Annotated in this window: 43 protein-coding genes (2 of these 43 cut by a window edge); 29 read left to right on the top strand and 14 right to left on the bottom strand. The window is 42.5% G+C overall.

Features of this window, described 5'->3' with window-relative positions:
- The 10 genes from FSB73_RS03335 to FSB73_RS03290 all read left to right on the top strand — a co-directional run.
- Positions 1-811, top strand: partial view of a BspA family leucine-rich repeat surface protein gene (locus FSB73_RS03335; protein WP_146780115.1) — the 3' portion only. The gene continues 164 nt to the left of window position 1, outside the view; only the last 811 of its 975 coding nucleotides appear in the window; its start codon lies beyond the left edge, outside the window; it ends in the stop codon at positions 809-811.
- A 14-nt stretch (positions 812-825) separates the two neighbouring features.
- A complete protein-coding gene (locus tag FSB73_RS03330) occupies positions 826-2,181 on the top strand; it encodes a BspA family leucine-rich repeat surface protein (RefSeq protein WP_158639395.1) in 1,356 nt (451 codons plus the stop codon).
- A 26-nt stretch (positions 2,182-2,207) separates the two neighbouring features.
- Entirely contained in the window at positions 2,208-3,236 is a 1,029-nt protein-coding gene (locus FSB73_RS03325) for a T9SS type A sorting domain-containing protein (RefSeq protein ID WP_146780113.1), read from the top strand.
- 111 nt (positions 3,237-3,347) lie between these two features.
- Positions 3,348-4,577 (top strand): right-handed parallel beta-helix repeat-containing protein, encoded by a 1,230-nt coding sequence (locus tag FSB73_RS03320; protein ID WP_158639394.1) that lies wholly within the window; start codon positions 3,348-3,350, stop codon positions 4,575-4,577.
- Between the two features lie 8 nt (positions 4,578-4,585).
- Positions 4,586-5,335 (top strand): right-handed parallel beta-helix repeat-containing protein, encoded by a 750-nt coding sequence (locus tag FSB73_RS03315; protein ID WP_158639393.1) that lies wholly within the window; start codon positions 4,586-4,588, stop codon positions 5,333-5,335.
- Positions 5,332-6,426 carry a T9SS type A sorting domain-containing protein gene (locus FSB73_RS03310; RefSeq protein WP_146780110.1) on the top strand — a complete coding sequence of 365 codons (1,095 nt, stop codon included), beginning with the start codon at positions 5,332-5,334 and terminating at the stop codon, positions 6,424-6,426. The genes FSB73_RS03315 and FSB73_RS03310 overlap by 4 nt, the downstream gene beginning before the upstream one ends.
- A 68-nt stretch (positions 6,427-6,494) precedes the next feature.
- Complete coding sequence (locus FSB73_RS03305; RefSeq protein ID WP_146780109.1) at positions 6,495-6,818, top strand: NHL repeat-containing protein; 324 nt, start codon at positions 6,495-6,497, stop codon at positions 6,816-6,818.
- Complete coding sequence (locus tag FSB73_RS03300; RefSeq protein WP_146780108.1) at positions 6,815-8,179, top strand: NHL repeat-containing protein; 1,365 nt, start codon at positions 6,815-6,817, stop codon at positions 8,177-8,179. Before FSB73_RS03305 ends, FSB73_RS03300 begins: the two co-directional genes overlap by 4 nt.
- On the top strand, positions 8,098-8,439 hold the full coding sequence (locus FSB73_RS27385) for a hypothetical protein (RefSeq protein ID WP_146780107.1): 342 nt from the start codon (positions 8,098-8,100) through the stop codon (positions 8,437-8,439). Before FSB73_RS03300 ends, FSB73_RS27385 begins: the two co-directional genes overlap by 82 nt.
- Before the next feature lie 13 nt (positions 8,440-8,452).
- Positions 8,453-9,169: a T9SS type A sorting domain-containing protein gene (locus FSB73_RS03290; protein ID WP_146780106.1), complete on the top strand. Its 717-nt coding sequence runs from the start codon at positions 8,453-8,455 to the stop codon at positions 9,167-9,169.
- Between the two features lie 434 nt (positions 9,170-9,603).
- Here FSB73_RS03290 and FSB73_RS03285 read toward each other — a convergent pair whose 3' ends face one another.
- Entirely contained in the window at positions 9,604-10,161 is a 558-nt protein-coding gene (locus tag FSB73_RS03285) for a hypothetical protein (RefSeq protein ID WP_146780105.1), read from the bottom strand.
- Positions 10,162-10,296: 135 nt separating this feature from the next.
- Between FSB73_RS03285 and FSB73_RS03280 the strand changes: the two genes are divergently transcribed.
- Entirely contained in the window at positions 10,297-10,704 is a 408-nt protein-coding gene (locus FSB73_RS03280) for a hypothetical protein (RefSeq protein WP_146780104.1), read from the top strand.
- A gap of 185 nt (positions 10,705-10,889) precedes the next feature.
- Here the strand turns inward: FSB73_RS03280 and FSB73_RS03275 are convergent, their stop codons facing one another.
- A complete protein-coding gene (locus FSB73_RS03275) occupies positions 10,890-12,128 on the bottom strand; it encodes an ATP-binding protein (protein ID WP_146780103.1) in 1,239 nt (412 codons plus the stop codon).
- Positions 12,129-12,625: 497 nt separating this feature from the next.
- Here FSB73_RS03275 and FSB73_RS03270 point away from each other — a divergent pair, with 497 nt between their 5' ends.
- Positions 12,626-16,024 carry a DUF4011 domain-containing protein gene (locus FSB73_RS03270; RefSeq protein WP_146780102.1) on the top strand — a complete coding sequence of 1,133 codons (3,399 nt, stop codon included), beginning with the start codon at positions 12,626-12,628 and terminating at the stop codon, positions 16,022-16,024.
- A gap of 346 nt (positions 16,025-16,370) precedes the next feature.
- On the opposite strand, the gene FSB73_RS03265 is transcribed toward FSB73_RS03270, so the two are convergent.
- The gene (locus FSB73_RS03265) at positions 16,371-16,580 is read right to left on the bottom strand and encodes a hypothetical protein (protein WP_146780101.1); all 210 of its coding nucleotides are present in this window, start codon (positions 16,578-16,580) and stop codon (positions 16,371-16,373) included.
- A gap of 228 nt (positions 16,581-16,808) precedes the next feature.
- Between FSB73_RS03265 and FSB73_RS03260 the strand changes: the two genes are divergently transcribed.
- The 3 genes from FSB73_RS03260 to FSB73_RS03250 are packed head-to-tail and all read left to right on the top strand — an operon-like array spanning position 16,809 to position 19,314.
- Positions 16,809-17,411: a hypothetical protein gene (locus FSB73_RS03260; RefSeq protein ID WP_146780100.1), complete on the top strand. Its 603-nt coding sequence runs from the start codon at positions 16,809-16,811 to the stop codon at positions 17,409-17,411.
- Complete coding sequence (locus FSB73_RS03255) at positions 17,405-17,887, top strand: AAA family ATPase (protein ID WP_262712475.1); 483 nt, start codon at positions 17,405-17,407, stop codon at positions 17,885-17,887. Before FSB73_RS03260 ends, FSB73_RS03255 begins: the two co-directional genes overlap by 7 nt.
- An 11-nt stretch (positions 17,888-17,898) precedes the next feature.
- Positions 17,899-19,314: an RtcB family protein gene (locus FSB73_RS03250; protein WP_146780098.1), complete on the top strand. Its 1,416-nt coding sequence runs from the start codon at positions 17,899-17,901 to the stop codon at positions 19,312-19,314.
- A 115-nt stretch (positions 19,315-19,429) separates the two neighbouring features.
- Here FSB73_RS03250 and FSB73_RS03245 read toward each other — a convergent pair whose 3' ends face one another.
- The 4 genes from FSB73_RS03245 to FSB73_RS03230 form a co-directional block, all read right to left on the bottom strand.
- Positions 19,430-21,157 carry a cytochrome-c peroxidase gene (locus FSB73_RS03245; protein WP_225974444.1) on the bottom strand — a complete coding sequence of 576 codons (1,728 nt, stop codon included), beginning with the start codon at positions 21,155-21,157 and terminating at the stop codon, positions 19,430-19,432.
- A 170-nt stretch (positions 21,158-21,327) separates the two neighbouring features.
- Entirely contained in the window at positions 21,328-22,680 is a 1,353-nt protein-coding gene (locus FSB73_RS03240; protein ID WP_146780096.1) for an alkaline phosphatase family protein, read from the bottom strand.
- Between the two features lie 721 nt (positions 22,681-23,401).
- A complete protein-coding gene (locus tag FSB73_RS03235; RefSeq protein ID WP_146780095.1) occupies positions 23,402-24,418 on the bottom strand; it encodes an integrase core domain-containing protein in 1,017 nt (338 codons plus the stop codon).
- A 23-nt stretch (positions 24,419-24,441) separates the two neighbouring features.
- Positions 24,442-24,774, bottom strand: coding sequence for a transposase (locus FSB73_RS03230; protein ID WP_225974443.1), 333 nt, complete (start codon positions 24,772-24,774; stop codon positions 24,442-24,444).
- Here FSB73_RS03230 and FSB73_RS03225 point away from each other — a divergent pair.
- A complete protein-coding gene (locus FSB73_RS03225; protein ID WP_394344834.1) occupies positions 24,767-26,713 on the top strand; it encodes a beta-N-acetylhexosaminidase in 1,947 nt (648 codons plus the stop codon). The genes FSB73_RS03230 and FSB73_RS03225 overlap by 8 nt on opposite strands.
- A 164-nt stretch (positions 26,714-26,877) precedes the next feature.
- On the opposite strand, the gene FSB73_RS03220 is transcribed toward FSB73_RS03225, so the two are convergent.
- Complete coding sequence (locus FSB73_RS03220) at positions 26,878-27,804, bottom strand: SRPBCC family protein (RefSeq protein ID WP_146780093.1); 927 nt, start codon at positions 27,802-27,804, stop codon at positions 26,878-26,880.
- 216 nt (positions 27,805-28,020) lie between these two features.
- Here FSB73_RS03220 and FSB73_RS03215 point away from each other — a divergent pair, with 216 nt between their 5' ends.
- Positions 28,021-28,683 carry a GlxA family transcriptional regulator gene (locus tag FSB73_RS03215; protein WP_225974442.1) on the top strand — a complete coding sequence of 221 codons (663 nt, stop codon included), beginning with the start codon at positions 28,021-28,023 and terminating at the stop codon, positions 28,681-28,683.
- Complete coding sequence (locus tag FSB73_RS23960) at positions 28,677-29,003, top strand: helix-turn-helix domain-containing protein (protein WP_225974441.1); 327 nt, start codon at positions 28,677-28,679, stop codon at positions 29,001-29,003. The genes FSB73_RS03215 and FSB73_RS23960 overlap by 7 nt, the downstream gene beginning before the upstream one ends.
- Positions 29,004-29,038: 35 nt before the next feature.
- On the opposite strand, the gene FSB73_RS03210 is transcribed toward FSB73_RS23960, so the two are convergent.
- From FSB73_RS03210 to FSB73_RS03205, 3 genes are read right to left on the bottom strand one after another with little or no spacing between them, the layout of a single operon-like run.
- The gene (locus FSB73_RS03210) at positions 29,039-30,175 is read right to left on the bottom strand and encodes a glycoside hydrolase family protein (protein ID WP_192904091.1); all 1,137 of its coding nucleotides are present in this window, start codon (positions 30,173-30,175) and stop codon (positions 29,039-29,041) included.
- 25 nt (positions 30,176-30,200) lie between these two features.
- Positions 30,201-30,545, bottom strand: a complete 345-nt coding sequence (locus tag FSB73_RS23955) for a hypothetical protein (protein ID WP_225974440.1) — start codon at positions 30,543-30,545, stop codon at positions 30,201-30,203.
- A 17-nt stretch (positions 30,546-30,562) separates the two neighbouring features.
- Positions 30,563-31,717 (bottom strand): glycoside hydrolase family 28 protein, encoded by a 1,155-nt coding sequence (locus FSB73_RS03205; protein ID WP_225974439.1) that lies wholly within the window; start codon positions 31,715-31,717, stop codon positions 30,563-30,565.
- 644 nt (positions 31,718-32,361) lie between these two features.
- Here FSB73_RS03205 and FSB73_RS03200 point away from each other — a divergent pair.
- The 4 genes from FSB73_RS03200 (at position 32,362) to FSB73_RS03185 (ending at position 35,140) form a co-directional block, all read left to right on the top strand.
- Positions 32,362-32,616 (top strand): hypothetical protein, encoded by a 255-nt coding sequence (locus FSB73_RS03200; RefSeq protein WP_146780092.1) that lies wholly within the window; start codon positions 32,362-32,364, stop codon positions 32,614-32,616.
- Between the two features lie 79 nt (positions 32,617-32,695).
- A complete protein-coding gene (locus FSB73_RS03195) occupies positions 32,696-33,571 on the top strand; it encodes an exo-alpha-sialidase (RefSeq protein WP_146780091.1) in 876 nt (291 codons plus the stop codon).
- 233 nt (positions 33,572-33,804) lie between these two features.
- The gene (locus tag FSB73_RS03190; protein ID WP_146780090.1) at positions 33,805-34,383 is read left to right on the top strand and encodes a hypothetical protein; all 579 of its coding nucleotides are present in this window, start codon (positions 33,805-33,807) and stop codon (positions 34,381-34,383) included.
- Positions 34,384-34,552: 169 nt separating this feature from the next.
- Positions 34,553-35,140, top strand: coding sequence for a 5' nucleotidase, NT5C type (locus FSB73_RS03185; RefSeq protein ID WP_146780089.1), 588 nt, complete (start codon positions 34,553-34,555; stop codon positions 35,138-35,140).
- A 135-nt stretch (positions 35,141-35,275) separates the two neighbouring features.
- On the opposite strand, the gene FSB73_RS03180 is transcribed toward FSB73_RS03185, so the two are convergent.
- From FSB73_RS03180 to FSB73_RS03170, 3 genes are all read right to left on the bottom strand, one after another.
- The gene (locus FSB73_RS03180) at positions 35,276-35,722 is read right to left on the bottom strand and encodes a PepSY-like domain-containing protein (protein WP_146780088.1); all 447 of its coding nucleotides are present in this window, start codon (positions 35,720-35,722) and stop codon (positions 35,276-35,278) included.
- A gap of 69 nt (positions 35,723-35,791) precedes the next feature.
- Positions 35,792-37,069: a PorY family sensor histidine kinase gene (porY, locus tag FSB73_RS03175; RefSeq protein WP_146780087.1), complete on the bottom strand. Its 1,278-nt coding sequence runs from the start codon at positions 37,067-37,069 to the stop codon at positions 35,792-35,794.
- Complete coding sequence (locus FSB73_RS03170) at positions 37,066-37,743, bottom strand: response regulator transcription factor (RefSeq protein WP_146780086.1); 678 nt, start codon at positions 37,741-37,743, stop codon at positions 37,066-37,068. Before FSB73_RS03170 ends, porY begins: the two co-directional genes overlap by 4 nt.
- Positions 37,744-38,407: 664 nt before the next feature.
- On the opposite strand from FSB73_RS03170, the gene FSB73_RS03165 reads away from it, so the two are divergent.
- The 7 genes from FSB73_RS03165 to FSB73_RS03135 all read left to right on the top strand — a co-directional run.
- On the top strand, positions 38,408-41,749 hold the full coding sequence (locus tag FSB73_RS03165) for a SusC/RagA family TonB-linked outer membrane protein (protein WP_146780085.1): 3,342 nt from the start codon (positions 38,408-38,410) through the stop codon (positions 41,747-41,749).
- Between the two features lie 31 nt (positions 41,750-41,780).
- Positions 41,781-43,748 carry a RagB/SusD family nutrient uptake outer membrane protein gene (locus FSB73_RS03160; protein WP_146780084.1) on the top strand — a complete coding sequence of 656 codons (1,968 nt, stop codon included), beginning with the start codon at positions 41,781-41,783 and terminating at the stop codon, positions 43,746-43,748.
- 237 nt (positions 43,749-43,985) lie between these two features.
- The gene (locus FSB73_RS03155; RefSeq protein ID WP_225974438.1) at positions 43,986-46,565 is read left to right on the top strand and encodes an Ig-like domain-containing protein; all 2,580 of its coding nucleotides are present in this window, start codon (positions 43,986-43,988) and stop codon (positions 46,563-46,565) included.
- A gap of 57 nt (positions 46,566-46,622) precedes the next feature.
- Positions 46,623-49,724: an alpha-d-galacturonidase gene (locus FSB73_RS03150; protein WP_146780083.1), complete on the top strand. Its 3,102-nt coding sequence runs from the start codon at positions 46,623-46,625 to the stop codon at positions 49,722-49,724.
- A gap of 276 nt (positions 49,725-50,000) precedes the next feature.
- Positions 50,001-51,449: an MGH1-like glycoside hydrolase domain-containing protein gene (locus FSB73_RS03145; protein ID WP_146780082.1), complete on the top strand. Its 1,449-nt coding sequence runs from the start codon at positions 50,001-50,003 to the stop codon at positions 51,447-51,449.
- A gap of 32 nt (positions 51,450-51,481) precedes the next feature.
- A complete protein-coding gene (locus tag FSB73_RS03140; protein ID WP_146780081.1) occupies positions 51,482-54,508 on the top strand; it encodes a glycoside hydrolase family 95 protein in 3,027 nt (1,008 codons plus the stop codon).
- Positions 54,509-54,670: 162 nt separating this feature from the next.
- On the top strand, positions 54,671-57,671 hold the 5' portion of the coding sequence (locus FSB73_RS03135; protein WP_158639391.1) for a malectin domain-containing carbohydrate-binding protein. 890 nt of this gene lie beyond the right edge of the window; the window shows 3,001 of its 3,891 coding nt (coding positions 1-3,001); its start codon is at positions 54,671-54,673; its stop codon lies beyond the right edge, outside the window.

The raw sequence follows: 57,671 nt of genomic DNA, 5'->3' as shown, positions 1-57,671 counted from the left end.
GCAATATAATTATACAGTTGATTGGGGAGATGGAAGCTCGTCAACTCATCAGACGGGAAACGCGACACATGCCTATGGCGCCCAGGGGACCCATACAGTCACTATTACTGGTACCTTTCCCGCTATTCAGATGTACAAAACAATCAATATTACCGGTAATAATCAAAAATTAATAAAAGTTGATCAGTGGGGTAATGGTACCTGGCAAAGCATGGCCAATGCCTTTAGGTTCTGTCAGAATTTGACAACAGTTCCCAATGCTAACGGGCCTATTTTCGTGCCTAATTCCACGCTTGTGGGTATGTTCTATGACTGTAGTCAACTTAATTGTGACCTGAATCTCTGGGATTTGACAAATGTAACCGACATCAGCCATATGTTTAGTCGAGCTACTGCTTTTAACGGAAATCTGACTAGTTGGAACGTATCCAATGTGACCAATATGGAAAATACCTTTGAAAAGGCACTTGTTTTTAACGGGGACATTTCTAAATGGGATGTATCCAAGGTAACGCTGATGGATAATATGTTTACCAATGCAAGAGCATTTAACACGGATATAAGTAACTGGAATGTGGGAAGTGTCACAATTATGTCCAATATGTTCGGTTTGGCTTTGTCTTTTAATCAGGATATTAGTAATTGGAATGTCTCTAATGTGACTAACATGTTTTTTATGTTTTCCAATGCGCCCGCTTTTAACCAGAACCTGAATAGTTGGGATGTCTCAAAGGTGACCGATATGTCTTATATGTTTCAGGGGATGGCCTTTTTAATGGAGATATCCACTCCTGGAACGTATCTAATGTGACAAATATGATAGGTATGTTTGCTTCAGCAGCTGCATTTAATCAGGATCTGGGTAGCTGGGATGTCAGCAAAGTTAATTCGATGGTAGGTATGTTTAGTGGTGCGGCCATCTTTAACCAGGATATCAGCGGGTGGCAAACGAATAGTTTGACGCAAATGGATAACATGTTTAATCGTGCCAGTGCATTCAACCAAAATATCGGGGGTTGGAACGTTTCAAAGGTCAGTACCATGAATGCTGCTTTTAATCAGGCATCAGCTTTTAATCAAAATATCGGCGGCTGGCAGGTAGGCAACGTCACCAATATGACAAATATGCTGGATGGGACTGGGTTATCCGCCACCAATTATGAAAGTACCCTGACAGGCTGGGCTGCTCAAACGGTTAAACCTGGCCTCACTTTGGGTGCGGCAGGGCTCAAATATTGTTCCACTACCGGGCGTCAATTGCTCATTGGGACAAACAGCTGGCAGATCCTGGGAGACCGTCCGGTATGTCTGGTACCGGCGGTACCGGACGCATCCGGTATTGTATATGTAGACAGTGCGGTGGCAGTGCCTGGCAATGGCAGCAGCTGGGGGCAAGCGCTCAAGTATTTAAGCAATGCTACTGAGTCAGCCAAAACTAACACATCTATTAAAGAAGTGCATATCGCCAAAGGGTCTTATTATGCTACTGGAGATAAAAGTTTACTGTATGCTGATAGCGCGTTTGTAGTTACAAGACCTGGGTTAAAAATATTGGGAGGCTATTCAAATGGCGGAGGACAATTTGATAGAAACCTGTATCCTACTATATTAAGCGGAGATATTGGTCTGCCGGCAGATACCTCGGATAATACAAATAATGTGTTGGTTATTAAAGATGTTGACGATGGAGTAGATAGTTTGATCGTAGACGGGCTCACCATAACCGCAGGGAAGTTTATTTTTGATTTAAATAGGATTGACCAACTATATCTTGCGGGCGGAGTTAATATGAACCATGTGTTTGCCAACACGGTACTTAGAAACTGTATAATGACAGGCAACTATGGGATGATCGCTTCGGCTTTATATATATCAGGGCCGGATGCTGCCTATATTGATCCTAGCCAGTTCGCTACCCCCCAGATTGATCATTGTATTTTTAAAAATAATACTGCATTTCCTATCCCTAATTTTCCTACCGCCTATGGCAGTACTTGTCTTACCACAATGGCATCCCCCAGGATCATGAACTCAGATTTTATGGATAATAAAGCAATAAGTGGAGGCGTGCTGCAGAATTTTGGGGTACAGCAGTTTTTTATAACTGCCGCTTTCTACATAATAGTGCTGAGATATTTAGCGCCATTTTTAATCAGCAGGACGCGAATTCTATACTCGTAAATTGCGCGATTCTTGACAATGTTAATTTGGGTTATAACACTCCTCTTGGTCAGGATATTGCTAATTTATTCAACAATACGATCATTGGGAATGAAAATAATTCTACCTGCAGTCTGATTAATATCACCATTGCAAATAATAAGAATTTGATAAACCCGGGTATTCACGGACCCTTAATAGTAAATCTTTCGGAGTCAGCCTCCTATATAACCAATAGTATTATTTGGGGCAATACCAGTAAAAAAATTTTTGATTCCCTGACGTCTACGCCTTCAAAAATTTCCTATAGCTTAATACAGGGCCTGGCGTCTGATCCATCTAATCATATACTGGACGGGACGTCAAATTTGCCTGTTTTTGCCGATACGACCGCTGGGGATTTTCAGTTAACCCCCTCCAGTCCTGCCATAGATGTAGGCTTGAATGATTCTTTGATACATGCCGTGGCGCTTTATATACCCACTGCGGCTGGCGGTGGGCTTGATCTGGCTGGAACTCCACGTATTAAGGAGGGGATAATTGATCTTGGTGCTTATGAATTCTCCAGCTCATCTCCACTGCCTGTTGCTTTAAAAGATTTTTCCGGTTCACTAAAAAATGGTGTTGCCGAACTTACATGGGAGAGTGGAGTGGAGGAAGAACTTAAAAGTTATCTGGTTGAACACAGTGCGGATGGGAAAAGTTTTCAACAGCTGACTTTGGTCAAGCCGACGGGGAGTGGCAGTCATTATTCCTATAAGGTTTTACAGCCGGCCGGAGTTGCTTATTACCGGTTGAAAATGACGGATAACAGTGAAAAGGTCGCAAGTAGTTCCATCGTTAAATTAGTTCAAAATTCTCCACAAGGATTACTGTTATACCCGAACCCAGCCAAAAACAATATCAATATCCGTACAAGTATTGCTGGTAAGTTATTGATTTATAATGCGACGGGTAGTTTTATTAAAGCGGTAACGCTCAAAGCAGGTGTCAATAAAATTGATATCAGTGCCCTCAGTACCGGTGTATACTTTGGAATGACTGGTGGACAAAGGCTCAAATTTGTGAAAGAGTAAATAAGGTGTAAGTAGCAAAAAGCGACAGCTGTAAAAGCCGGAAGTGTTAGTTGAATGGCGGGAGATCTTCTTGTCTGGGGCCTTTTAATAAAAAAGTTCAAAATATTCATTATGAGAAAAAATATACTTTTAATAATGTGCTTCATTGGCGGTGTATTCAGGCTGGAGGCGAAGGTGCACTATGTAAACTTACATGCTAGAGGCAATAATGACGGTACCACCTGGGCCAATGCTTATACCGATCTGCAGACGGCGATGATTGCCGCTTCCGGAGGGGACAGTGTTTTTGTGGCGACTGCCACCTATCAGCCTGCCATCGGGATTAGTTTTTCTTTGCCCGGTTCTGCAAAGGTATTTGGAGGCTTTATCGGTACAGAGACCAGCTTTAATCAGCGCAATTTAACCAATAAGGCTACTTTACTTGGTAACGGAGCCAGTGTGGTAAGAAATGAAAATAACCCTGCAGCCGGTGTCTGGGATGGGTTTATTATTACCGGCGGGGACGATTTTATGTGTGGAGGCATTAATAATATCAGTTCCGCTGTCACCATCCGGAACTGTATTATCTCTGGCAATTCGGCTTCCATGGGTGGTGGCATCCATAATTATGTATATAGTTCGCCTACGATCATTAATTGTGTGATTTCAGGTAATAAAGGGAGTGGCCTTTATAATAATGTTAACTGTTCACCAACTGTCATCAACTGCACTTTTGCTGGTAATAGCGGTGGTATATTTAATAGATATGGGTCAGCTTCTACAGTTATTAACTGTATTGTCTGGGATAACCCAGTGGGTGCCCATGGAAATAATATCGTCAGTGATGGAATGTCTTCCGCCACGGTTACCTATAGTGATGTGCAGGATGTAACAGCGGGTACGGGCAATATCAGTGTGGACCCGCAGTTTGTGGCGCCAGGCATTGGTGCGGTTCCTTTCAGTGGCGGAGATTACCGGCTGCAGCCAGGTTCTCCTGTAATTGACGCCGGTAGCAATGTAGCCAACAAGCTGACTACCGATCTTGGGGGGAATCCCCGGATACGGTCTTCTGCCATTGAAATGGGTGCTTTTGAAAATACACTTGTGTCCAAAATTGTCTATGTGGACAGTAGTATTGCGGTCAGCGGCGATGGATCCAGCTGGGCAAAAGCCTATAAAACATTAAGCGATGCACTTAAAAGCGCCTCGGTTGATTTTACAACGGTGGACAGTATCCTGGTGGCCAAGGGACTTATTATCCGACCGGACAGCAAAATGCTATTGACCGAGACAGCTCCTTTCTCATCCTGCGAAGTGGTATCAAAGTTTATGGCGGATACGCCCCTGGTGGAAGTACACTAAGAGATTATGTGGCGAACCCCACCATATTAAGTGGCAACATTGGCAATACTAATGATCCGGTAGATAACAGTGAGCATGTACTGGTGGTGGCAGGCGTCGGTCAAAGCGCGGACAGCGTCGTGCTGGACGGGCTCATCTTTAGCGATGCATCTGGCAGTAGTATCATCAATAGTACCAAGATCTATAACGGGATAGCTGTTTTAAGGACGGCAGGTGGTGGTGTTAATACCACTGGTAATCAGAGTGATCATATTGCCTTTAGGTACTGTACCTTTTCGAACAACCTAGTTCATGTCAGCATAGGCGGTGGGGGGATGTATAATGAAGCGTCTTCCCCCTTAGTCAGTAGTTGTGTATTTTTTCGCAATACGGTCAATGGTAGCGGCGGGGGTATGTTTAATGCAGGGGCTTCCCCTACCATTGATCACTGTAGCTTCCTGGATAACATTGTCCAGGGTAGCGGGGGAGGGGTATTTAATATTGATAATTCCAACCCCTTAATCTCTAATAGTCTTTTCAGAGGAAACAGTGTTAAAGGCACCGGCGGTGCCGGTATCTTTAACAGTGGCAATAATGGCACGATCATCAATTGTACTTTTAGCGCCAACCAAACGTCCAATGTAACCACCAATAATACAGGTGGCGCAGGTATATATAATCTGAATTGTTCGCCGCCAATCACCCAGTGTACATTTACAGATAATTTATCGTATGGCCTGGGAGGCGGGGGATATTTAATCTCAATGCATCGCCGTTGATAACAGATTGTCAATTCTACGGTAACAGGGTACTCAATTCATCTGGCTCCGGTGCTGGCCTGTTTAGTTTTGCCGCTTCTGCACCCGTGTTGACTAACTGTCTTTTTTCGGGTAATTATACTAGTGGGATTTCCGGAGGGGCTGCCCTGGGCATCAATTCGGCAACGGTCTCCTTGACGAATTGTACAATTTCGGGCAATTACTGTCCTTACTATGCAGGAGCTTTTTATAGTTATGCAGCCACGGCCGATATCATTATCCGTAATTCGATTTTCTGGGGCAACGCCGCATTAATGGGCTATCCTGATATTTTTACGGAAGCCACTTCCTTTGCAGTATCCATCAGTAATAGCGATATACAGTCCTACGGGGGCGGTACAGACGGGAACATTAATGGTGATCCTTTATTTGTCAATGCACCAGCGGCTGGATATTCTGTAGCAGGTGGCGATTTTAGCCTCCAGGTCGGCTCACCTGCCATTAATACGGGAAATAATGCTTTTAATTCGCAGAGTACTGATATTTCGGGAAATCCCAGGGTGTTTGGCAGTGCCATCGATATGGGAGCCTATGAACTGCAACAGGCTACTGTGCCGGTAACCCTCATTGGTTTTAGTGGGGTGTTGAAGGGTAGGCTGGCAAGCCTGGCCTGGAAAACCGGTGTTGAAACTGCCTTTAGCCAATTCGTGGTAGAAAAAAGCGTGAACGGATCTGCTTTTTCAACCTTGGCTGTTATTGAGCCCAAGGGGAGCAATAGCAGCTATGCCTATACACAGCTGCAACCGGAACCGAGGGCTTATTACAGGCTGAAGATGACAGAGGCGAACGGTAAGTTTGGCTACAGTGACGTAGTTACCCTTCAGCAGCGTATGCCAGATAAGCTGACCGTTTACCCGAATCCAGCCTCGGATTATATTAGTGTTACCCTTGTTCAACCGGGGAGTTGTCAGATTTATGATGCAAATGGCCGGTTGATTTTAAACAGTTCTGTTGCAAAAGGCCTGAACAGCATAAATATAGGAAGATTGGCGCCAGGTATTTATTTCCTGCAGGCAAATGGAAAAAAGGCCAGGTTTGTGAAAATAAAATAACCGGCAAAAATAGATATGATGAAAATGGCTTAGGTTATCGGTATACTTATTCAAAAGATAAACGGACAATGATGAAAAATCTACTACTCTTTCTGGCATTGGCAATAAGTGTACACCTGCTGCGTGCGCAAACTTCAGTTACGCTTTACGCAACAGGGTTTAATGGTGCTCACGGCCTGTGCTTTGACGCTTCCGGCAATTTATATGTAACTAATAGAGATGGCAATACGGTTAATAAAATTGATCCAAGTGGTACTATTATAGCTACCTATACTGGATTTAATCACCCCTTGGGAATTGCAATCGATCAGTCAGATGTGCGGGATCTTCACTCCGGCACCTACTTTATTGTTTCAGGGAGTAACATTTTCAATATAAATATACCTTTATGAAAAAATTTTTACTGTCCACCTTATTGTTAACCGCCGCCTACTTGCTCAAAGCGCAAACATCCACCCTGTTTGCTACAGGATTTGACCATCCCTATGGCCTGGCTTTCGATGCTTCTGGGATTTTATATGTATCAAATACCAATGGTAATAGCGTTAGTAAAGTTGACGTGAGTGGAGCGGTTACAGAGACTTACACGGGATTTATTAAACCTGTCGGTCTTGCTTTTGAGGGGGAGGGAAATTTGTATGTAGCAACTCCCAGTAACAATACGGTCAGCAAGGTAAATCCATCGGGTACAGTTACTGCTACTTATACAGGATTTAATTTCCCTATCGGTCTGGCATTCGATGCGTCAGGATATTTATATGTGGCAAATGAAGTTACCGATATCGTCAATAAATTAGATGCCGGCGGCAATATTGTAGCTACCTATACGGGGTTTAATCGACCGGTGGCCCTGTCTTTAGATGCATTGGGCAATTTATTTGTTGCAAATTATTTAGGAAATACTGTTAATAAAGTGGATGTAAGCGGCCATATTACTGCTACCTATTCGGGCTTTAAAAGCCCCACTGGCATTTGTTTAGACGGCTCCGGCAATTTATTTATAGCCAATTACGGGGACAACAGTATCAGTATGATTCCTCACGGCAGTGTGGATGGAACACCGGCCACTGCCTTTATGTCCGGACTGCCTTACGCTCCTAGTATGTTGACCTACCGTGCCAATACTTTGTACGTTGCGGATGGAACAGCAAGTGTTTATAAGATTACAGGAGGTATATTGCAAACGCGCTTTTATGTAAAACAGGACGCTACAGGAGCCAATAACGGCCAAAGCTGGGCAGACGCCTACACGGATCTGCAGGCTGCTATTAATGCAGCGCATAGCGGTGACAGTCTGTTTGTCGCGGCAACTGCCACCCCGTACCAGCCAGCCAGCGGCACCGGCTTTTCCATGAAAGAAGGGGTAAAAATATTCGGTGGGTTCCTGGGTTCGGAGACTGATTTCAGCCAGAGAAATCTAGCCAGTAAGCCAACACTGCAAGGTAACGGAAACAGCGTTATAACTAATATCAATAATGGGCTGACGGCTGCAGCGGTACTCGACGGCTTTATAATTACAGGCGGATATGCCAATACAAGCATTAATGGCGGCCATGGAGGCGGAGGTATCTATAATCTATTTGTTTCCCCCACATATAGCCACTTGGTAATTTCGGGTAACAGATGTAATAATGTGGGGGCGGGATCAGTATTGTCTATGGATCATCTTTATTGGACCATGTCACTATTAAGAATAATACAGCAACAGATGGCGGTGGAGGCATTGACTATACTAATGCTTCTCCTTCTTTAAGAAATGTGCTTATCAGTGGAAATACCGCTGATCTGGGCGGAGGAATCCGTAGCACCTCCGGGTCCGTTACCCTGACCAATGTATCAGTTACCGGAAATACAGCAAACTCGGGTGGAGGAATTTACTTAGGGGGAGTTATACTTGTTATAACAGTATCATATGGGGAAACAGTTCATCCAACGCAAATGAGATGTATGTGGATGACGCATTCAATGGCAGCATGGTCATGCATCATAGCCTATACCGAAGTGGACAAATGATGTGGTTGATCCAATGGGCGCTATAACTGCGACAGACAATAATCTTACAGTCGACCCGGCGTTTGCGGACGCTACGAATGGCAATTATCAGTTAACGGCGGCCAGCCCTTGTATCGACGCGGGTACGCCCGACACCACGGGTTTAAATATTGGCACAACAGATCTGGCAGGGAGTACAAGAGTGGCGGGTTCAGCTATAGACATTGGCGCCTATGAATTTGAGGCCACCTTACCGGTAAAGCTTTTGGTTTTCAAAGGTGTTTTGGGAAACAATAGGGCAGGTTTCGAGTGGCGAACAGCTACGGAGGATAATTTCAATTATTTTGAACTGCAAAAAAGTACAGATGGCAAAACATTTTCAACTGTTGCCACTGTAAATGCCAAAGGTAATAATAGCCATTATGTTGCTAGCGTGATACAGGTAGAAAGTGCCGCTTATTACCGCCTGAAAATGGTGGATAGGGATGGAAGGTACAAATTCAGTAAGATCGTATATCTGACACAGGCATTTGCTGCGGACAAACTCCCGCTTTATCCGAACCCTGCTAAAGATTATATCAATATTTCAATTTCTCAGCCGACTCTTGTTCAAATTTATAACGCTTTGGGTATTCTGGTAAGGACACTGCAGATGCAGGCAGGTGTAAATAGGCTTGATATCCGGAGTCTTCCCATGGGTAGCTATTTTGTTGTAGCGGGAGGAGAAAAACTGAAATTTATTAAAAAGTGATATGACCGGGTTTTACCCCGGCCTGAGAGGTTACTTATTGCAGGCGCAAATAGCCAGGTAGTATTTGATCAACTTCATTCAACCGACCAGGGCCTTCATGGTCAGTCTTGGGTCGTTGAATGAAGTCTTTTTCCGGGACGAAGGCACTGTTAACCATTGTCAGGGTGACGGCCCGAGGTGCCGTTGTAGCGAGATCTGTGGCCTTTGATTATCTCCGGTAACTTGCTTTGCCGGCTGCCTGCAAAACATATCTGGAAAGTGAATGTGGCAGCTGGACTATAAAAGAGGTGCCCAAGTTGAATTATAACAAGGTTTAATTTTGAAAGGCAACCTTTTGTTCCTCTATTTTTTGTCAAAGGAATTATTAACGCACGGTGGTTTCTGATATGGGCCTTTCATAGAGTGCGCAATTACAGTCGGGCCTACTCCGGCCGCTATTCTTTATTTGCGTATTGCTTTGTTGAAATAAGTTGTCCGTTTTTGTAATTTTCGACTTTCAATGTATCGCCTTTTTTCGTGAAATATATCCACGTGCTGTCTTTTTTATAGGCATTCTCTCCTTTGGATTTTTCTTCTATTGAGTCTGCTACAAAATACTTGTCAACATATGTTTTTGCGTAGTCAGCGGTGTAGTACCAATTTTCAGATTTAAAGATTTTGCCGTTTTTTGGACGATATGAACTACTTGAACGCATTGTCTCCGGCATTGGATGGGTCAGCCGGTAACCAAAATACAAAGGAATCGGTGTGCAAAATAATAGCGTCGCCACAGTCCATTTTTTTATTCCGCCCGCAAATAATTTCTTTCGCTGCCTTATTGTCAGAATAATAGAAAGAAGTATCGTGATGATCCAGATGGCAGGCATCCATATTAGAAAAAATGCAAGTGAAGCGCCAGTTCCGCCTGGCTGATTTGCGGCATAGTTATACAATCCGATTGTCAGCAGGTTAGAAAAAACGGCTATAAGGATCAGAGGGCGAAGTTGTTTCATTTGAAAATTGAATGTAAGTTATAGATTGTTAGGGCACAAATTATTGCAACCCGAATATAGATAATACGTATGAAAGAGAGACGGAAATTCTACCAGAGTTAGCTGTAATATTATTCTGGTAGTTTTTGATTTTTAATGTCATTAATTGCTTCAAGTATCCTTATTGTCGCATCTCCATCTAAGTTTGTTCCTGAATGTCGGACCTCAAAAAGTCCTTGCAAGTTAGATGGTAATTTTGCTCCGTCTTTCACTAATAATATAAACCTTCTGCAAGATAAAGCCTATGATGTTCTGGGCCAGGTGGAAAGTAAGAAGATAAGCAAGCGAAGGAGCAGCACCTCAGCTTATACCACTACGCCGCTGGACACGGAGAATTATGACTATAATATCCTTGGCTGGCTGCTGGGCCTGAACAGAGGCTATGTAAAAGATGCCGGCACGAACAGTACAACGGCTACGGCCACCACCGCAGCCGTCAGCAGCGAGGAGATTAGAAAAATTGGCGTGTGTTTATTCGGGATGTGCTGGGCAGGTTTCTGTTGAAATTCGCGATGGTGCGCTATCAACTTTGAGCGTACGTGATTTTAACAAAAGCCGATCTAAAAAACGTAATCCATAAAAATGGAGGGTCTGCTTTCTGAAATCTCTTTATTGAGATAGTCTTCATAAATTAGGCTGTTACAGAGCTATAATTTGAAATAAGCCTTAACGCATCGTCTGCTTTTAAATTAAACACCCCATAAAGAGGATATAGGCACGGCCTGGAGGTTGTTCCCGCCAAAACCACCTATCGTTTGATTGCCGCTATATAATACGATCCCTTTTTTAAATTTTGGACCTGTTAACGCTGCAAAATGCTTTAATCCCTTAAAGTCTTTTTCATTCACCGAGGCTTTTGATTTGACTTCAATCGCATATAGGTTTCTATGCTTGTCTTCCAGCACGATATCTACTTCAGCGCCTTTATGTGTGCTGAAATGGTAGGGTTTTAAATAGGTGTCAGACCAGGTGATTTGTTTAATGACTTCCATAGATACAAAATTTTCCAGAATCAATCCTGCAGTTGTCCTGTCTTCTAATAAGCGTTTTCCTTCTCCTCTCAGATAGGACAAAAGACCTGAGTCATTTATATATATCTTGGGAGACTTTACATATTTTCCTTCTGCATTTGGCGTCCATGCCGGAATTTTATTGATTAAAAACACCTGTTCCAGAAGTGCCATATATCTTTGTAATGTAGTGTTCTTAATACCTGATAATCGTGCAATATCGGAAAGGTTGATCGTGCTTCCTGCCCTTATAGCTATTAATTGGAGGACGTTAGGCAGTTGTGTAAGGCCTTCAATGTTAGCTAAATCTTTTATGTCCTTTTGTAGAATGGCAGTTATATATGATGAGAACCATTTATCTCTCCTGATTTCTGTTTCCCTTTCAAGAACCTCCGGATAGCCCCCGATGAGCATATTTTCTATAAGCTCTTCCCAGGAACAATCTGTATTGGAGAACCTGCCGTTTTCTGAAATCAGTATGTCTAAAAAATTGGATTTTGCGCCTTTAATTTCTCCTTGAGAGAGAGGCCATAGGTGATGTATTTCAATTCTCCCTGCTAAAGAGTCTGACATAGCCGGGAGCGCCATTACTTCACTGGAGCCGGTCAGAATATATCTTCTTTGCATTCTATCTTCGTCGACCAGTTTCTTGATACTCAAGAATATTTCCGGCGCTCTTTGTACTTCATCTATGATAAGGTGCTTATTCTGACTCAAAAGAAACCCTAACGGGTCAGTTTTTGCTGCAGCCAGGGTAGTTGGGTCGTCAAGGGTTACTGCCGTGCCAGTAAATATTTCCTTTTCAATGAGCTGCTTGCAAAGTGTGCTCTTTCCCGTCTGCCTGGCACCAGAAATTAATATTACAGGGGTATCTTTTAATGCGTCTTTTATAAAAGGACTGATAAATCTGTCGTACATAACTCTAAATATTTTTCTTTAGGTCAAATTTACCCATTACATGGGTTAAATTTACCCAATGTATGGTTAAATTTTGAAATAACAATTTCATAGTAACGCGGTGTTGAAAAGGAAATGACCAATAGAAAACTTTATCTAAAATATTTTCTTGTTGATAACCAGCCTTTTAAATTGTGTAAAGAGTAGTTTAAGGATTAGGAAGCTGAAGATCGCGTCCTTGGATCATTTTTTCTTACCTGACCGACTCCTAGGTGCCCAAGACACATTAAAAATTTATACCTTTAAATATACAAACCTCTTCTTATGACCGAAGATACCAAAACGCAGCTTGAGCTTAATTATTACCAGCTATTAGCTATGCGCTCTACCAGAATCATGTCCCTGTCATCAGGACATTATCTGTCAAGAATGTCACAGATAAAGAGTGGAGCAACCTTACTATTAGAATTGAACCCTCGGATGATTTTGCAGAGCCGCTGGAGCTCCATACCGAGCAGTTGTTACCCGGAGGTGCCTTTCAACTAGAAGTCATCCGGCTTAAGCTTAAACCCGTTTTCATTTACAGCCTCACAGAAAGAATGACCGCTTCTTTAAAGCTGTCCATCCGGGCAGATGAAGAAGAAGTTTATACCGAAGAATATGACATTGATTTGTTGGCATACGATCAATGGCTGGGAAAAAGTATCCTTCCGGAGATGCTTTCAGCCTTTGTGATGCCCAATTTGCCCGAATTGGTGCCGATCTTAAAATCTACGGCGAGTATACTCGGAAAATGGACGGATAGTTCCGCTTTGAATGACTATCAAAGTCAGAACCCGGATCGGGTAAAAAAGCAAATGGCAGCGCTATATGCTGTTATAAAAGAGAAAAAAAACACCTATTGTAGCGTGCCTGCCAGTTTTGGCGGCGCAGGGCAGCGGGTTAGGCTGGTAGACACTGTACTGGCTACCGGCATGGGAAATTGCCTTGAAATGTCCTTGCTATATGCTTCCTGCCTGGAAGCAATAGGATTGCACCCAATACTGGTGCTCATTAAGGGGCATGCCTTTGTAGGCGCCTGGCTGGTAGATGATACTTTTCCAGATGCGGTTAATGACGATCCTTCCTTGCTTACCAAAAGAACAGCGAGTGGTATCAACGAAATGCTGCTTATTGAAGCAACTGCCATGAATGAAGGGCAGTCACCAAGTTTTGATGATGCCATACAGCTCGCGGTTAATCATTTTGCCGACCTCTCTGCTTTTGAATATTTTATTGATGTGCACCGCAGCCGTTTCAGTGGCATAAGGCCTATGCCATTAAGAAGAAAAATCGGTGAGGAATGGCAAATGATCGACCATGAAAATAGTGTTGACGAGAAACCGGAGATAAGCAATCCTGCCGCTTTAGAACAAAGCATTAAACTGAATCATGTCAAAGAAATTAATTTTGGGAAACAGCAGCTATGGGAGCGGAAGCTTTTGGACCTCAGTCTTCGCAATAACCTGCTTAACCTCCGTATTTCAAAGACATCGCTCCAGTTCATCCCCGTGCCTCCTAATGAGTTAGAGGACGCCATGGCAGGCGGTGATGAGTTTCAGATACTGGCCAGGCCCAGGGATTGGGATAACCCACTTCGAAATGCTGGCGTCTACCAGTCCCTGAATAGCCAGGACCCCATGCTTCAATTGGTTCGACAGGAATTAAAACAGAAGCGGCTGCGTGTTTATGTATCAGAAGAAGATCTCTATGCCGGGTTAACCGGATTGTACCGGAGTGCCCGGCAAGCCTTGGAGGAGAATGGGGCCAATACTTTATACCTGGCAATCGGATTACTGCGTTGGTACGAAACCCCTTCCAGTGAACGGCCAAGATTTGCACCTATCCTGCTGATGCCCGTGGAGATTATTCGAAAATCGGTCAAAAAAGGCTTTATTATCCGAAGTCGGGAGGAAGACACGGTACTGAACATCACCTTACTGGAAAAATTGAGACAAGACTATGGTCTTGCATTATCAGGTTTAGATCCTTTACCAAGAGATGAAAATGGCGTGGATGTAAAGTTAATCTTCAATATCATCCGGCAAACGATCATGTCTATGCCCCGGTGGGACGTGGAAGAGCAGATATTCTTGGGTACGTTCTCTTTCAGTAAGTTTATCATGTGGAACGATATACATTCGAATGCTGATAAACTAAAAGAACATCCCATTGTCGCCGGCCTGATAAACGGATCTTTAAAGGAGCCGCTTGACTATATCCGGGAAGAGAATCTCGATCATAAATACGGCTATGGAGACCTGCTGCTTCCCATAAATGCAGACGCAACACAGTTACAGGCTATTAGTGCGGCCACAGCCGGAAACAGTTTCGTCTTACACGGCCCTCCGGGTACCGGCAAGTCCCAGACCATTACCAATATTATCGCTAACGCTTTATATCGTGGGAAGCGCGTCTTGTTTGTAGCGGAGAAAATGGCCGCTTTGTCTGTGGTACAAAGCCGTTTGGCGGCGATTGGATTAGCGCCTTTCTGCCTGGAATTACACTCTAATAAAGCCAAGAAATCCGAAGTGCTCGCCCAATTGCAAAAGACTATGGAAATTGTTCGGAAGCAAGCGCCGGATAGTTTTAAATCGGAGGCTGACCGGCTCAACCAGTTGCGCGAGGTATTGAACGAGTATGTAGAAGTGCTGCATCAAAAACAAGCTCATGGCTATTCACTATACGACCTGTTCAATGAATATGTTCAATACCCCGAAGCAAAAGATGACATCCCACTCTCTGCCGAGGAGTTAAGCACCCTAGATAGGGAAAAGTGGCACCAGTGGATAGATACAGCAGAAGAATTGCAAATAGCCGCCGGCTTATGTGGCGACGCTTCCGAAAGAAATCCACTGTATGGTCTGGAACCCGGTGAATACAGCAGTCAACAAAAAGAAAAAATCCGCCAGGAACTTGGATTGTTCATCGGGACCCGTGAGAAACTGAACCAGATATTGCAACAAGTCACCCATATGCTGCAATGGCCAGATGGTAGCTGGACAGGCGGGCAACTTCAAAAATTCAGTGAGCTGATAGACGGCATACTACAATTACCGGAGATTCCAGAAAGCTTCTTTCAAACCGAGCATTTATCGGATTTCGAAGAAGCGTTATTACCACTGATCAACGCAGGAGAACAACGGCTTTTACGTGTGGATGATTCTACTAAAACTTATTTATACAGCTTAAAGAAGGGGCATGTTGTGTCTAAAGGATACCCAATCCGAAAAAGTGATTTTGGTATTTATGAAGGGATTGAATACGAATCGCACGGACTCTTTAAGGTATTGCAAAGCAAATACGGGTATATTAATAAGCAAGGCCGGGTGGTTATTACGCCATCTTTTGATCGGACACGCATTAGTAAAAGCGGTCTTATTCAATTGCGAAAGGATCATAAGGATGGTCATTTTACCTATCAGTATGCTGATACTACTGGCCGTTTTTTGTCTGACGCTGTTTATGATTTTAAAGAAGGGATGGGGGATGACTACCCATATTATTTTCAGATTGGACAATACTTAGTGATTAGTCATTACGATGCAAGTGTCCAAAAAAATTTTATTGGCTTAATGGATCAGACGGGAAAAGTTATTGTTAAGCCCAATTATACAAAAGTATTACCTTCAAAAAACGGTAATGGATTTATGGTCGAGCGCTTTGATAGATGGGGGTTATTGGATGAGGCTGGTGAGCTTATTTTACCTACAGTCCTGGATAATATATATGCCGCGCCGAGTTATCCTCGTACTGAAATGGATATCCAGTATCCTGTTCTTTGCGAAATAAAGGGAATGTATTTTTATGTAACGAGCTCAGGGGTTATATTACCTTTTATCATTAATGGTATTGAGAGTCATGGGATTTTTTGGTAAGTCGAGTGGGGAGGAACGGGATGGGATGGGATGGGATGGGATAACTGTACAGCGTTATACAATAAGAATGATTTATTTGTGGTATTATAACAAGAAGCTGTTCTTGATATTAACTGAGGTGCTTTAAAGATGTTCATTATTTTGCCATCGACAGTATAGGATATATCGTCCGTAATAACGATAATTTTTTGGCCTGGCTACCCGTCAATCGTATGGAAAGGATAGATCAGTTTTGAGTGCTGTTAATTTATAATGTAGCTGTTTTTTTAAAATGACTGATTTTTGTTTTTTTGATGATGTAGTCTTAATTGTCTTGTTATCCAGATGGTATGGTATCTATTGATTTTTAAATAGATTTATTTGTTTTGAAAATTAAATTGTTGAGGCTTTTGGTGTGGATATCGTTTATATTTAAAGGTAATTTATGAATGCTAATGGTTGGGTGCTTTTCTAATTTCTTATAATTGAGGGCGCTATAGTTGAAAATTGTTTTTATATTTGTCATGAAAAATGGGTTACCTTTTTGGATTTGTGGCATTAAATCTTGTTGATTCATTTTTTTAAACCTACTTGAAGTGCTGAATAATATAAATATACAAATTGCAAACGACCAAGGGAGTCAATTCGCTCCCTTGGGAAAGAGTGTTTTACAAGAAAGCAGGTATTTTTGGCAAATGCATATATACATATAGGTGGTCATCACCCTTATGTAAAAAGCCCGGTCGTAAATGCTGCGACCGGGCTTTTTTATGCAATGAAATGAAATTAAAATTTTAATAATATAATGGGTAATTTAAATATAGAAAGAACATTAGATACCGGCAAGTTGTTCGGTATGGGTTTTATAGACGGTAAATCATTTTACCTGCATCATTTTAATAACTTTCCTAACGTAGATTTTTTTGAGGATATAAATGGCGAGAAGGTTGTAAAAACAATTACTGAGAATTTATCATCTGAGATCACTGGGGTATATCAGTTAAGAAATTTCATTAAACGCAAAAGAAATTTTGCTATGGAAAGTGCAATTATAGTGTTTGATGCGGCTACGATGCTGGAAGTTTCAGAAGATTACCTTTTCTTATACCATGACGGTAAGCATATGGATATGGTTAAACGTATTGTGGATTTGGTACTTCCCTGTAATAAGCCCAGACGTAAGGAGCCGCTAGAAATTAACCTGGTTGTCAGAGCAAGTAATGGTCTGGAATTAAAACCCATGGAAATAAAAAAAAGCAAGCTTGACCTGGATTTATTTTATGCGGATGATTTTATACAGACGGATCAGATAATTCAACAGCGGTTAAAAAAGATAAAGATAAAGGGATTGTGTTATTGCATGGTCTGCCTGGTACCGGCAAGACGACTTATCTTAGATATTTGGTAGGAAAGATCAAAAAGAAGGTATTATTTCTGTCCCCCTCTGTCGCTGGTAATTTAATGGATCCAGATTTTATTGAACTTTTGGTAGATAATCCTAACTCCGTACTGATAATTGAAGATGCGGAGAATATCATTATGGACAGACGATTTAATAGCAGTTCTTCTGTTTCTAATTTGTTGAATATATCTGATGGATTGATGGCAGACTTTCTAAATGTTCAATTGATCTGTACATTTAACAGTGAACTGGCTATGATCGACAGTGCGCTTATTCGTAAAGGTAGATTGATTGCCAGATATGAGTTTGGGAAGTTAAATGTGGCAAAGGCGCAGCGTTTAAGCGATCATCTGGGACATGATCAAACAATTAAGGAGCCCATGACTATTGCGGAGGTGGCTAATCCTAATGAAAAGACAGAAGTGGCGCCCCGTAGGGTTGAAATAGCAGGATTCAGAAAGGAGCAGATTTTAAATAATTAAGAAGGATAAAAATGAGTAAATTAAAAATAACAGGCAAAGATTTAAGAAAGTTGGGCTTTCCCGAAGGTCCGGTGATTAGCCTAACCATGAATCTTTTCAATAAGGATTATAAGTTCTGGCATAAGGCTGCCGCGATTAAGCTTTTAGAGGAAATCTTAAGTGAGCCAGAAAGGTTCAGGGAGGATCAGGTTCTGGGCATCATTGCCAGGCAACTACTGCCTGAATCAAAAGTGGTTATGCCAGAAACTGTCTTAAGAAGCAACGGGATAGAATTTTCAGTTTTTGGAGTGCAGTATATAGCTGAAGAGGCATTGCATCAGATGTATCAGGCTGCAAAGTTGCCTGTGAGCGTTGCCGGTGCTGTTATGGCGGATGCGCATAGCGGTTATGGATTGCCAATTGGAGGCGTACTGGCCACGGATAATGCAGTGATTCCATATGGGGTGGGACTAGATATCGGCTGCAGAATGTGTTTGAGTATTTATGAATTGAATCCACATGAATTGATCAGCAAAGAGGCCTTTTTTATCCGGGAATTGAACGATGCCACCCTGTTTGGTAGTGGATCCTCATTTAAGCAAGCGCCCGATCATGCTGTGATGGAGCAGGAGTTATTCTATCAATTGCCATTGCTAAAAAGGTTACATGGTAAATCCTGGAAGCAATTAGGTACTTCAGGTTCCGGAAATCATTTTGTGGAATTTGGCGTGGTGACAATTGATCAGAAGGATGAGGTTTTAAATCTGGCACCTGGAGCGTACATTGGGCTGCTGTCTCATTCTGGTAGTCGGGGATTAGGAGCTGCGGTGGCAAGCCACTATACAAAACTAGCCATTAGTGCCAGGCGCTTACCGCAGGCAGTGAAACATATGGCCTGGTTGACGCTTAATGAAGAGCCGGGAATGGAATATTGGCTGGCCATGAACCTGGCGGGAGATTATGCGGCCGCCTGCCATCAGGTGATTCATCAAAAAATCACCAGGCGTCTAGGTATAAAACCTGTCAAAACAGTAGAAAACCATCACAATTTTGCCTGGAAAGAAACACTGCAGGGAAATGAGGTGATTGTACACAGAAAAGGAGCTACTCCGGCCGGTAAAGATGTGTTAGGGATTATACCCGGTTCGATGACTGCAGATGGTTTTATTGTCAAAGGAAGGGGCGAGGAAGCTTCTATTAATTCTGCATCGCATGGGGCTGGCAGGAAACTAAGTCGTAGAGCGGCTATTGATTCGATTACCGACAAGCAGTTTAGAGAGGCATTACATAAAAACGGTGTAACACTTTTGGGAGGGGGACTCGATGAATCTCCATTTGCCTATAAGGATATCCATAAAGTGATGCAGGCACAAGAAGGACTGGTTGATGTTATTGGAAGATTTACCCCTAAAATCGTAAAAATGGATGGTGCTGGCCACAGAAGTTGAAAGCAAAAACGAAAACAAGATGAATTGACAGGGTAAATTTTTGGATGCTAGAAATCTTTTGAAAAGTTGAGTTGGTATAAAATAGGTAATGCTTTTTTATGCCGACTCATTTTTTTTATTTTTCTTGTTTACTGTCCAGACTCTTCATAAAAGCAATAATATCATTTTGCTGTTCCGCCGTAAGTCCAAGACTATCTGTGGGTAGGGTTTGGTTGGGCAGGTCAATGCCTAATCCAACTGCCCCAGCATTATTATAGAATTCCATTACCTGCTCCAGCGTCGTATAAACGCCGTTGTGCATATAAGGAGCTGTTTTGCTGATATTTCTGATGGTGGGTATTTTAAAAGCGTGTTTGTAAGCATTGACACCAATGATGGCGTAATACCCCAAATCAGGATCCAACAGGGAATCTGTCAAAGTCTTTGGTACACCAATAATCTCCGATTCACTTTGAATATATTTGGGCGGCGTGATGCCGTTAAATAAGGGCATAAAATGACAGGTAGCACAACGGGCCTTGCCCATAAATAGATTAAAACCTTTAACTTCCTGACGGGTAAGCGCATTTTTTTGTCCCCGCATATAATCGTCAAAGCGACTGTTTAGTCTGACCAGGCTTCTGACATAGGAGGCCAGGGCATTAGTTAGTTGATCTGCAGTTATTGTAGCCTCCCAATGATCATTTGTGCTTGGGAAGGCCTGGTGAAATAAGGTTCTGTAAGTTGGATTGTTTTTGATATACGAAATAGCCGCCTCGATGGATCCGTCCATTTCATGTTTATTACTAATAACGTCCCGCACCTGATCTTCTAGTGTCAATGCGCGCATGTCGTAAAAGTAATTCGACTGCAATGCCGCATTGATAAGCGTGGGTGCATTGCGCGTCAGACGGGATGTAGAATCCAGGATGTCCACTGGGGTTTGGAGTCCGTCTGTATAGTCAAGATCCAGCTGGTGGCAGGTAGCGCAACTTCTGGTTCTGGTACCGGAAAGCTGCTTGTCATAAAATAATTTTTTGCCCAAGGCAACCTTGGCTGGTGTAATGTCGAATTTTGCACCCGGAGTAAAGGCGTTGACATTAAATGCGCCGGGATCAAACAAGGTATTCACATCCTGATTGAGTAATCGGTTGTAGGTGATTTTTGGCCCGGGTAGATTTTTTTCTAGTTGGGCAATACTACTTGTGATCGTATTGGCGTACTTTGTAATAAATGCCGCTCTGTCAAAGCTATTAAAATCTGTGTGACCATTAAGATAGTTAGTAGCTGCCTGTATGGATGGTAATAATCCAGGCTGCTTCTTTCTATTGGTATAATACCCCAGGGCTTTTTCCAGGCTTTCAAGGGAAACAGCAGCCTCTTGTATACTGTTAAGGGATAATGCGGCATCAAAACCGGTAATACCCAGGGTCATGATTCTAAATACCTCCAATTTGGCGGCATCTAAAATTCGCCAATCGACAAAGTCGTGATCCGCATAATAATCGATCAGATAATTTGTATTGGTAATTAAATAACCAACAGCACGAATTAGGCTATTTTGATTTTTAGCTAAAATATTTGGATAGATGAGCGCTTCAATGACTTGCAAACCCATTGGATCCTGTCCTCTGGCAAGGACAGGATCCAATAAATCTGCATTTTCGATTTCTTCTAAGGGTGGTCCGTTAAGTCTTTTAGCCAAATCAAAGGTGAAATAGGTCGCTGCCCATTCAAACTTTTTATAAAGGAGTCTGGACTGAATAAAAGCGTGTTCAATCTGCTGCTGATCTAACTGCTTATTGCGAACAGCAACAAGCAAACTATCCTGAATATAATCATGGAAGTCGTGAATTTGCTGCAAGACTTGCCTATGGATCTTTTTAGAACGTGTGTTTAAGCCGGCGGTTTTGCTAGATTCAATGGAAGTGAAACTTACAATGAAAAGTCCAAATAAAAAAAATATAACGATGCCTGTCTTGCGATACATACTACTGCCTCCTAACTTGTCTGCACTTATTAACTTGCTGGTGGCTATTTAAAGATTAAGGCATTCCTAAGCGGGCTGGCATTTTTGTCGCGTTCAGCCAGCGGTTTAAGCCCCCATCTTTTTTCAATAAATGCCAGCAGACTTACGGTTTCATATTGTGTGTGATCCACAAATTTCTTTTTCGCAAAAGGTCCAATGATTATCGCTGGGATACGGCTGCCAGGTCCAAATCGATCGATTTTGGGTGGGTTGACATGATCAAAAAAGCCCCCAAATTCATCATAAGTCAATATAACCAGTGCATCTTTGCCATTGGGTCCATTGAGCACATCATTAATTAAGTTGACGGCCAGTTGTTCTGAGGAATACACTGCTGAGGCGCCTGGGTGTTCATCGTTGCCGGCGCCAGGTTTTACGAAGCTGACGCTGGGGAGCGTTCCTGCTTTGGCCGCTTTAATAAAATCGTTTTGGTCCAGCATGTGCTTACGACCTTCGGTTCCTGGCTTGTAATTGTCAAAGTACAAAAAAGGTTCGTGGTTATAGGCAAAGTTATTTTTTCTGCCAGCTACGGCATCATCCCAACCCTCAGAATACCAGGCCCAGGAGATATTTTTCTCGCTCAGGCGGTCTCCGATGGTTGGAAAATTCTGAGAAGGTAAAAATTTGGAAGTATCTGATTTAAGTGGGTAAGGCCAATTTCTGGACAGTACGTGGTTGATGGCATATCCATCTGGAGAAACGACACCATCTTTGATGATTTTACCATCAGGGCCGATTTTTGCCACCTGTGACTTGGGTGCATTCGGCCAGGTGGGGACACCTGCAGAAATTAAATAAACATGATTAAAGTAAGAACCCCCATAAACACTTTGGAAGAAATTGTCACAAAGTGTATAATCATGTGCAAACTGATATAAGGGGAGTTTCTTCGTACTATAATAACCCATCGCCAGTCCTTTGGAGTCATTATAAGCGGCAAATTTGTCCATTTTTCCGCCATCTATCTGTAACTGATTATGATAAAATCGGTGCGTTACATCCGGTGTAGGCTTATCATTGGGTACATATTGATCGATGTTGAAGAGTTTATTAGGTAGATTGGTCGGGAAAGAATTGTTGCGGGGGATGGCTGGCAGAAACTCATAAGGTTTGCCATGTTTGTCCACCTGTACATAATTTCCTTTGATGGCATTTTTGATACCATTGGCGCCTTTAAATTCTCCATAAAGGTTGTCAAAACTGTGGTTTTCCATGTAAATAACCACAACATGTTTAATTTGTTGAATACCATTATCAAAGCTGGTCTTTTGTTGCTGCGCTTTTTTAGCGGTGCCACAACTGAATATTCCAAATCCAAGTGTAATCAGACCTACATACATTAACCGTGATGAACGCATTTGTGTCTATTTTTTTAAATTTAAATTACAGAAATATATTATATGAAACTGATCAAAAGATCAGTAGTGTCATGATAAATGGATCATTGATAGATGTCCAATTTCCCCGTTTGTTATTCAATTTCTTCTTACAAATATAGGGGTTTGGCTTTTCTTTAAATGTTATCTAAGTGTAATTACCTGAAAATGGAGGAACCCATTAGCAAGGTGACTTTAGCTAAAGCCTTACAGGCGAGCAGACAAATTGGGAGATTTTTTTATTTTTTGGCGGAATAAATAACAGAGAATCATTTATTTAAGATAGGAAAGGTGTTTCTGGTTTTTTTAGTTTCGATCTTAATTATCAAAGGATTTTTAATTGAATTTTTGGTATCTTAGAGACCTATTTGGCAAATCTCAGCGTAGGGTACAATGGCGTGATGAACAGCGTACAATGGTAATTATCTCGCCGTTACAGAAAGTGATGGGCTTAATGGGGCAACTCAGTATTGATAATCTCATAAACCAATTAAATTTTAATAAAATATGCTTAAAACCTTTTTAGAAAGAACTTTTTTGGCCATACTCTTTATGAGTATATTTTGCAGCAGTTCGCTGCTGGCACTGGTTAGGCCCCCTTTAAATCGGACAATTTTTACGAAGTTAATAATTTGATTTAATTATGCATTATTTTTGTGTTGCCGAATGCGACTGACGGTGACCTTTATACCGAAAGTTGTTCTTATACCGCTGCAACTGCAGCGGTATTTTTTATTCGCCCTAAGGGGCGAGCCGAATGCTCCTTCTGGCTTCCATTACCCGAAAGTTCATAGTGAGGTATTAGTAGCTTATGTCTCCTTCCCTTATTCTTTCTCTCTATGCTTTCAATCAGCCCTTCCTGCCATAGTTTCCAGAACCGCTTGGGTGGTAGATGATCTAGGCTTCCATGCAGTCGGACTTCATTATAGATCTTATAGAATCCCTTCAAATGTTGTTCTAAGTCCTGCAATGTCCTGAATGCGCCTATGCGGTCCAAAGAGCGGCCTAAAATCGAATGAAAGGATTCAATATGCCCATTCTCTTCCGGTGTATATGGGTGCGTAAATACCTGGTTCAACCCATTTTCTGTCAGGTACTTTTGAACAGAATGTGCCGCAAAGCGAGAGTCATTATCATTCCTGATTTCAATTGTTATTTTTTTACCCAGCATCTGGTGGGGCTGCAGGTAATTGACAATAACATCCTCCCAGGCATCTATCACCTGACTTTGCGTGATTGAATAGGCCACCTGCCAATGAAGCACCGTTCGGGTGAAGCAATCAATGACTGTCAGGATGAATGCATAACATTGATGAGATACAACCCACTGGAATTTTATATCCATTTCTATAACCTCTAATGGCATGCATGGATCGACCCGGCGATGCTTTACGTAAACCCTACCAGGCTTCTTTCTCTTTTCATGTAGAAGTTGATAGTCGCTCATTATCCGGTAAACCTTTTTCTTGTTAATGACATACCCATTAAGCTGCAACGCAGCTGTCATGGCCCGATAGCCATAATCCGTTTCCGGATTGGATTTAATAGCAATAATTGCCTCTATAAGTTGATCTGCCTCTATCATTTCGGTTAGCCCCTTTTTGCTGTCCACTTTCGCTGTATAATGGGATTTTTTACGACCTCTTTTGCCTTCTTTTGGCTGATAATAATAGGCATGCCTGGTTATTCCAAGAAGTTTCAATGCTCGGTCCCTCGGCATGCCTTTACCAATAAACTCACGCGCTAAAGCAACTTTCTCAGATGTGGATACTTTTTTTTTAGCATTTCATCTTTTAGCTTGGATTCAAGCTCTTTTTCCGCTAACAACTGCTTGAGAGCAGCATTTTCCTTTTCCAATTTACGGAATGCCGATGCATCGTATATACCCTTGGTGTGCAGGCTACCATCTGATTTTAGACTGGAATATTTCTTTTTCCAGTAATAATAGGTTGCCGGATAAAGGTTATACTTACTAAGCGTTTTCTTAACGCCTTCTTTATCAGCCTCTTTTAAGATGCTGAGCTTTTCCTTTTCCGTAAACTTTTTTGTCCCCTTGTCCGTTTGAATCATACCCATAGTTACAATTTTTTTTTGTAATTATGTCCGATTATTTAGGGGAGCGGAACAGGCACAGCAAGACACTGCCAGTGATATCAAAATAATCCCAGAGCCGGTATCAGTTGCCAGGCAATCAGGCTATTATCAATTGCCTGCTCAAATAAAAGTTTATTATAATAAAGCCAGCTCAGAAGATTCCAAAGAACTTGGCTTTGTTCAAAAGGAATTTACCAGCAGATTATCAAAATTGAATCCTCAGGCAAAACTTATACCTTCTGATAAAACTGGTGCAAATGTCCGTTTTGTGTTGCTGGATAAAGATAGATCAGATACGACTTTAAAAACGGAAGGGTATCTGCTTAGTATTAATGCTAAAACGGGTGTAACCATTACGGCCAATAAACCGGCTGGACTATACTACGGTATTCAGACACTTATGCAACTCATGCCAGCAAGTTTAACAGTGGGAGCTGCCGGGAGTGGGGAGGTCGCTATCAAATTGCCCTGCGCTGAAATAATAGATTATCCCCGGTTTGCCTGGAGAGGCCTGATGCTGGACGTGGCCCGTCATTTCTTTACCAAAGCGGAAGTGATGGATTACATAAAAGAAATGTCTAAATATAAATACAATATGTTTCATTGGCACCTGACAGATGATGAAGGATGGCGTATTCAAATAGATGCGTATCCAAAATTGACAAGTGTAGGTGCCTGGAAGGTGAAGAAGATTGGCTATTTTGGCACCTTTTCACCGGTAACCGCGCAAGATAAATATGATTACGGTGGATTTTATACGAAGCAAGATATAAGAGAAATCATTGCCTTTGCAAAGGCGCATTTTGTCAATATCTTGCCGGAACTGGATATGCCAGGCCATAGTATGGCAGCGATTGCCTCCTATCCTGAACTGTCCTGCACACCGGGGGCAGATAAATACCATGTCAGATCCGGCCAGGCCGGATTTATGGATTGGACCGACAGCGGCATTGTTGCTCATTATGATAATACGCTTTGTCCAGCTAATCCTAAGGTTTATCAGTTTTTGGATACGGTGTTTGGTGAAGTAGCCAAATTATTTCCATTCCCCTATATTCATATTGGCGGCGATGAATGTGCCAAGACCTTCTGGAAAAAAAGCCCTGCCATTGCTCAGCTGATGAAAAAGGAAAATTTAAAAAATATGGATCAGGTGCAGAGCTATTTTGAAAAAAGGGTCGAGAAAATTGTAGAGTCCAAAGGTAAGAAAGTCATTGGCTGGGATGAAATACTGGAAGGTGGCGTTGCGCCTAACGCGGCGATTATGAGCTGGCGGGGTGAAAAGGGCGGGATTGCTGCTACTCAAATGAAGCATGATGTGGTTATGAGTCCTACAACTTATGCCTATCTGGATTATATGCAGGGAGATCCAGCCATTGAACCACACGTTTACGCTTCTCTCAGACTAAAAAAGGCTTATCAATTTGATCCAGTACCTGAGGGGGCAGATCTGGCCTATATCAAAGGTGGCCAGGCGAATTTATGGTCTGAGCAGCTCTATAATATCCGTCATGCGCAGTATATGACCTGGCCCAGAGGTTTTGCCATTGCAGAGTGTTTATGGTCACCCAAAAGCAGGAAAAACTGGGACTCCTTTGTTAGCAGGGTAGAAGCACAGTTTCCAAGACTGGATGCAGATAGCGTCAAATATGCCCCCAGTATGTATGATCCGGATATTGCCGTTGCCTTGAATTCTGACAGCACACTGAATATCACCTTAAATAAAGAGTTGGACAATATAGACCTATATTATAGTGTAGATAATTCTTTCCCCGATAATTTTTATCCCAAGTATACCGGGCCCTTTAAGTTGCCAAAAGATGCGGCCATGTTAAGAGTTATCAGCTACAGAAGGAATCAGCCAATTGGTCGGCTGATATCCATAGACATTAAGGCCTTAAGGGCAAGAATAAAAAAATAGGCCTTTGATCTTATAGGTTGAGTTGATGTTTTGTTTTGGGTGCAAGACGCTTCTTTAGACAATATCAAATCTTTTATGTGCTGTATTAAAAAATAAATTGGGGCAGCCGTCAATAAAATAATTATTTTATTGACGGCTGCCCCAATTTAACTATAGTTTTTTTCTTATTTATCAAAATCAGGAAAAGGCAAGCCTTTACCTGTTTCGCAGAGCCGTTTTAAGCTTTTTAAGAATAAGGCCCAGGCGTAACTGCAGCCTGCAAACTCATTGGTATAAGCCTGCCAGTTATTGTGGGAGAAATTTAGTACAGCCCCTTTTACGTGTGGTTCCAGTTCGAAACTGATTTCAGTGCCGATCCACTCTGGGTTCGCCTCCAGGCAGCTCCATTTTACCAGGTCATAATGGTGCAGTGCTTCAATTCTTAATGTAGTTTGGTTATGCTGGTTTTGCGGACCAAATCCAAATTTAAGAATGCCACCTTGTTGCAATCCATTTTCTATTTCCACATCTGGTGTCCACCACCCCTGGAGTCCTTCCTTGGTGGTGAGTGCGTGATAAACGGTTTCCACGGGGACTTCAATACGCAGGCGGTGCCGGATGCTGATTTTATTAGTTGTTGCAGGTGAGGACTCCTTAATTGTATCGCTATCTTCTCTAGGCGTGGGTTCCCCTTTACCGGTTGTAATTAATGATTTTAGACTACCTTGAATATAATGGGTCCAGGCGTCCTTGCAAAGGTCATAACATTCGTATGCAGGTGTCAACTCTTTATGCGTAAAAGTAACTCGGGTTTTGCCGTTTTCAGCAGCAATGTCAAAGACAATATTGGAATTTTGCCATTCATGTTCGTCTTTGGTGAACTTAAAACGATTTTCTAGGACATGCCAGACAATTCGCTCGGGGGATAGTTCCGTTATTTTGAATTTACCAACATGCACGTCCTGGTAATGATAGCGGAAAATGCTATTTAAGGAGGCGGTATCACCTTCTATGTTTTCTGACCACCAGCCGCGCACATTACAGATGGCTTCTAGGGCGGCTTTGGGAGATTGGCTGACAGTAAAACTGGTTGTAAAATCTTGTTGAGACATTGGTTTAGAATTTAGAGATTTTAAAATTTAGAGAAAGTGATCTTTCAAAATCAGGGCTTTAGGCATTTAATGTGGAAAATTGCCGGCCTGATTATTACTCATCTTTTCTAAAACAAAGGTAACGCCCCCCGTTTTTACATAAAGGGTGCAATGGGGACATTGTTAGGGGGCGATTTGGACAAAAATAAGCTGTACCTTTATCGAAAATAAGCTATTATGAAACATCTGACTATTCTGGTACCGGCCGGACAGGGCAACAACCTGAGCAGCATAGTTGGCCCCTTTAAGATATTTTCCAGGGCGAATGCCATTGCAAAAGCCCAAAAGGGAAGGGAAATATTTAAAATTGAACTGGCCGGACTAAGTGAGGAGGTGGATTTCTATGAGGGGTTATTTGCCGTCAGGCCACAAAAAAACATTACGGATATAAAAAAGACGGATTTGATCATTATCCCTTCGCTCAATCATCATTATGAAGCAGCAGTAGGGCAAAATAAATTGCTCGCAGATTGGATCTGGACCAGGTACCATGATGGTGCACAGGTGGCTGCTATATGTACCGGGGCTTTTCTTCTGGCAGCCACTGGTTTGCTCAATGGCAAACCCTGTTCAACACATTGGTCAGCAGCAGCAGATTTTAAAAACAGGTTTCCTAAGGTTCAGTTGCAGATTGATCAGGTGATTACTGACCAGGACGGATTATATACCAGTGGTGGTGCTTATTCTTTTTTAAATCTGATTATTTATCTGGTAGAAAAATATTTTGACCGCCAGATTGCAATTTTATGTGCAAAAATATTCCAGGTGGAGATAGATCGGGACAATCAATCAGTATTTCGATCTTCACTGGTCAAAAAGCACATGAGGATGAGGTGGTAAGAAACGTACAGCTTTATATTGAAGAAAATTATGCAGATAAAGTTTCATTTTCCAGTGTCTCTAAGAAGTTTGCGGTAGGAAGACGGAATTTTGACAGGAGGTTTATTAAAGCTACAGGGAATACCCCCGTAGAATATTTGCAGCGTGTACGGGTGGAATCCGCCAAAAAACTGCTGGAATCCACCCAAAAACAAATAATTGAGGTGATGTATGAGGCGGGCTATAGCGATGTCAAAGCCTTTCGGGAAGTTTTTAGAAAAGTGACCGGCCTTACGCCTTTAGATTATAAAAATAAGTATAACAGGGTGGCGGCCTTTTAAATTAGGCGCGAGAAGGTTCACGGGGATGGTCTGCATTAATTATCAGCCCATGCCAAAGTACATTTGCCAACGGCATAAAACTTTTTGCCGTTTTTATCCGTAAGTGCCGTATATATTACCATAAAAGTACCGTCCTTTTGTTCAATAGCGCATAGTGGCGTGCGGGTTGAATGGTCGCCATTCATTGCCCATAAATGATCTTTAAACTGAACTTTTACTCTTTTTTCTGGACTCCAGTGCAGTCCGTCAATTGACAGACTATAACCGATTTGCTGATCCCCAAAACTATCAAAGACCATCAAATATCGACCATCTTTTAATTTGGATACGATTTCGTTTTCCATAAAAACTTTAGCTACTCCTATGGGATTAAAGCCTTCGGGCATTCTTGTCCAGGGCCCTGACAGTTCTTTGGCAAAAGCGATCCCTGTAGGCCATGGGCCCCTGGGCGTATGATAATGGCCGTCATACATGCTGTACCAAGTTGTGCCAACTTTATAGGGATTAAAACAGGCAATTGCCTGTTGACCTTCCCATGTCTGGCTATTCTTATCTGGCTGTAGCACTATGCCCATATCTGCATAAGGACCTGCAATACCTTTTCTACCGCTTACAACGGATTTTGCCCGCCAGATCCGACCTTGATAATCATTGCCCAAAATCTCACCTTTAGTAGAATCGCCAGCTCTGTAAGCTACGTAGAAAATATTCCAGCTGTCTTCTTGCGTATTATATTCCACGCCTGTGACCCAGACTTCTGATCTTGGGTTGGTCGGCGTTCTTCCAGGTATGCTGTTGATGATGGTGGACTGCCTGTGCCAATGGACAGCGTCATCGCTGGTCCAATAAGCAATCCGCATATCTCTATGCGCACGGCCAAACATCTCGTTGATAAACATATGATACGCATTGCCAATTTTGATGACCTGCCCGGTTTCAAATCCGGATTTGTTATGGCTGCTCAAAACGTCCAGGTTATCAGCTGTAATAACTGGTTGAGATTCGGCCTTTAGTAATTTTAATGTAGTGGGCAGCTGCGCCTGCAAAGTACCCAGGAAAAATAAGCTTATGCAGCCAATAGCAAAATATGTTGCTTTTGCCAGATGATTATTTATTCGGCTTGTCCAATTAATCCTGTTTATTGCCATCCATTTGGGCTTTTTATAATGCATGATTGATGTTTTTTTATCTAGTGGCTTATTTTGATGCTTGCACCGGATAAGCGGAAGTCTTCCAACCCTTTGGGTGATCGGGTTCACAATTTTTGAATAGAATATCTGCCGATTTTGGTCCTTTTATATCAACTGTGAGACTGTCACCAGGTACCTTAAACTGGACGTTTTCAAATAACAGATGTCTGGTGTCCAGAAGTGAGATGAGGCTATCCTTGGTTGAGATGGCCGCATTTTTAATAATGAACTTATCGACATCTGATGCCTTGAAGAAATTATGCGTATGTATTTGCATATTGTCCATTGTGACATTAGTCAGTGGACTTTCTGGAATAGCGGTGAGTTTAATAAACCAATCTGCGCTATCCACCTGAATATTTTTGAAGGTTATGTTTTAAATGCGGGTGTAAGTGGCCCTATTTCTCTTGCCGGCAAACGCGCTGCCAGATCGCCTACATAAACCGTGCTACCCAGCATATCCCATTGAAATGCTTTTCCGGTCTGATACATACGGATATTTTCATAATAAAGGCTGTCACCACCGCCACCACGAGGTCGCCTTGTTTTAAATCGGATGCCTACATTTGTCTTTTCAAATACACAATTGTGCACATATACGTTTTTAATCATGGCCGCCGTCTCACTTCCACAGGTCACTCCACCATGACCTTTTATGGCCAGGCAGTTTCTGATCACCACATGATCGGTTGGAATATTTACCCTAAGGCCGTCTTCACCACGGCCAGCTTTTAGGGTGAAACAATCATCACCGCAACTCAACGTACAATATTCGATCAAGACATTTTTTGAAGAAGAAATATCCATGCCATCACCTCTTGGAATGCCAACGGAGTTAACCGTGACGCCCCGGATTATTACGTGGTCACAATAAATGGGAACGATATTCCAAAAAGCCGTGTTTTCCAATGAAACACCTTCAATAAAAACACGGGTACAGTTAATAGGCGAAATAAGCATCGGTAAAAATATATAACCGCCGTTTTTACCATCATACACTCTGTTCTTAACCGGTGTTTTGTAGGAAACAAAGTCCTCGATGACAATAGAATCCATTACCTGACTTCTGACTGTGCCACCTTGTTTAGGACCGTATATGGTGCCTTTGCCGGTAATAGCTATATTGTCCTGCCCTTCAGCATATATGCAGGCGCCAAGTGATATCACTTCAATACCTTCACTTCTGGTAAATACAGCGGGTTGATAATCCTTAACGTCACCACTGAAATGTAAACGGGCATCACCACTTAAATGCAGATTAATATTGCTTTTCAGGCTGATTCTGCCAGTAAACCAGTCGCCATCTGGAATAAGCACGGTGCCACCACCCTGCGTGCTTAGTTGGTCAATGCAGTGTTGAATAATGGCAGTGGCCAAAACGCCCTGTTTTGCACCGCTTTTACGGATATCAATTGTACGTGACGGGAAAACAGGCCTTTTGAAATCCGGCATATTAAAGGGAGCCTTTATAATAGCAATGGAATCAGGCAGGTGGGCTGCGCCGACCTGGGTGCTGTCGGGCACACCTTCAAGGACGGAGGCTCCAGAGGTTTGTTATGTAAGTGACAGGCTGAAAGCGATAACCAACAAATCACTATTAAAGAAAAAGTGATAATGCCTCTTTTGAATACGAATGGTCCCCTTTTTAAAGATAAAATTGACATCCAGATTAATTTGTTCACTGGACTTATCATTAATAACTAATCCAGTGCGGAATTAAGTAATATAGATTGCTTTTCTTGTTTATGCTATAACGAATCGCAACTACTCATTGCACATCATTGCATTTGTCGGATAACAATAGGGGCAGATTGCTATCTGAAACTGTTATATACCTTGGTAAAGATATTGAATTGTTAACTATAACTGTCCTGTACTGTCCTGAACTTTCTTGTTTGGTGAGGTGACTGCTTTATGGTCATCTGCCCATAAAAAGACGATCCGATAGAATTGTGCCTGTCTTTAGCCTTTGTAATGGAAAGGAATTTTATTGGCAAACATTCTTTTATCAGGCTGCGAATTAAGACAAAGCAAGGCCCCAAGTAGAGGCTACTATGAAAATAGGGGAAGCGTTCTGCAGGCGGTTATTTAACTAAGAATGCTTAACTTGCTTATTCGGTTAATTGAGATTGTGCCCCATATTTTCTGAATCTAAAAAAATAAAACAGATGATTCAAGGAAAAATACGTTTTCTATTGGCCAGTGCGGTGTTAATGATATTACTGGGCCGTGAAGGCAATGCGCAGCCCAAAAAGGTAGATCAACTATACCCCCTTTGGACCGGAGGTGAAATACCCACCAGTAATGCAGTTCCTGTTTTAAAGCATGTGAAGTTTATAGAGATTAAAAATATGAACCGCAGGTGGATCAGTACCGTTTTTTGCACGGGGTGGCCATTGCCAGGTTTCAACATCAGTGGGTAGTGAGTTTTGGACATAATAAAGGTGCTGAAAATACAGGGAGTGAGGAAGCGCAAAGTATGTTTAGTAAGACGGGGAAGCATTGGGGGATACACACACTATTGATAACCCCGCTGGTGATATTGCCGTAAGTCACGGCGTTTTACTTAATTTTCAGGATACGCTATTTTCCTTTAACGCCTCATTTGAGGGTATTATGCAACATATGCACACAAATGCTTATTACTGGGATGCGGATAAAAGTAATTGGGTTTTAAAGGGGGTAAACGTAGCTGAAGGTTTCTGGCCCTTACAAGAACCACAGCGGATGCGTAACGGATCATGGATTATGGCCGGTGCTTATTTTGGCAAAAAAGCGACGATACCTGCGGTCGCTATTTGCAAGGCAAATGATTTTAGACATTGGCAGGTAAATAAAGTGCCGGTTTTTGTTAATGTCTGGGGAGAATGCGGTGTTATAATTAATGGCCCCAATGTTTTATTGATATCAAGATCATCTATGAATACGCCAAAATTTAAGGGGCACTCGCATCCATTGGCCTGGGTATCCTTAAGTAAAGATTATGGACAAACCTGGAGTGCATTAAGGCCTAGTAATTTACCCATGGCGGCGTCCAAACCCTATGCGGGAACTTTATCCAATGGTCAGCACTATTTGATTGGGACAACGACCGCGGATGCTAAAAACAACCGACGTCCGCTTACTATAGCAGTCAGTAAGCCAGGAGAAAACAGCTTTAGTAAAATTTACGCTATACGTGGGGCTTTACATAAGGGGCACAAGGTTGAATCAAATGCAGCGGCAAGCCTTGCCTATCCTTACGCGGTGGAATACAAAGGAGCCCTGTATGTTGTTTATTCCAATTCTGGCGGGCGTGGAGGTGCCAAGCGCGCTTCATGGAACAATAATTCGGCGGAGCTTGCAATTATCCCTATAAAAGAATTGAGTGCGGATTAGCATGGTCGCGAGCTGCAAACTGATTGACATGCTAAAGCTGAAAGCTGACCGCCTTAATTTTGGGCCTTTTAGTGATAAGGTACCCTGTTTGTTTTTTACAATAATTGGAAGTATTACGACTGATTATGCATTAAACGTTAATTCAGTTTTTCTTTGTAATGAGTTGATTGTGTTAGTTTTGTTAATGTTTTTGGTATAGTTATTGCTAGGAAGCCGTAAAATGTAAAAATACTATGAAAAAAACCTTTACGCTGCTTTCTTTAGCAATGATCTCCTTTGTCCTGATTTTTGCCGCTTGTAGTAAAAGTGATGGCCCAGTTTCGGATGATGGGACCGATACTACCAGTGACAGTAGCTGGAAATTTGGTGCATATACCTATGCAAGAGGTGGTTCCAGCCAGGATGATAATGCTGGCGGGAATGATCCTGGAGATTTTGTTGCGCTTACCGTCTCTACCTCAGGCGATGGCGGTGATTATGGTGCTTTTTCAGGTAGTGCGCTTGTATTTACATTTCCTAATTATCTGGGCGCCGGCAAATACACATTAACGGATAACCTGGATCTTGTAACTAATAAAGGGAGTATGCTTATGGAAGTAAATTGCACCATTGGAACGGCAGTAAATACGGGCGCTGTACAATATACGACAAATAAAGTAAATGGCGGCTCCGCTACACTTACTATTGACGCAAAAGGCAAATATCATATTTCCATTGACAATGCGGTTATTTTAACGAAAAATGTTGAAGTGGGTGGTGGCATCACTGGTGCCGCAGAAACTTATGCTTTAACCGTTAAGGATGCCTATTGATCTAAAACAGGTGTTACTTGCTTGAATTTATGGCTGTCAAAGAGATTTTGGGTTGTTCAGGTGCAGTAATTACTGAACTGCCCGTGGTAGCGTTAATTTTAACGTGTCCATTAAATGGATAACAAGGCACAGCTCAGCATTTGTATCCATTTTATAATAATTTTGCCCAATGAATCAAACGCAAAATAAGCGCAAGACAATCGCCATTGATATGGATGGTGTCTTAGCCAACGTAGAACCACAATTAGTAAAATATTATAATAAGTATTATGGGGCATCGCTAACGCTGGAAACTATTCAAGGTATGTCTGGAGCTGAAGCATTCCCTAAAGATGCACCTACCCGGTATATGCTGAATCAGCCTGGATTTTTCAGGGATTTGGAAGTGATGCCTGGGGCTATTGATGCTGTCAGGCAGTTGATGAAAGATTATGAGGTGTACGTCGTTTCTGCTGCGACAGAATTCCCTTTATCGCTATTTGAGAAATACGAGTGGTTACGGGAACATTTTCCTTTTATTGACTGGCGCCATATTGTACTTTGCGGTGACAAAAGCATTATCAGTACAGATTATATGATTGATGATTATTGTAAGAATCTGGATGTATTTAAGGGAAAAACTTTAATGTTCCATGCCTATCATAATACGACGCTTCATCATCATTTCAGGGTACGCTCCTGGTCCGAGGTGGTAGATTGGTTTGAAATAGAAAAAAAACAAGATAATCCAATGAAGGCGGATGCCAAGGATGCATAATAGCGCAATAAGCTCTTTGCAAATAGATAATGGTCCGCTGAGTGGTACTTGCATTCACATTTTTGAATGTAAGCACCACTCAGAAGACCATTTTTTTGTTTTTCGATGTTGGTTTGTAAAGGGGTATTTCCTTTGTTAATCTTCTATTTGTTTTAAGATGTTACCTTGGCTGTCAATAACAATATCCCAGTCCTTGGTAAATGATTTTAGCTCCAATTTATAGGTTACTTTACTGCCTTCCGTAATTTTCTCGAGGTCATCTATGCGGTAACCCTTGATATCTTTTGCCAATTTGGATGTGACAGCTGCAGGAAGACTGCTTTTGGTAATATCCTCTTTATGTCTGACTATAACGCCTTTACTGTCATACCAAATCTCATGGTCAATATTGCAACCCAGTTCGAATTCTACATTGTATAATTCCCCTTTGCGCTCCCAATCAATATCCTTTGCTTTGGGAAACTGCGTCGCGAATTTATTGGCAATAACGGATGGTACCTGACTTGTTGGGATGTCCTGTGCCTGGAGACTTCCTGCAGAAAATAGTAATCCCACAGCGAAAGTTAAAAGAATACTTTTCATGTTTTTTGTTTTTGATTATACAGCAAAGCTAGAAAGGGAATCTGGAAACAATTGGGAATAACAGGATTGTCAGATAGCTGAATTGTTAAAGTTAATTATAAAATGATGCCGCCCTTGCGCATAATTATATTGAACTGCAAACCCATACGTATCACAAATAGCTTTTACAATAGAAAGACCAAGACCGGTACTTTTATGTGATGCATCTCCTTTATAAAACCGTTTAAATAGGTTACTTGCGTTTAGTTCTCCATTGAGGGCCGTATTACTGACGCTAAATTGATGTTGGTTAAGTTCTATGAATACCTTACCACCTTCTTTATTGTGGAATATGGCGTTTTTAATCAGATTGGAAATTAATATATGGGCCAGTATTTTATTCATGTGGATTGTTGGACTGGCTGGCTGCTGTAGATCCATCTGAATGGCTTTGAAGCTGGCAAAGGGCTCCAGGTTGTTTAAAACTTCATGACAAAGCGGGGCCAGTTCCACCTGCTGGTTTTCGATAAATTGTTTGTTTTCGATCTTACTGAGCAGCAAAAGCGATTTATTGAGTTGTTTTAAATGATGGACGATGCCAAGCGATTCTGATAACTGTGTAGCCGTTAGGTCATCCAGCTCCCCTTTTTCTAATAGCAACTCAAGTTTATTGGTAAGTACCGCTAGTGGTGTCTGCAATTCATGGGCTGCATTTTCTGTGAATTGTTTTTGGCTATTAAAGACCGCTCTTGCGTGCCGGGTCATTTCGTCTGCTGCTTTTTTTAATTCAGAAAATTCCGTTGTCTGGGTTTTGACATCAGGCAGCGTCTCGTTTTTTTCGATGCTGAAAGCTTTAAAGTGATCCAAAAGCTGATAAAAAGGGTGCCAAAGCCGTTTTAGAGCCAGGTTATTAATGGCAATTATGCTAACAATTAAGACAATATAGAGCCAAATCGTAGCCCAGAATAATTCTGCGATTAAATCATCTTCTTCCAGTGTAGAAGAAAAGACTTTCAATTCATAATAATGCTCACCTGCCTGAAAAGCTGTGGTCAGCATTCGCATGGAAACGGCGTGTTTACTGCCGGGAGGATAAATGGTGGTATCCTTGAAATGATCAGTCATGGCCAGTGCACTCGACTCGTCTACTTCTTTTATAAAGTAATTGCCTTGTATTTCAAGTATTTCTGCTGTAGTGGTATCTAAGAGTTTTTGTTGTATTACCAGGATTTTCTGGTTAGTAAGGCCCTTATCCAGGCTGTCATGGATTTCATCTTTGATAATATAATAAAATAAAGGCGCCCAGATGCTGATAATAATCAGTATGGATATAGATAAGTATTTTAAGGACTTGTTCTGTAATTTCATGGGGTGATTAGTTTATACCCTACTCCATAGACTGCCTGAATTTCAACCTCTGCCGCCGCTGCTTGCAGTTTTTTTCTAAGATTTTTAATCTGGTAATAAATAAAATCAAAATTATCGGCCTGGTCGATATTATCGCCCCAAACATGCTCGGCAAGAGATTCCCTTGTGATCAATCTGGATTTATTGAGTAGAAAATAATGTAACAAATCAAATTCTTTTCTATTAAGCGACATGGGCACATCATCCACCATTACTTGGCGCTCCTCAACAAGTAAGGATACATTGTTGACATCAACGGAGTTTTTACCACCCAGTTGTTTACGCCTAAGGACAGCTTTTACCCTGGCAGTAAGCTCTGCCAGATGAAACGGTTTGGTCAGATAATCGTCTGCACCTAGCCCTAATCCGTTGATTTTATCATCCAGGGAATCTTTTGCAGAAACGATAATTACATTTTCTGATTTATCAGCCTCTTTTAAGGAGGCTAATAAATCCAGTCCGCTTCCCCCTGGTAACATGATGTCGAGTAATATACAGTCATAGGTATAGATGCCTAGTTTTTCTGATGCACTGGCAAAATCACCTGCCGATTCGACAATGTAGGCTTCCTTTTCCAGGGAGGTTTTTATCGCTGCGAGCAGATCCGGTTCATCCTCAATGACTAAAATCTTCATCAATCAAAATTAGTGCAATATTCTGGAAAGAATCTGGAATCCACTTTGTAAAGTAGTGGCCAGCATGAAAACTCCTGGGGTGAATTCTAAGAACGATAATTCATTTTTATTGCTGTTCTAGGATCTCTTTTTGATCACCTAGGGATTAATGGTTTATTATATTGATTGTTAATGAATTCTGAAAGAAATGGAGGCATAAACGCTATTCTTTTAGGATATGTTCTGAAAAATTCTCTCAATCAATTACTTATATAATAATATTAATAAATTATTATTATTATAAAATATAGATAATGAACTAATTATATTTTGCTAATGAACAGACGTTCATTTTTTTTAAAATCCTCTTCCAAATAAGCAGATATAGGAGAAAAAGCCTATAAAGGACAATTTTGTATAAATTAATGTGAATAATCGATAATGATGTTTTTATATATGAATTTATCTTTGACGTATAAATTATCAATTCGTTATTTATTATCCGATTCGGGAAGTGATTATTGTTAAGAAAATGTTCGTAAATAAGGAGGATTTGTTGATTTTAAAGGTTCATTAAGGTATAAAATCGGCTCCTGCGCACAACAAAAGTTACAATCTATCAGATTTCCATTATTACACTTGAAAAATAAAATCATTTATTCACTGCTTTGAAAAAATTTAAAAAATGGGTAGACAAAAAATGAGATTTGTGTTGTTTTTCCTGCTCTCTTTGTGTTGCACAAGTGTGTTTGCGCAGGATAGAACAGTCAATGGTGTCGTTGTTGATGGCAAAACAGGCGAACATTTACCTGGCGCCATCATTAGTGCCAAGGGCAGACCAAGTAATGTCAGCACAAAATATGACGGTACTTTTTCCATAAAGCTTTTTCCAACCGATTCTATATTGGTCGTTTCCTATATAGGGTATAAAAGGGTACAACAGAAAATCGGAGATGAGTCTTATGTAACCATTCGGATGGATTCGACTGTCTCTGCTGATCTCAATGATGTTGTCGTTGTGGGTTACGGTACCCAAAATAAACGGGATGTTACCGGATCTATGGCCACCGTTAATATTAAACAGATTCAGGATATGCCAGTAGCTTCTATCAGTGAGGCTTTAAGAGGGCAGATTCCTGGTTTAAATGTTTCTGGTGGCGCTCAAAGACCAGGTGAACTAGCCACCGTCAGTATTCGACAACAGTTCAACTGGGGTAAAGATGGGGGTAATACCGCTCCACTCATAGTCATAGACGATGTATTACAGGTGGACCCTCAAACAGGTTTGCCATCGCTGGATCGTTTTAATCAATTGGACCTCTCCGAAGTAGAAAGCATAACTGTACTTCGTGATGCCAGCGCAGCTATTTATGGATCAAGGGCTTCCCAGGGTGTCATTGTCATTAAAACAAAACGGGGGCAGATTGGTGCGCCAAAAGTAACTTATAGTGGCAAATTTGAACACAATGATGCGATCAGTCACTCCAAAGTGATGAATGCCAGGCAATATGGTGAATATTCTAATAGTTTTAATAAGGCTCTTGGCCGTAGTGATGATTACCAATACTCTGAACAAGAGTTAAATATGATGGATACACTGGATTATGACTGGCTGGGTAATGACTGGCGATCAGCAGGAACCATGCAACATTCTTTGGATATCAGCGGAGGTTCCGATAATGCGACCTATTTTATGGGCGCTTCCTATTACACACAGGGCGCAAATTTGGGTTCACAGGATTTTAAGCGTTGGACATATAGAGGCGGTGCAGATATCAAACTAACCAGTGGCCTGCACCTGGGAGCGACAATTGCTGCCGCTAACACCAATGTAGAAAAGTCCTTCACGAAAATTAATTTCAGTGACGGTTATGCCAATGGTGGGGAACAAAATGATTACAGCGTTTTGCTACATATGCCTAAGTATATCCCCTGGGAATATACTATTGATGGTGTAACCCAGTATGTATCGCCCCCATTAGGCTCCAACAGGGCGGGTAACGTAAAAGGTAATAACTCGCTGAGTAACTGGAATTATTATGCCCTGCTCAATAATGGCTCCAAAACCACTAATAAGAATTTTAATTATAATGTCAATTTCTCCCTGGCCTACGATGTGCCATTTATTCAGGGGTTGAGCTTTAAGTTAAATTATGGCTTGTCTCAGGCAGCGACCAATACCGAGCAGATCATGATGCCTCAGCTGCTTTATCAGGCAACTAATATTGCCGCTGCCGGCCAGCATTTATTCTCTGAGACGGCAGATAAAGATTGGAAGGCAACCAATAATACAGCCAATTCAAGGGTGACCTATGATAATACCACGTCCAAAAATCAGCAATCCAACTTCTTTATCAATTATAACAGAAGTTTCGGGGATCACAATATATCCGCTATGGTGTCCGTGGAAAAGGCCACCAGTGAATTAGAAGATCGCTATCAGATTTATGATAATCCGACAGCAGGTATTTACAATGGCACATCCGTTTCTGCTGGTACGCTTAATACAGGCAATACGATTACCTATAAATATGAAAGTGGTAGCCTGTCTTATTTAGGTCGTGCTGCGTATAATTACAAGCACAAATACTTGCTGGATTTTGTATTCCGTACAGACGCTTCCACTGTATTTGCACCTGAAAATTACTGGGGATTCTTCCCTGGGCTTTCTGCCGGTTGGGTGATTTCTGATGAGGACTTCTTCAGGGATAATATAAGGTGGGTTGATCTTTTGAAAATTCGCACATCCTGGGGTCTTACGGGTAATAACAATATCAAGGCCTGGAAATGGTTACAGGTATATACCGCGCAGACAGATAAAGGTTTCGGATTTGGTAATAATGGAGGACTCTATGTCACTGGAGCCACGCCAGGATCTACACCTAACAGAGATGTACATTGGGACAAAACCTTACAGCGAAATTTTGGACTAGATATGGAATTTTTGAAAAGCAGATTGGCCGTGACTTTTGACCAATATTTTAATTCCACGACAGATATGCTGACCGATATGTCCGGCGCACTTAATACCCCGATTTCAGTGGGTGGCGCCTTTGCTGAGCAGAATTTTGCTGCCGTGAATGCATGGGGTACGGAACTGTCCATCACCTGGAAAGATCAAAAGGGTGATTTCAGGTATTCAATTGGCGTAAACACAGGGCTAAGTAATTATAAAGTGAAAAAATATTATGATTTACCATTTGCCTATCCTTCCGAATCTACTACCCGAAAGGCAGAAGGGAATTACGGTATTGTTCCAGTATGGGGCTTCAAAACCTGGAAACAGACTTCTAGTGGAGATGGGATGCTGAGAACAGATGCAGATATCGACAATTACTGGAATTACCTGTCTCAGAATGCTGCTAGTTCCGGTGTAGCAGGTGCAACGCCCGACTTTTTAGGCATCACAGATAAGTCAGGGCTCAAAAAAGGTATGCTGGTTTATCAGGATGTTGCTGGTAATCTGGATGCCGATAATAAAACGATCGCCGGTCCAAATGGTAGAATTGAAGAAGATGAAGACTACGTAAAACTTAAAAAATCCAACCGTAGTTATGGACTTTCCACCAATATTAACCTGGGATGGAAAAGCCTGTCCTTATATGCGCAGATCGCAACTTCCTGGGGTGGTACGCGCTACCTGGATTACGTAAAACAAGGTACCTCCAGTAGCAACGCCATGTGGGCGCAACCCATCTATCTGGTAGATATGTATGATGAAGACAATAATCCAAACGGCAAATACCCAAACATTGCCTACTATGATGATTTTGGCGGCACTAAATCAGATTTCTTTATGTTGCCGACATTTAGAATGGTTATCAGAACCCTGAGTGTGGGCTATACTATGCCTGCCAAATTGGTACAGAAGGCAAAGTTAAACAGCGTTCGCTTCTTCCTTTCTGGGAATAACCTTTGGGATCTGTATAATCCATATCCAAAGAAATTCAGAAATATGTATGATGCTGCGGATGTTGGCTATCCAACACTGCGTACTTGGGCATTAGGTGTGAATATTGGGTTTTAAAAATTAAATTACTAATTGTAGATCATATATTATGAAAAAATTATTCTATATCCTTGCAGTAGTGGTGCTGATCGCCTCCTCAGGTTGCAGCAAACAATTTCTGGAAGATATGCAGCCTTATAATCAATATGGAGAAGACCAGATTTTTTCCAATGAAGAATTAACCGAGTGGTATATCGCCAGATTATATAATTATTATTTTGTCAGTTATAAAAATCCGCTTCAAACAGTAATTGGCCTGTATAACAATGACCGCTCCAATATGACGGAGGAAATTGGCGGCACCATTCCAAATTATATTAATCCGACCAAGACCTTAATCAATGCTTCGGATGCGGATGGTTATTATGGCAAAACTTCCTCCAGTGTCAGTAATAATCCTTATACGCGCATTCGGTTTTGTAATGATTTGCTGGAAAAAATGAATGACCCCGTGTCCGCGTCTCTTTCTACTGAATTTAAAAATGAGGCCCGTGGACAGGCTTATATGTTGAGAGCCTTGCAATATTTTGATTTGGTGCGTATCTATGGTGGTGTGCCTATCGTGCTGACAGTAGAAAATAACAGTACAACTGACGTCTCTATACAAACACCCAGGTCTACTTCTTCCGAGTGTTTTGCGCAGATTGTTAAGGATTTGGATTCGGCGGCTGCCTTACTGCCGATGATCTGGGATGCACCCAGTGATAATTATGGTAAAATGACTGCAGCTGCGGCCATCGCCATGAAAAGCAGGGTACTGCTGACAGCAGCTAGTCCATTATTTAATAAAGATTGGGATAATCAGGGTTCCGATAAATGGAAGGCTGCTTTACAGGCAGGCCTTGATGCGGAAACCAAGTTGAGTGCTGCAGGTTACGGCCTGTATGGATCAAATGCAAAAGACTGGTCTGAGATGGCTTTTACCGGCAATGCCAAATTTAATAAAGAAGCTATTATGGTATTTCAATTTAGTAATTCATCGACCTCTTCGGCAGGATTTAATAATAGCTGGGAAAATCAGGTGCGCCCTACTGATTATGATGGTGGAGGTGGATTATCAGCTACTAAACAGATGCTAGATTTATTTCCGCTGGCTAGTGGCAAGCGGCCGACGCTGGCAAATGGTTACGTAGATACTTTTTTCTTTGAAAACAGAGATCCTCGTTTTTATAGAACCTTTGAGTTTTCCGGCGAAAAATGGGGTATCAAAGGCAACGAAAATAAAACGACCTGGTTTTACAGATGGAAGCCTAGTGAAGATGGAAAAGTTTCTTATTATGGTAATAACCAGACCAATAGCCCGGCTATTGTACGCAAAAATTCAAATCCGGATGCGGACAGTACCAGCTTCAACTATTCCAATACATCTATCATTGAATATAGGTATGCGGAGCTGCTCTTAAATATTGCTGAATGCTATGCCGCGACTGGAGATATCAACCATGCCGTACAATATATTGGAAAGATCAGAGCCAGAGTTGGGATCCCTGCAGATAATAATTATGGTGTGGGGAATCTAACTACTAAATACCAGGCCATTGAAGCCGTTTTATATGAAAGAAGGGTAGAACTCGCCTATGAAGGCAAGCGCTTCTGGGACGTACAACGCTGGATGTTATATGACAATACAGACAGAAGTGGTAATACGGTTCAGAAACTTGGATTAAATCCCATTAATGGCACTGAGCGTGATGGATATTACTGGCAGGCTAAAGATTTTACGGATACTGACCCATTAACGGCGGCAGATCGCAATATTCTGATTGATCCTGATGCAAGCGACTTTAAAGCGCAATTAGATCAATTAAAGGCGGTCTATGAGAAACATTTTGTGATGACGCCACTTGACAAGGCCTGGGATCAGGTCAACGGTGCGGCCGTTAGTATTGATTTTCGTCCCAATTATTATTTGTCAGGATTACCCTCATCGGTCTTAAGCACAAATGGCTGGTTGGAGCAAACGATTGGCTGGAATGATTATTCAGGCGCAGCTGGTACTTTTGATTATCAGAAGTAAAGCATAGATCAGGTATTGAAAATTGGTTTATTGATTTTTATTTTGGTTTTTGGTTTTGTTATTGACAGATTATTTCTGGCGGATTGCATTAGTTATCTGCCAGAAATATTTGTTTTTGGATGTGCGTAATTACGCTGCAAAAAACAACATGGTCAGTAGTTGTATTTAGGCTTAAAAGCAAATGAAGGCATTGGAAGTGGATTAAAATATTATTGTAACATATAAAAATTGGATAAAGTGAGTTTAAAGGCAAGGTCAATAGGTTGGGGATTTGTTTTTTGTGTAATGGGCGCTGTATACAGTAGCTGTTCTTCTTATGCGCAAGTCTCATCCGTTAAGGTAGACTTTAATATGAATGGCCGAAAACCAGCAGAAGTAAATGCATTTGGGTACACGCCCTGGGAGGTGAATGGTGGAGAAAAAGATACATTGCAAGTGGGTAAACTTCATTTTATTGTTGCTGCGGGCAACCATGGAACTTTAACACCCACTTGGTTTAAATCAGCCGTCAGAGGGCCGGCAAAAGCCCGGTTTACCTGTGATGGTCTGACAGTAAATGATGATGGGCAGACAGATCAAAGGCTAAATGAAAAAGCAGCGATCAGTAGAACACCAGAAGAAATTACACTTAAAATTGACGGTTTAAGTGCAGGTAAGCATACATTAATCACCTATCATAATATTATTGATGCTCTGGATCCCGCTGAAGCTTGCCCCATGGATATTTATGTAGATAACAAAAAAGTGATAACTGGTTTTAATTCATCCGTCAGGGCGCTGGATATCCATGACTGCGCCGCTGCCAAACTTAACCTAACGGCATCAGCTGGCAAAGCTATAGTCATCCGATTTGTCGCGTCCCCTAAGGCGAATAGTCCTTACCATAAAATATTTATAAACGGCTTTCAGCTGGATGGAATAGACCCGGCTGATCAGGCCTATGGTCCAATACCGGTTGATCGGGATGAGCATGTCGCACTCAGCCCTGATGGAAGCTATACCTTACAGTGGAATGCGCCTGGTCACGCAACCTCGCATGATCTTTATTTTGGAACAGATTCTACTGCTGTGGCTCAGGCTGATAAGCACGCTGATACCTATAAAGGCAGATTGGAAGCCAAGGATACTAGCTTTACGGCGAAAGATTTAAATACGTTGAATAAATATTATTGGCGTGTGGATGAAGTAATGGCAGATCATATTTATAAAGGCAAGGTCTGGGAACTAAGAGGCCGCCATCTGGCTTTTGACGGCGCAGAAGGTTATGGTCGGTTTGCCAGAGGAGGTCGCGGCGGTAAAGTCGTTTATGTCACGAGTCTGAGTGATGATGGCCCTGGTAGTTTGCGCGAAGCGGTTACTCGTGATATCGGTCCCCGCATTATTGAATTTAAGGTGGGTGGTCTGATTGAATTAAAATCAAGACTTGTACTAAGTCAGCCAAATGTCACGGTTGCCGGTCAAACAGCACCTGGCAAAGGCATTTGCATTCGGTCGGCTCCTTTTGGCATTACTGGTAATGATTGTATTGCCCGCTTTATTAGAGTAAGAGTCGGTGACGGACCTACCTATGATGGTATGGGACTTACTGGCGCCAATAACAGCATTGTTGATCATTGTTCTATTAGCTGGACCAAAGACGAGGCTTTTAGTTCCAGAGGAGGACATAATATTACCTTACAAAGGACCTTAATATCTGAGGCCTTAAATGCTGCGGGACATAAAAATTATCCTAAAGGTAAAGAGCATGGATTTGCCGCCACCATAGGAGGCGATATTGGCAGCTTCCATCATAATCTGTTGGCAGATAACTATGGCAGAAACTGGAGTCTGGGTGGTGGACTGGTAGATGGTCATTATGGTGGAAGAATGGATATTACCAATAATGTTGTTTATAATTGGGGCCATCGGGCCACCGATGGGGGAGCGCATGAGGTGAATTTTGTCAATAATTATTATAAACCTGGACCTGGTACAGATTGGTTCTATGCATTCAATGCCCAACACGAAGGCGTTGGCAGAGGAACACAGCAGTGTTATTTTATAGGTAATGTAATGCCTGGCCATTTTGATACCACAACCCAGACGGCTGGCAGAAAAGTGAGTCATAGTAATGGCGATACCAGCAGTTACCGGACTTACGTAGATCACCCCTTTTTCCCGTCCTATGTGACCACACAGTCTGCAGATGAGGCCTATAAAATTGTCTTGTCAGATGTTGGATGCAATAGCCCTGAACTAGACCAGCATGATCAAAGAATTATCCGGGAAACCCTGGCAGGTATAACTACTGTCGTGGGAAGCGTGACGCATAAAAAAGGGTTTCCTGATAAAGTGGCAGATGCAGGCGGTTATGAATCTTATCCAACTGTTTTGCGGCCAGATAACTGGGATAGTGATGAGGACGGACTACCGGATTGGTGGGAAAAAAGCCACGGCTTAAATCCTAAAGGTGCCAAAGCAGATATGTCGGACAGCAATGCAGATACGGATAAAGATGGTTATACCAACCTGGATGATTACCTGGACTGGATGGCTAAGCCGCATTATTTTACTACAGAAAATCAGCCTGTGCGTATCGATTTAAAGGCTTTGTCCCGCGGCTTTGTGGATGGTCCTGTATTTAAAGTGTCGGACGTTCAAGGCGGGAAGGTAACCCTTGATAAAACTGGTCAATTGAGTTTCGTTTTTGAAAATCAAATGCAGGGTGCTCATAATACACAGGTAAGCTTAGGTAGTTTTAGCTTTACCGTGACAGACAACCAAGGCGCCAGTATGACAAGAAAAGTAAATCTGGCTTTTGGCGTAAAACCTTATTAAAGGCAAAACTAGAATATTGAATAACGCGATATTTAATATTCCAATAAAACCACCAAAGTGGTATCATTAATTATGTGGAACCTAACCTTAAAAGATAACAGAAGTAGCACCAGGAATTGTTTGGGTAGTTGTTTGAGTTGTATGGCTGTAAACCATGGCATAGGAGGCGACCGACACCGTAAGTATAATAGTCACAAGCATAGAGGGTATAGCCCCCATTGGTTATTGTGCCTACTGTTGCTTTTATTAATGGCAGGTCAGCAGGCACAACTATTTGGACAAATTAGCAGACAAGTTAGCGGGCAAAATAGCAGGCAAAATAGTGGGCAAAAGATGCTGATTGCCTATCAAAAGGAAAAAACAGGAAGAGTTGCTTTTGGTGCAACAAGGTTGTCAGCCACTTTAAAAAAGGCGGGATTCCAGACCTCTATGCTGCCCCTAAATGAAATTATAGATAACAAAGCCTTTAAAACGAGACACTGCATTTATATTGGTGTAAATGATGACCCGGTATTTAACCGGTTATTATTGCAACAAAAGGGCAGATTTGAGCCGGATACGGCAAAAGAAGGTTTTGTAATTCAAGGGGACAGAGAAGGTATGACCCTCGTTGCGGGGGCTGATAAGTCGGGGGCCTTATATGGATGCTTGCAATTAGCCGACCAGTTAACGGCTTTAGTATCAGATATATCAACAAAGAAGGGAAGTGATAGCCGCCATTTGTATGTCGCTATTGATTCTCTGCTTAACAATATAAATGTCAGCGATCAACCACAGATGACCCTTCGCGGCGCCTGCATTGGTTTACAAAAACCTTATTTACTTCCCGGACGCGGCACTTATGAATATCCTTATACCAAGGAGAATTTTCCTTGGTTTTATAATAAGGAACTGTGGATTAAATATTTGGATATGCTGGTGGAAAACCGCATGAATACGCTTTATTTGTGGTCCGGACATCCTTTTGCTTCTCTGGTAAGGCTAAAAGATTATCCAGATGCCGTGGAAGTAGATAGTGCCACTTTTACGGCCAATCAACAGATGTTTCATTTTTTGACCACCGAGGCCAATAAAAGGGGCATATGGGTAATCCAGGCATTTTATAACATCATTGTCTCCAAGCCTTTTGCTGAAAAACATCATATTAAAACCCAGGATAGAAACAGACCCATTACGCCATTAATTGCCGATTATACCCGAAAATCCATTGCTGCCTTTGTTAAACAATATCCCAATGTTGGTCTGCTAGTTACCTTGGGCGAAGCCATGGAAGGTGTCGGTCCGGATGATACCAACTGGTTTACCAAAACGATTATTCCAGGCGTTAAAGACGGATTAAAAGCACTTGGCCAAACAAAGGAGCCGCCCATTATATTAAGAGCACATGACGCCGACGCACCAGCGGTGATTGCGGCAGCTAAGCCTTTATACCATAATTTGTATACCATGGCCAAATATAATGGTGAGGCCTTGACGACTTACCGCCCCCGCGGCCCCTGGGCTGCCTTACATAAAAAATTAAGTGAGACCTCGCCGGTACAAGTGGAGAATGTACATATTTTAGCTAATCTGGAGCCTTTTAGGTATGGAGCGGACGATTTTATTCAAAAATGTGTCCAGGCGATGCATAAAATATATGGTTCCAATGGTCTGCATCTCTATCCACAGGCCTCTTATTGGGACTGGCCATATAGCGCCGACAATACAGATCCCAGATTGTTACAGATGGACAGGGACTGGTTATGGTACAGCGAGTGGGCCCGTTACGCCTGGAATGCGGAGCGTGACAGAGAAAAAGAAAGACAGTACTGGTCAAAAAGAATCGCTGGTAAATATGGAAGCGATCTTAAGACGGGGCAAAATATACTAACGGCCTATGAAGCCTCCGGTCTTATTGCCCCCAAGTTACTCAGACGCTATGGAATCACGGATGGCAATCGTCAGACTTTAAGTCTGGGGATGCTTATGAGCCAGTTGATTGATCCAGAGCGATATGGCTTATTTACTTTACTATATAACTCAGAATCTCCTGAGGGAGAAATGATTACCGAATATGCCAGCAAAGAGTGGCTTCACCAAAAACACATAGGTGAGACACCTGTACAAATTGCCCGGGAAGTGGTTGCGGATGCAGCGAAAGCGGTAAAGGCTATTCAGGCGGCGCAAGGTGGGGTGACCAAAAATACTGCTGAATTTAAAAGGCTAAAGACAGATATGCTGAGCTATCAATACCTGGCCAGTTTTTACAGCAAAAAAGTAATGGCGGCGCTGGATATATTGCGATATGGTTACAGTCATCATCTCCAGGACCTGGAAGCGGCAGTGCCTTTGATGGAGCAGAGTGTTCAGGCTTTTCAGCATTTAGCGGCGGTAGCTGGCCCTGCTTACCTGTATGCCAATAGTCTACAGACAGGTGCCAGAAAGATTCCGATGACGGGTAAAAACGGCCAGTATAAAACCTGGGCCGATTTATTGCCCGTCTACCAGCAAGAACTCGATCATTTTAAAAAGAATATTGCAGCATTAAAGGCACATGGAAAAGATAATTCCATAACAACCTCCACCTGGGGTGCGCTAAAAGCTACGCGTGTTCAGTTTTTAGTACCAAAGGATACGGCGGGTCTATCAATGGCTGAATTAGGTGCCTATTATATAAAACTGGATAATCAAAATCAAACGGGTATTTATCAAACCAGGCATGGTGGACAACCCTTTAGTGATACAACAGTGGCCATTGACAGTATGGCCATGCCGCTAAGAAAGCTCAGCGGATTGAAAGTAGACCGCACCAGGCAAATAGAGGCCGGTACACGGCTGTATTTTAAAACCGACAAGCCGGTTACTTTATTTGTAGGTTTTTTTACCCAGAAAAATAAAGCCTATCTAAAAGAACCGGAATTAGAAACAGATGCCAGCGCCAATGATTATGGTCAGGCAGCCACAAAAATTGCAAATGCCGGGATATTACCTGGTTATCCGGCCATAAATGTGCATAGTTATACTTTTGACAAAGGTGTGCATGATTTGCAGCTGGGCAAAGGTATTTGCCTGCTATTGGGATTTGTGGAGGCTAATTCAACGGGGGAGCATTTGCCTGCTTTTGATGCGCGCCTGGGTGCAGCTGGCGGACATCCGGATCTGGACTGGCTTTTCAGATAAAGTCAACTAAGGCACTCGCAATTGTAATCTGGGAAAATGAAAATTTTATTAATTAATGAAGCGTTTTGAAGACTTACCTATTAAGATGAATCAACAACATACAGTAAAAATTAAAAAAAGTATAGATTCTGGGCATTATTGGCGGGGCTATTTTTTGTTCAACCGGGGGCTGGTCGGGCACAAGTCCATTCCCAATCCCAATCCTATTTACAAACTGAACAACACTATCACCGGCAGGATCCAATACAGAAGCCCTTCATACTTAATCCTGCCATTATGCAGGAGGATGTTGCAGCCTTTAATCACCAGGACAGCGGCGACGTTGTTAATTATGTGGAAAATAAAGATGCCTATCAGTGGCTAAGTGCCAATATCCCTCTTTTTTCCTGTCCGGATACCACACTGCAGAAAATCTATTATTTCAGGTGGTGGAGCTTTAGAAAGCACCTGGTCAAAACACCCTATGGTTTTATTTTTACGGAGTTTATAACCCCTGTAAAGTTTGCGGGTGCGTTTAACGGGATTAGCTCCGCGCTCGGCCATCAAATCTATGAAGGCCGGTGGCTCCATAATCCAACCTATATTCAGCAGTATGCGGCCTATTGGATGTTTGGAGATCCAGCGCAGAAAAAGCCGGTATTTCATAAATTCAGTACATGGATTGATGACGCTGTGTATGGCCTTTATCTGGTGGGGCGAGATAAAAACTATCTGGAAAAAATGTTGCCTGCACTGGAAAAGGATTATAAAAAGTGGGGGGTAGAAAGGCAGTTGCCCAGTAAGCTTTATTGGCAATATGACGTAAGGGATGCCATGGAAGAATCTATCAGTGGTTCCAGAACCGTAAAAAACAGACGCCCCACGCTCAATAGCTATATGTATGGCAATGCAGTAGCGCTTTCTAAAATAAGTCAGATACTGGGAAGGACAGCGGCAGCAACTGCTTATCAGCATGAGGCAACTGAGCTCAGGCAGTTGGTACTGGATAGTCTCTGGGATGCCAAAGCCGTTTTTTTTGAAGTCAGACATCCAAACGGCAAGTTTGCAGATGCCCGGGAAGAGATTGGATTTATACCCTGGTATTTTAACTTGCCCCCTGATCGTAAAGTGTATGCCAAGGCGTGGGATCAGCTAATGGATACAACTGGGTTTAGTGCACCCTGGGGCATAACAACAGCTGAAAGAAGGCATCCGCTTTTTAGAACCCATGGAAGCGGTCATGGCTGTGAATGGGACGGTGCGGTATGGCCCTATGCGACCACGCAGACTTTAAAGGGCCTGGCTAATTTATTGAATAATTATAAGCACCATAATGAGATGAGCCGGCAGGTTTATTATGATGCGTTGCATAAATATGCCTGGGCACAGCAAAAAAACGGACAACCTTTTATTGGTGAGTATCAGGATGAAAAAACAGGGTTCTGGCTACGCAATAATCCACGCAGCAGATATTATAATCACTCAGGATTTGCAGACTTGATTATAAGTGATTTAGTGGGGATTAAACCCGCCCTTGGCGATAAGCTGACCATTGCCCCATTAATTCCTGAAAAGCAGTGGGATTGGTTCTGTCTGGATAAAGTACGCTATCATAATCATATGCTGACTATTGTGTGGGATAAAACAGGGAAGCATTATGGTCATGGAAAAGGTTTTATCGTGTTTGTGGATGGCCTGAAAGTTAAACAGGTGGCAAAATTAAAAACCCTGCAGATTTCCTTATAAGAAAACCTCATTCGCTTTAAAATTAAATGATCATGTCCAGCTCTTTATTTTCCCTAAGTAAAACAGTTCGCCAATTAATGGTACTTTCTTGCGCCGTATTGCTTTTAAGTTGTCACATTGATACAGGCAATGACCAGCAGCAAGCCGTAAAGCCTGATGAACTCGTACTTTGGTATAATCAAAGCGCCCAGGATCAACACTGGACAGATGCGCTGCCCATTGGTAATGGCCATCTTGGCGCCATGGTATTTGGTGGTGTGGATACCGATCATATACAATTTAATGAATCAAGCTTATGGACAGGGCGTCCCAGAAATTATGCGCACCCAGGTGCCTATAAGTATTTAGACCAGATCCGGCAGCTGATATTTGCCGGTAAACAATCAGAAGCTGAGGCGCTGGCAGAAGCGCATTTTATGGGTATTAAAGATCATGACCCTAAGGCTTATTTAAAGCTCAAGTCGGACTGGCTCAAAAAAGTGCGCCAGGATACGACGGCTGCCAGCGAAAAATTTGATGACAGCCGGTGGCAGACAATGCAGCTTCCGCTGATTAACGGTTGGGAATCCGGAGGCCATCAAGGCTTAGACGGGGCTCTTTGGTTCAGGGTTGATTTTGAGGTACCTGCTGAATGGACAGGACAGGATTTATATGTCGATCTTGGTAGGATCAGGGATCAGGATTATTGCTATGTCAATGGACATTATGTTGGCATGGGTGCCGGTATTTCTACCAAAAGACATTATTTACTAAAAGCACAGAACCTGCATGTCGGTCAAAATGTGTTGGCCATTCAGGTGATTAATTTTTTTGATAAAGGCGGGTTTACGGGCGTAAAAAATGACCGGCCGATTTTCGTCGTTTATCCCACAAATGCGACGCCTAAAGAAGGAAGACCGCTATCCAGAACCTGGAAATACTGGGTACAGAATGACGCACCACCGGCTTATCCCCAATATGAGGCCAGCTATCAGCCTTTTGGTGATATTTATATCAAAAATTTAAGTGAGGCGGATCCAAAAAATCCAATAAGTCATTACCGCAGATCCTTAGATTTGCGGGAAGCAACTGTTCAGGTAAGTTATCAAAAAGGGGCTATTAAATACAACCGTACCTACTTTGCGAGTGCGGCGGATCCGGTCATGGTTTTTAAATTAAAAGCAAGTCAGCCGGGAAAAATCAGTTTTCAGGCCCGCTTCGCTACCCTGCATAAGGCGCATCAGTATTTTAAAATTGATTCCCAGACCATTGGAATGAAGTTACAGGTGAAGGACGGCGCACTTAGAGGGTATAGCGCCCTTCGTATTAATGCAAACGGCACCAGAGCCAGTGTACTGGTTACAGACAGCACCCTGGAAGTAAGCCATGCAGACAGCGTGGTGCTGTATACGGTAGCCGCCACTAATTTTGTAAATGCAAAGGACGTTACCGGTAAGCCAGATAGTCTTTGCAAGGCCTATCTAGCAAAGATTGCTTTGATTGGCAATGATAGTCGTAATCCTGGTAATCCTAGTAGTCATAGTGAATGGGGAGATTACGACCTCCTGTACAAACGTCATGAAGCGGCTTATCATCAGTTATTTGACTCCTTTGACCTGCACCTGGGTCCTGAAAACTCAAATAACAACGCAAGCTCCGGCACGGATCAGGCAGCTTCTTTGCCAACGGATCAAAGAATAAAGGCCTTTAGTGTAAAGTCTGATCCGGGACTTATCACGCTTTATACACAATACGCCCGCTACCTGATGATCAGTGCAACGCCACCAGGAGGCCGGGCAGCTAATTTGCAAGGCATCTGGAATGACTTACTGACACCACCCTGGGGTAGTAAATATACCACTAATATTAACCTGGAAATGAATTACTGGCCAGCAGAAAAGCTCAATCTTTCTGCATGCACGACCCCGCTATTTAAACTAATAGAGGTGATTGCAAAAACTGGCAGCCTTACGGCAAAAGAGCAGTATGGGGCTCCAGGCTGGGTGCTGCACCATAATACAGACATCTGGGGCGCCACAGCGCCCATTGATGCAGCGAAACACGGTATATGGCTCGGCGGGGCAGCCTGGCTCTGTCATCATTTATATGAACATTATCTATTTACCAGAGATAGTGTATTTCTGCGCGATACTGCCTATCCGATTATGAAGCGCGCTGCAGCCTTCTACCAACATATTCTGGTAAAAGATCCAAAGACGGGTTATCTGGTCTCAGCGCCTTCTAACTCACCCGAACACGGCGGACTCGTAGCAGGACCGACCATGGATCATCAGCTAATCTGCGATCTGTTCAGCAACTGTATCCATGCCGCAAAAGTCTTAGGGGGCGATAGCGCTTTCAATAGTGAGCTTAAGGAAGAATATAAAAAGATCGCCCCTAACCAGATTGGCCAGTACGGACAGTTGCAGGAGTGGATGCAGGATATAGATGATACGTCGGATACGCATCGGCATGTTTCCCATTTGTGGGGTGTCTACCCAGGCAATGATATAAGCTGGGATAAGGATTCTGCTATGATGCGGGCGGCCAGGCAGTCACTAATCTACAGAGGTGACGGTGGAACAGGATGGTCTGTTGCCTGGAAACTCAATCTCTGGGCTCGATTCAAAGACGGTAATCACGCTTTGAAGCTACTTAAGGAATTACTCAGACCTGCGGAAGGTGCCGCTGGCAGAGAGCGCGGTGGTGTGTATCACAACCTGATGGATGCCCATCCGCCATTTCAGATAGATGGCAATTTTGGGGGTGCGGCAGGCCTGGCAGAAATGCTGGTTCAAAGCCAAAATGGTTATATAGATTTACTGCCCGCTTTGCCAGATAGTCTGGCTGAAGGCTGGGTAAAAGGAATTAAGGCCAGAGGTGGCTATGAACTTAGGTTGTTCTGGCAGCATCATCAATTACAAAAAGTGCAAATCAGTGGTGTGATTAATGGTAGCTGCGAGCTCAGATACGGAAAGCTACAAAGACAAATACAGGTCAGTGCGGGTAAATGGTATACATTGGATGGAGCGCTTCAGCCTATTCAACCAGCAGATGATTTTAAGGACAACACAAAGTAAGATAGTGTGCATTAATCGCAATTACTATGGCCTTAGTATATACAGTATTTTATACTAAGAGCGCGCTAAAGCAGAAGAGAAACCTAGAGATATAAAGGGATGGTAAATTGATTTATAAAACTTAAGACAAGTGCCAGGATGCGGACGAGCAGTGTAAACCAAGTGAAGGAATCATATCGTAGAAGTCATTGTAAGCTTAGATTTAATCTTAGTCTTAAGCTGGCTTACTGGCGGTATTATGCACTTTGTCTACTGCTGCTGCTTTGTTTTTATCAATCTGGTCAGGCAGCGTTGCCCTGGAGCTCGGATTACAGAACGGATCAATTGCTGGATAGCGATTGGCTAACGGCGGCAGATACTACTGGCAGCAGTGCTTTTCAGGATTTTCAAAATTTAACCTATAAGGCTTCTGCGACCAGTGGCTGGAAGGCAGTAAATCTGCCACATAACTGGGATGATTATGGTGGATATATCCGCAAAAAACACGGCAACAGACATGGAGACTGTTGGTACAGAAAAACTTTTGACGCCAAATGTCAGACCGGTAAAACAAGTTTCCTTTTTTTTGAAGGGGTGAGTTCTTATGCCACCGTTTATCTGAATGGTCATTTAGTGGGTAGGCACAGCGGCGGCCGAACGAGCTTTACCTTAGAGGTCTCGGCTTATTTAAATAAAAATGGACGGGATAATTTGCTGGCTGTAAAGGTGGCGCATCCGGCAAACATCAGGGATTTGCCCTGGGTATGCGGCGGGTACTCGGATGAAGTAGGCTTTTCAGAAGGCAGTCAACCCATGGGTATTTTTAGACCCGTGCATTTAATTCAGACTGGAAAAGTCCGTATTATCCCCTTTGGCGTGCATATCTATAATGATACTACTGTTAACGAAAACGAGGCCATCTTACAGGTAGAAACAACATTAAAAAGTTATGCTCAACCGGGCAAACAAGTAACCATCCGGCAACAGTTGATCGATAAAGCAGGTTCTGAAGTTGCGAGATTTAGTCAATCAACCACTATTGGGTCAAATGATAAACAGCTGCATTGTCAGCTTCAACTAACTGGAAATGTACACTTATGGTCGCTTCAGTCCCCCTACTTATACCAGCTTAAAACCACGGTCTTAGATAAGCATTCTGGTGATGTGCTGGATGAGTTAACCACGCCCTATGGTATCCGGTGGATAAAATGGCCTGATCTTCATAATCCAGTCCCCAAACAGTTTTTACTCAACGGAAAACCGGTCTTTATTAATGGTATAGCCGGTTATGAGCATGCGCTTGGGAAAAGTCACGCCTTTACTGCCCAGGAAATCGCCACCAGGGTGGCGATGATCCGAAGTATGGGGTTCAACGGCTTTAGAGATGCGCATCAGCCGCATAATTTACGTTATGAATATTATTGGGATCAGCTAGGTGTGCTGTGGTGGCCGCAGTTTTCTGCACACATATGGTTTGATACACCCGCCTTCAGACAAAACTTTTTAAGATTGTTAAAGGATTGGGTGCTGGAACGAAGAAACAGCCCGGCCAATATTATGTGGGGATTGCAAAATGAAAGCCGGCTGCCGGCGGATTTTGCCAGACAATGCGTGGCGCTGATCAGATCACTTGATCCCACAGCCTCCAGTCAAAGACTTATTACCACCTGCAATGGTGGTCAGGGGACAGATTGGGATGTACCTCAAAACTGGAGTGGTACCTATGGCGGAGATCCAAACACCTATGATAAGGACCTGAAAAAAGAAGTGCTGGTCGGGGAGTACGGCGGTTGGCGTACCATGGACTTGCATAGTGAAGGCGGATTTGATGCGAAGGGGCCTTATAGTATAGATAGCTGGTGTGCTTTACTTGAAAAGAAAATTTGGTTGGCAAATAAGGTACGTGACAGCGTGGCCGGGCAGTTTTTGTGGTTATTTAATTCTCATGATAACCCAGGAAGAGAACAGGCAGCTGAAGGCTATAGAGATCTGGATAGGATTGGGCCGGTCAACTATAAAGGGGTTCTTACCAGTTGGGAAGAACCTACAGAAGCCTATTACTTATATCAGTCTAACTTTACCAGTGCAGACACCGCCCCCATGGTGCATATTGCGGACCATGAATGGGTGGGGCGGTGGAAAAACCCTACGGAAAAAAAAGATATCATTATTTATTCCAACTGTGACTCGGTGGTCCTATATAACGGCATCCATCAACGCTCACTTGGAAGTAGAAGTAGAAGGGGTATAGGTACTCATTTTACCTGGTCCCAGGTGCAACTGCATTATAACGTACTATATGCGGTGGGATACTATAATGGTCGGGCAGTGGTATCTGATAGGATAAGGTTACGCAATTTACCGGTGGCGCCACAGCTGCAGGAGAACCGCAAAAAGGCCTCAGGGGCGTTGGATCAAAATCAAACGCCGGAGCAGAATCAGCATCAGAATCTTGATTTGAATACAGCTAGTGATAATAGAATAAGCGATCATGAGGATATGAACACCCATCAGGACGTGTTGTATCCTAAGGCTGGTTATCATTATTTGTATCGTTATAACGCTGGTGGACCTTCTTATAAGGATCACTATGGCAACCTATGGTCGGCTGACAGAAATCTGACACCCGGCCAAACAGCAAATGAGTATGGATCCTTGTCCTGGACGGCGGCCTATAAAGGGCTCCCTGCTTATTTTGCCAGTCAGCGTTATATTACAGATCCTGTAAAGGGTAACTTTGATGAAGCACTTTTTCAGACCTTTCGTTATGGAAGAGATCAGCTAAAATTTATTTTTCCGGTAGAAAATGGAGATTATCTGGTGCAGTTGTTTTTTGTAGAACCCTGGTGGGGCATCGGATCTCACGAAAACTGCAGCGGATGGAGAGATTTTGATGTTGCCATCAATGGGAAAATAATGTTGCATCATTTAGATATTTTTAAGGAAGCTGGCAGTCTTAACGCGCTAAGAAAGGAGCTCCATGTCCAAGTGCAAAATGGTCAGATTGTCATTAATTTTCCCGAGACGTATAGCGGGCAGGCCGTTGTTTCAGGGATTGCCATCGCCCAAAAAATAAAGACATCAGAAAATGACGCTATCGACCTAAAAACAGCACCTGGCAGCCAGCCATCTGCTATTTTTGCGCCGACGCAAAATCATGGTGACAATAGCCATTTTCAGGTGA

Origin of the sequence: Arachidicoccus ginsenosidivorans, assembly GCF_007971385.1 — a bacterium.
GTDB lineage: Bacteria > Bacteroidota > Bacteroidia > Chitinophagales > Chitinophagaceae > Arachidicoccus > Arachidicoccus ginsenosidivorans.
The sequence above is the reverse complement of the archived record's forward strand: the minus strand, read 5'-3'. Positions and strand labels throughout refer to the sequence as shown.

Bases quoted from the DNA above. Each gene is read 5' to 3' on its own strand.
- FSB73_RS03280 (WP_146780104.1), top strand. From the start codon at position 10,297: ATGTCATTAATTGCTTCAAGTATCCTTATTGTCGCATCTCCATCTAAG.
- FSB73_RS03290 (WP_146780106.1), top strand. From the start codon at position 8,453: ATGGGCGCTATAACTGCGACAGACAATAATCTTACAGTCGACCCGGCG.
- FSB73_RS03165 (WP_146780085.1), top strand. From the start codon at position 38,408: ATGGGTAGACAAAAAATGAGATTTGTGTTGTTTTTCCTGCTCTCTTTG.
- FSB73_RS03190 (WP_146780090.1), top strand. From the start codon at position 33,805: ATGAAAAAAACCTTTACGCTGCTTTCTTTAGCAATGATCTCCTTTGTC.
- FSB73_RS03265 (WP_146780101.1), bottom strand. From the start codon at position 16,580: ATGAATCAACAAGATTTAATGCCACAAATCCAAAAAGGTAACCCATTT.
- FSB73_RS03300 (WP_146780108.1), top strand. From the start codon at position 6,815: ATGAAAAAATTTTTACTGTCCACCTTATTGTTAACCGCCGCCTACTTG.
- FSB73_RS03330 (WP_158639395.1), top strand. From the start codon at position 826: ATGTTTGCTTCAGCAGCTGCATTTAATCAGGATCTGGGTAGCTGGGAT.
- FSB73_RS03220 (WP_146780093.1), bottom strand. From the start codon at position 27,804: ATGTCTCAACAAGATTTTACAACCAGTTTTACTGTCAGCCAATCTCCC.
- FSB73_RS03170 (WP_146780086.1), bottom strand. From the start codon at position 37,743: ATGAAGATTTTAGTCATTGAGGATGAACCGGATCTGCTCGCAGCGATA.
- FSB73_RS03320 (WP_158639394.1), top strand. From the start codon at position 3,348: ATGAGAAAAAATATACTTTTAATAATGTGCTTCATTGGCGGTGTATTC.
- FSB73_RS03210 (WP_192904091.1), bottom strand. From the start codon at position 30,175: ATGCATTATAAAAAGCCCAAATGGATGGCAATAAACAGGATTAATTGG.
- FSB73_RS03240 (WP_146780096.1), bottom strand. From the start codon at position 22,680: ATGCGTTCATCACGGTTAATGTATGTAGGTCTGATTACACTTGGATTT.
- FSB73_RS03305 (WP_146780109.1), top strand. From the start codon at position 6,495: ATGATGAAAAATCTACTACTCTTTCTGGCATTGGCAATAAGTGTACAC.
- FSB73_RS03145 (WP_146780082.1), top strand. From the start codon at position 50,001: ATGCAGGAGGATGTTGCAGCCTTTAATCACCAGGACAGCGGCGACGTT.
- FSB73_RS03275 (WP_146780103.1), bottom strand. From the start codon at position 12,128: ATGTACGACAGATTTATCAGTCCTTTTATAAAAGACGCATTAAAAGAT.
- FSB73_RS03235 (WP_146780095.1), bottom strand. From the start codon at position 24,418: ATGCCGAGGGACCGAGCATTGAAACTTCTTGGAATAACCAGGCATGCC.
- FSB73_RS03180 (WP_146780088.1), bottom strand. From the start codon at position 35,722: ATGAAAAGTATTCTTTTAACTTTCGCTGTGGGATTACTATTTTCTGCA.
- FSB73_RS03215 (WP_225974442.1), top strand. From the start codon at position 28,021: ATGAAACATCTGACTATTCTGGTACCGGCCGGACAGGGCAACAACCTG.
- FSB73_RS03185 (WP_146780089.1), top strand. From the start codon at position 34,553: ATGAATCAAACGCAAAATAAGCGCAAGACAATCGCCATTGATATGGAT.
- porY (WP_146780087.1), bottom strand. From the start codon at position 37,069: ATGAAATTACAGAACAAGTCCTTAAAATACTTATCTATATCCATACTG.
- FSB73_RS03250 (WP_146780098.1), top strand. From the start codon at position 17,899: ATGAGTAAATTAAAAATAACAGGCAAAGATTTAAGAAAGTTGGGCTTT.
- FSB73_RS03285 (WP_146780105.1), bottom strand. From the start codon at position 10,161: ATGAAACAACTTCGCCCTCTGATCCTTATAGCCGTTTTTTCTAACCTG.
- FSB73_RS03260 (WP_146780100.1), top strand. From the start codon at position 16,809: ATGGGTAATTTAAATATAGAAAGAACATTAGATACCGGCAAGTTGTTC.
- FSB73_RS03200 (WP_146780092.1), top strand. From the start codon at position 32,362: ATGATTCAAGGAAAAATACGTTTTCTATTGGCCAGTGCGGTGTTAATG.
- FSB73_RS03140 (WP_146780081.1), top strand. From the start codon at position 51,482: ATGTCCAGCTCTTTATTTTCCCTAAGTAAAACAGTTCGCCAATTAATG.
- FSB73_RS03230 (WP_225974443.1), bottom strand. From the start codon at position 24,774: ATGGGTATGATTCAAACGGACAAGGGGACAAAAAAGTTTACGGAAAAG.
- FSB73_RS03160 (WP_146780084.1), top strand. From the start codon at position 41,781: ATGAAAAAATTATTCTATATCCTTGCAGTAGTGGTGCTGATCGCCTCC.